The sequence below is a fragment of the Stenotrophomonas sp. GD03680 genome, assembly GCF_029844625.1.
Classification (GTDB): Bacteria; Pseudomonadota; Gammaproteobacteria; order Xanthomonadales; family Xanthomonadaceae; genus Stenotrophomonas; species Stenotrophomonas maltophilia_P.
On record NZ_JAOCKC010000001.1, the window covers coordinates 170,465 to 226,685 of the forward strand.

Genomic DNA, 56,221 nt, shown 5'->3' on the forward strand with positions numbered 1-56,221 from the left:
CCCCCATGCCTCTGCGTGCCATTGCCTATGCGAGCGAAGCCGTTGCCTCATTGAGCGCGGAACGGCTGCGCGGTCTCGTCAACGACGCGGTGGCATTCAATGAAGCAGCGGACATCACCGGCGTGCTTCTGTTCGATGGTCATCGCTTCCTTCAGTATCTGGAGGGGCCACAGCAGGGCGTGGACGCCGCGTGGCGGCGCATCCTCGACAGCAGCAGCCATCACAGTGTGGTCGAGCTCAACCGCGGTCGTATCGGTCGCCGCCAGTTCTCGCACTGGCGGATGGGTTGGCTGCAGGTGGAGCACACGGCACTCGGCAGGGTGGCCCTGTCCGACTGGACCGGGTTCGTGCGCAGCACGGCCAGCGGAATTCCGACCAGCGCGCTGGACAGGCTGCAGCTGTTGACGGCGCCTCTCCTGCGAGCCGATCAGGGCGGACCGATGATGCAGGCTGCGCCTGCTGATGGGAACGGGTCATGAGCGCTGGGCTGGAACCGCACCCTGCCGGAACGCGGATACGCATCGGTTGCGCAGGATGGTCCCTGTCGGCGGCGGATCGCTCCAGCTTCGGTGGAGGTGACAGTCTGCTGCAGCGCTACGCCACGCGCCTTTCCCTGGTCGAGATCAACTCCTCGTTCTATCGCCCGCACCTGCCCCAGACCTATCGGCGCTGGGCCGCTTCCGTTCCGGACGATTTCCGCTTCACGGTGAAGATGCCGCGTTCCATCTCGCACGAGCAGCGGCTGCGCGGTGCCGGCCCGCTGCTCGACCCGTTCCTGGCTGCGGTGGAAGAACTCGGCAGCCGGTTGGGTGCGCTGCTGTTGCAGTTGCCTCCCAGCCTGGCGTACGAGCCGCAGCACGTCGAACCGTTTCTGCACGATCTGCGTCGGCGCACGCGCAGGCCGGTGGCGTGCGAGCCTCGACATCCGTCCTGGTTCAGTGCCGAGGTGGATGCGCTGCTGGCGGTCAATGACATCGCGCGCGTGGCGGCGGACCCGGCGCGGGTCGCGCAGGCGGGCGAGCCGGGCGGGGCCCGCGGCTGGAGCTATTGGCGATGGCACGGCCAGCCGGATATCTATCGCAGCGCTTATGACGAGACCACACTGGCACGGCTGGCCGGGCTGCTCGGGGACCGCGCGCGTGCCGGCCATTGCGCCTGGATGATCCTGGACAACACGGCGCAGGGCCATGCGGTCAGCAATGCACTGCGATTGCAGGCACTGCTCGGAGAACACGGCCATGCCTGAAGGCCCTTCCATCGTGCTGCTGCGCGAGGCCGCCGAGATGTTCACCGGCCAGATACTGCGACATGTCGGGGGCAACAGCCGGATTGACCTGTCCATGCTTGCAGGGCAGCGCGTACGATCCGTGCGCAGTTGGGGGAAGCACTTCCTGCTGGAGTTCGGCACGCATACCTTGTGGATCCATCTGATGCTATTCGGCAGCTGGCGTATCGATGAGCGCAAGCCTTCGCCTCCGCGCGTATCGCTGAGGTTCGATGCCGGCGAACTGAACCTCTATGCCTGTTCGGTCAAACTCATCGACGGCCCGTTGGAAGAAGCCTACGACTGGCGCACCGATGTGATGAGCGATGCGTGGGACCCCCGGCTCGCGCGCCGCCGCCTGAAAGCGATGCCTGACGTCCTGGTGTGCGACGCACTGCTGGACCAGAACGTTTTTGCCGGCGTTGGCAACATCATCAAGAACGAAGTGCTGTTCCGGATCGGCGTACACCCGGCCACGCGTGTGGGTGACCTGCCGCCGCGCAGGCTGGGATCACTGATCCGCGAAGCCAGGACCTACAGCTACGAGTTTCTGGAATGGAAGCGTCGCCACGAGCTCAAGAGGCACTGGCAGGTGCATGCCAAACGCAGCTGTCCGCGATGTGGCGGCCCCGTCAGCAAGCAGTATCTGGGCAGAACCCGGCGACGCAGCTTTTTCTGTCCCCGCGATCAGGTCCTGTTCGGCGATCCCGGGCCGGCCGGTATCCGCCAGCGGTGATCAACAGGGGGGAGGGAGGGGGGCCTGCCTCTGGCGATGCCGCGCCAACACCTGCCCAAGCAGAGCCGTCGCCAACAGAAGCAGATTGGTCACCACGAAGACGCTGCTGCCCAGCATCAGGCTGTAGAGGGTGAACAGCGCCGAGGCCACCATCTGGCCTGCGAACAACCATCGTGAAAGTGTCTCGGGATGTGGCGAACGCCACTGCTTGACCATCTGCCTGAGCAAGGTGGCGACCAGCACAAGGGTCGCCATCCAGCCGATGATATCCGGATGCATCGGGATCTCCTGTTGCCGCCGCCGTCCCTGGCGGCGTATCGCAGTGGAACTCAGGCGGCCTGTGCTGCCTTGGCGTTGCCACCCCCCTTGGCCAGCAGGGTCAACTTCTCGTCGGTCGACTTTTCTTCGGCCAGTGTTTCCAGCAGCAGGGGGAGCGCGTCCTTGTAGCCCAGCTGCTTGGCCAGCGCGGCGATGGTGCCGTACGACGCAATCTCGTAGTGCTCGACTTTCTGGGCGCCACCGATCAGTGCGGCATCACGCACCGGTCCCTTGTCGATGCTGTCGATGACTTCCTTGCCTTCCTCCACCAGCCCTTCCATCGCTGCACACTTGATGCGCTTGAGACGGATGCCCAGCGTCTCGACCACCTGGTCGATCCGCTCGATCTGGCCCTGGGTTTCCTCCAGATGGGTTTCGAAGGCGGCGGCGAGATCCGGATTCTCGGCCGCACGGGCAAGGCGGGGCAGGGCTTTGGTCAGCTGCTTCTCGGCGCTGTAGATGTCCGAAAGTTCGTGGATGAACAGGTCTTCGGCAGTCTTGATGGCCATGTGCGGCTCCAGTCGGGAAGGAATGATGACCCTAGCGGGCCCGGCGTTGATGCCCGGCGTACATGCGGTGAGCGCGATATCGCTGTCCACCGGCATGGTCCATGCAGGGCCCTCACATGTGCACGCGCGATGCACATGGCGTGCACGTGCCGACGCTGGCGTATGCATCAGGCTGCCATCGTCCGCATCGACAGGAGAAGACACGATGAACACGCCAGGAAAACCGACGCCGAGCTGGCGACAAGGGAAGGTGCTGCTGGGAGTGCTGGCCGCCGTGCTGGTGATTACCGGGATCATCCTTTTCGTGCCCTGGTAGCGGCGGTCAGGCCGCGTTGAGCGACGTGATGCATGCATCAAACGACGCTCACCCCGGGGCCACATTCCTTTGTCCAAGGTAGTGATGCAGGCAACGCACGCCGTTGTCCGTTCCCAACGAATCTGAACTTCAGGAGCAGAACATGAGCACCCAGTCCACCATCGAACATCGTCTCAACGACCTGATCGAGATCGCACGCGACGGCAAGTCGTTCTACGAAGAGGCGGCCACGAAGGTGAAGGATGCCGAGCTGGCGGCACTGTTCACCCGCATTGCCGGCGTCAAGGGCCGCATCGTGTCGGCACTCAGTGGCGCGGTTGCGGCCACCGGTGGCAAGCCCGCAGAGCACGGCACCCTGGTCGGCTCGATGCAGCAGTTCTACGGCAAGGTGCGCGCAGCGTTCGGCGACACCAACTATGGCTACGTGGCCGAGCTGGAAGAATCGGAAGACCGCCTGCTGGCAGCTTTCAAGGACGCGCTGAAGGATGAGGGCCTGCCGCCGGCGGTACGCCAGGAAGTGACCCAACTGCTGCCGGAAGTGCAGGAATGCCACAACGTGATGCGTGCGCGGAAGCACGCGATGAAGGCAGCCTGATCGCGCGGGCTGCATTCTCCGGAGAAAAAAAGGGGCGGCCCCAGGCCGCCCCAATGCTCTTCAGCAGGTAAGTTGAACGTGGATCAGAAGCGCACGGACCAGCGCGCCGTGGCGCCATGGTCACGGCTCTCGCTGCCGAACTGGCCGCTGTAGCCCAGCTCCAGCGACTGCCGCGGGGTCAGCCACGCGGACAGCCCCAGCTCGGCCACGACAGCGCTGTCGGCGATCGGCGCTCCGCTGACGGCGAACGCGCCGCCACCGTTGGCGAAGGCGAGGTTGGCCACCTGGCTGCGGTCGCCGGAGGCCCGGCGATAACCCACCGCGCCACGCAGGTGCAGCCAGCTGTCCTGCTGGAAGGATGCCTTCAGACCCTTGTCGAAGCGCAGCCCGGCGGTCGCCACGGTAGTACGGGTGTCTTCCACTTCGCCCTGCAGTGCGGCGGCGCCGCCCCGCTCGTTGATGCGCTTCAGGTCCACTTCGACGCGGGCAACCTGCAGGTAGGGCTCCAGGCCGCCTTCATCAGAGCCGAAACGGTAGCCGGCTTCGAGGAAAGCCTGGCGGGTACGGGCGTCATAACGGCCGGTGAGCGTGTCGCTGAATCCTGCGAACGCCAGCTCGCGGGTGCTCTCTGCCTCGTGCTTGCTCCAGGCCACGCCACCGCGCAGACCGAAGCCGCCCCAGCTGTGGCTGGCGTAGGCACCGAAGTGGGTGTTGTCGATCTTCGACTTGGCACGGCGGTCGCGTTGCTTGACGTCGGTACGGCCGGTGCCGGCCAGTACGCCGGCCTGCCAGCCATCGAACTCGCGGTCGATACCGACCAGCAGGCCGTTGCTGTTGGCATCCGTGCGCGCGGTTTCGACATCGCCATCGAGCTTGCCGTTGCCGCCGATCGCCTGTACCCACGCACCGGTCGCGTCGCCGGTGCTGCCCGGCGACGCATTGCCCGCACGCCGCGACAAGGCTGCATCACGCACGTAGCGGCTGCTCTCGACCAGCACCAGCGGCGTGGCGGCATGCAGCTCGCCGCTCAGGCCGTCCAGCGCGGGGCCGACCTGGGCGGGGAACAGCTGGGTCAGCGGGCGGGGCAGCCCTTGGTTGATCGCCAGGCCATCGGCTACGCCAGCGACGGCGCGCTGGTTGCGCGTGGTGGCCGCGGTGGCCAGCAGCGCACCCCGGGCCACGTCGATGCGCGCACCATTGGCGCTGTAGGCCAGGCTGAACTGCAGGAACGGCGAGAATGCACTGAAGTCGGTACGGGCGAACTGACCGTTGATGCCACCGTCGGCGCGCAGGATGTTGAACTGCTCACCCAGGTAGTACACGCCCGGTTCGGGCAGCGCGACCAGCGTGCCGCCCAGCGTGGCGGTGCCGGTGACGTGCAGCTGGTCGCTGCGGCCTCCCGGCGCCAGTTCAGACGCGAACACACCGGTGGCGCCCTGCACGTAGTCACCGTTGACGGTCAGCGTGCCGATCGAATTGCCCGGCGCGATGATGCCGTCGACCCGGGTGGTGCCCAGGGTGCCGACACCCTTCAGCAGGCCATTGGCGCCTACGGTGGTATTACCGCCGGTCTGCGTACCGTTGAAGGAGATCACGCCGCCATCGACCACCAGGTTGCTGTGGTCCAGCACGCCGCCGGCGCTGATCGTGCTGACGCCGCCGGTGGTGTTCAGGGCGGTGGAGACCAGCGAGCCGTTGAGCAGGAACTGGCCGCCCTTCACCTCCACTGCCGAGGTGAGCGTGTTGGCGCCATTCAATTCCAGGACGCCATCGTTCACCACCGCACCGTTGAAGCTGTTGTCGCCGCTCAGGCGCAGCCAGCCGATGCCGGACTTGGTCAGCTTGCCGGGGCCACCGATGTCGTTGGTCCAGTCATCCCAGGCCTCGCCTTCCCAGACCTTCAGTCCACCGGCCTTCTGGTTCATCACCACATCGGTGTCCACGCGCAGCGAGCCGAAGCCTTCGATGGCCTTGCGCAGGTCGACCATGCCCCAGCCGTAGATCTCATCGATGCCCGGATCGCCCAGATCGCGGGCGGTGGTCAGCAGCACGTCGCGGACCTGTGCGCTGTCCAGGTAGGGGAAGCGCTCAAACAGCAGCCCGAGAGCGCCGGTGATGTGCGGGGCCGCCATCGAGGTGCCCGTCTTCAGGCCGTAGGTGTACTCGGTGTTCTCGCTGTCGATGATCAGCCGCAGGTACTCGCTGGTTTCCTCGATGCGTCCCTGGATCTCACCGGAGACGATGGTGCTGGCGATGTCGGTGCCCGGGGCGGAGATGCACCAGTTGGCGGCGGCACCGCAGATGCTGGAGCTGTCGTCGAGCACATAGTCGGTTTCGCCATCGTCGGCGACCGGCTGGCGCACGTTGGCCACGGCCAGCCAGTAGGGTTCGATCTCCGGCTTCCAGCGCGGCAGGGCCGCAGTGATGCCCGCGACGGCCCCGCTGCCGTTGCCGGCCGACCACACCTGGATCAGGGTCGACCCGGGGGCAGCGTCGCTGCCTGCGTAGATGCTGCCGTAGACGTCGTAATCCGCGCCAATCGCGGCGTACTGGCGGTCGAGCGCCGCGGCACTCATGTTGCGGGTCGAGATGCCCCAGCTGTGGTTGATGGCGCGCACGCCCTGCGCCTGGACCTGCGCATACATGTCCAGTACGGCGTCGTCGTCCGGGTCGGTGCGGTACACCGCGCGGGGGCGATAGAAACCATCCGGATCCAGGCGCCACTCATAGTAGGTGTCACCGAACACGCGCGCTGCCGTCAGGTCGGCACCGAAGGCCACGCCATGCATGCCGGTGCCGTCGCGGTTGGCGCCGATGGTGCCCAGCACGTGGGTGCCATGATCGGCGTAGCTGAAGCCGTAGGGCAGGCCGGCGGCGATCAGGCGACCGGCGAGCGCCGCCGGCACCCCGGCACCGAGGCCGTAATAGTTGTAGCCGGGTTGTTCGCCGCGGGTCTGCGAGCAGGCCCCTTCGCCGGCGACGATCCCCGCCGTCGCGCAGTCCGGGCCGATGGTGATGCTGGTGGTGTTGCGGCCGGCGAATTCCGGGTGGGCCAGCGCCGAGCCGGAATCGAACAGCGCCAGGCGTACGCCCTGGCCGGTCAGGCCGCGGGCATAGGCATGGTCGGCCCCCATCGCGGCAAGGCCCCAGTCGGCATTGAACTCGTCGCTGTGCCAACTGGCGGCATCGCCCGCGTTGCCCAGGACCGGGGTGGACGTGGCCTGCGCCGAAGGACCAACGGTTGCGTCCGTCTGTGCATGGCCCGGCTGGGCCCACGCCGCCTGCAGCTGGCGCTGCTGCTGCCAGGCATCGAGTGAATCGGAGGCCATCGCCGGCAGGGCGGCTGCCAGTAGCAGGGAGCTGGCCACCGCGAGTGCCAGCGGGCGTTGCAAGGGGGAACGGGAGCGGGACGAACGGCCATGCAGCGGGTGATTCATCAGGCAAACTTCCTTGATTGACGGTCTACCCAGCCGCTAACTGTCCTGAATGCGTTTCACCCCCAGCGATGTGACGGGAATTTTGTTAACGCGTTAATGTTTCGTGACGGAAGCCACACTTTTCGCACCTGTGCACGCGTCCCTGAAGATTGACGGTGTGCCGGCCGGTCGCGCAGTTTCGTTTTTGCCCCTCATTGAACAGGAACGTCATGGCTGTCAGACGCATCGTCGCCAACATCGCCACGCCCGATCCGGCGCGCGCCGCCGCGTTCTACGGTGGCATCCTCGGCATGCCGGTGGTGATGGATCATGGCTGGATCGTCACCTGCGCCGGGCAGGACACTGCACCTGCGCAGCTCAGTTTCGCCAGCGAGGGCGGATCGGGTACGCCGGTGCCGGACCTGTCGATCGAGGTGGACGATCTGGATGACGTTCTGCAACGGATCCGCAGCGCTGGCATCGACGTCGTGTATGGCCCCGTCGAGGAGCCATGGGGCGTGCGCCGGTTCTACGTGCGGGACCCGTTCGGGCGCCTGCTGAACCTCCTCAGCCACGGCTGAGGCGCGTCGCTCAGTCCTGCTGACCCGGTTCGTCGCGGCCCTGTGGACCTTGATCGGACTGCTGGCGCTGCTGTTGTGCGCGGGCGTGGCGTGCATGCCCGCCTTCGCGACCGATCGCGGCCATGTGCTGGCGATCGCGGCTGATGGCTTCGCCTCCTTTGCGGCCGGCAATGCGCGCCTCGGCGGGACTGAATTCATGGGCGTTGCCGGAGGCATGGGCGGCGCGCCCACCCTTGGCGGCGATCGCGCGCTGCATGCGCTGGTCCATCGACGCGAACCCGCGGTTGCTGCTGGCCATAGGGGATCTCTCTCGGCGTGGCGGAGCCTCATGCTTGCCGACGGCAGGCTAACGGTACGTCCGCAGATGGCGCGTGGTCTTCACGTTCTGCCTGCCTGTCGTTGACGCTGCACTTGCGCAGCGCCGCTATCGCCCTGGACACAGGCCACGCCTAGAATCGGTTCATCCCGGTAGCTCCCGGGCGCTGTTGAGTGAATGGACTCAATGAAGATTCTGTTGACCGGAAGTTCCGGGCGGATCGGGCGCGCGATCTTCGGCGCGTTGGCGGCCACCCATGAAGTCATCGGGCTGGATCGCAGCCCGTTCGCCACCACACGCATCATTGCCGATGTCACCAACACGAAGGCACTGGAGCGTGCCGTGCGCGGCGTGGATGCGGTGATCCACACCGCTGCGCTGCATGCACCGCATGTCGGGCTGGTGCCGGACACGGTGTTCCAGCAGATCAACGTGGAGGCGACCGCGCAGCTGCTGCGGCTGGCGCGTGACGCCGGCGTCGGACGCTTCGTGTTGACCAGCACCACCGCCCTGTATGGCCATGCCGTGGTGGCAGGCGGTTGTCGCTGGATCGACGAAGACACTGAACCCCTGCCCAGGACCATCTACCACCGCACCAAGCTGCAGGCCGAGGCGCTGGCCGAAGCCGCGGCATCGGAGGCGTTCGCCGTGCGCGTGCTGCGCATGGGCCGCTGCTTCCCCGAGCCTCCCGAGCGCATGGCGATGTTCCGCCTGCACCGGGGCCTGGATGCACGCGATGTGGCCAGCGCGCATGCCGCGCTGCTGCACAACGGGGGCGCACCGTTCCAGCGCTACATCGCCTGCGCGCCGACCCCCTTCCGGCGCGAGGACTGCCTGGAACTGGCCACCCAGCCACGCCGGGTGCTGGCGCGGCGCGCACCGCAGCTGCTGGCCGAGTTCGAGCGCCGCGGCTGGCCACTGCCGCTGAGCATCGACCGCGTGTACGACGGCAGCCGTGCGGTTGCGGTGCTGGGCTGGCAGCCGCGCTACGGTCCGGACGATGTACTGCAGCAGTACGCGGCAGGCAGCATCGAAGTGCTGCCACGCACGCAGTGGTTGAAGGACCGGGTGGTCGAGTAGGTTCGCCGCACGTATGAGCCATCCCAAACTGAGTGCATTCAGCTTGACGCAGGGCAACGGCTCAACCCCGCCGCGGAACGGCCGCTAACCCGGTGCGCCCTTGCGGTGCCGGGCATCGCCCGGCTCAGACAGGTCGCCGCGCGAGGGATCGCGCACCAGCGCGGCGCCAACGCGGTGCCGGATGTCCTGACCTGCCTTGCGGACCCTCCCATGCCGTCTTCCCGCTCCGCCGCTGCCCGTCGTCCGGGCAGCATCGCCCACAAGCTGATGCTGGGCACCGCTGCCATCGCGCTGTTGTGCTTCGGCCTGACCGCCTTTCTGATCTACCGCCAGGCCAGTGCCAGCCTGATCAACGCGTCGCGGCAGACCATGGCCAGCGAGGCGCATGCCGAAGCGCGCCAGGTTGCGGCCGATCTGGGCACCGCCTTCGCCAGCAACGATGCCATGGTCGAGGCCGTCCTGGCCCAGCGCGCGCGGGGCGACCAGCCTGATCGTGCCAGCCTGGCGGCCGTGCTCGGCGAACAGCTGCGCGCGCACCCGGAGTGGCTGGGCAAGAGCACCATGTGGGAGGCCGATGCCTTCGATGGCAGGGACGCGGAGTTCGTCAACAGCGAGGCCCATGACGCCACCGGTCGCTACATGAGCTACTGGGCCTGGCAGGATGGCAAACCGCAGCAGTCGGTGATGACCGACTACACCGAAACCGCCAGCGGGTCCGGTGACTGGTACATGGGGCCGAGCCGCGACAAGCTGCCCAAGGTGAGCGAGCCCTATGCCTATGAGATCGCCGGCCAGAAGGTGCTGATGAGCACCCTGAGCACGCCCATCGTGGAGAACGGCACGTTCCTCGGCGTGTTCACCGTCGATTTCTCGCTGGCGGCACTGCAGAAGCATCTGGCGACGCTTGCGCCGATGGGAGCAGGCCGCGTTGAACTGCTTTCGCCCAAGGGCGTAGTCCTGGCTTCGGCCGACGCCGCCGAGATCGGCAAGCCGCGCACCGATGCCTTCACCCGCGACATGCTGGCCGGAATCGCGGCCGACAGGACCGTCGAAGCGTTCGAGCCGGATGCCGCCGGCAATGTGCGCCTGTACGTGCCACTGCGGGTTGGCGATGCCCCGCAGCGCTTCGCGCTGGGTGTGGTGGTGCCGCATGCCATTATCGTGGCCGAGGCTCGCCAGCTGCTGTGGCTGACGCTGCTGGTCGGCGTGCTGGCCGCGCTGACATTGAGCGCCGGTGTCTACCTGCTGCTGCGTCACCTGGCGATCCGGCCGCTGGCGCAGGCGGTACGCATTGCAGGTGACGTGGGGGCGGGCAAGCTGGACACCGCGCTGCCGGCGCGCGGCAACGATGAGGTCGGGCGCCTGCTCGAGGCGATGCAGGGCATGCGGGGACAGCTGCAGGCTGTGATGGCGGCGCAGGCGGAGATGGCACGCCGCCATGATGCGGGCGAGCTCAGTTACCGGATGGACGCGGCGGCCTTCCCGGGGGAGTACGGTCGCATGGTGGCCGACAGCAATCAGCTGGTGGCGTCCAGCAATGCGGTCACCCAGCGGCTGGTGGACGTGATGCAGCGCTACGCGGTGGGCGATCTGAGCGTGGACATGGAGCCGCTGCCGGGCGAGAAGGCGGTGTTCACCGCCGCCATGGCCACCACCAAGAGCAACCTTGCGGCGATCAACGAGCAGATCCAGCAGCTGGCCGCCGCTGCTGCCGCCGGCGACTTTGCCGTGCGTGGTGACAGTGAGCGGTTCGAGCACGATTTCCGCCGCATGGTGACCACGCTGAACGCGATGATGCAGGCCAGCGACCACAACCTCGCGGCGCTTTCCACGCTGCTGCGCGCCATCGCCGCCGGCGACCTCAGTGCACGCATGCAGGGCGACTTCCATGGTGTGTTCGCGGTGATGCGCGACGATGCCAACAGCACCGCGCAACAGCTGACCCATATCGTCGGCCAGATCCAGCAGTCAGCGGCGAGCATCCGCCTGGCGGCCGGCGAGATCGCCGCGGGCAACAGCGATCTGTCGCGTCGCACAGAACTGCAGGCGGCCAACCTGGAAGAAACGGCAGCGTCGATGGAGGAGTTGACCTCCACCGTGCGCCAGAATGCCGATCATGCCCTGCAGGCGAACACGTTGGCCGCATCGGCGGCGGACGTGGCCAGCGAAGGCGGAAAGGTGGTCGGCCAGGTGGTACAGACCATGCAGCAGATCGAAACCTCATCGCAGCGCATCGCCGAGATCATCTCGGTGATCGACGGCATCGCCTTCCAGACCAACATCCTGGCCCTTAACGCCGCCGTTGAGGCCGCGCGTGCGGGCGAGCAGGGACGCGGCTTCGCCGTGGTGGCCAGCGAAGTGCGTGCGCTGGCCCAGCGCTCGGCCGCAGCGGCGAAGGAAATCAAGGGACTGATCGACGCATCGGTGGCCCAGGTCGGCAGCGGTGCGCAGCTGGTGCACCGCGCAGGCAACACCATGCAGGAGATCGTCGGCCAGGTCGGGCGGGTCAACGAGATCATGGCCGAGATCTCGGCCGCCTCGCGCGAGCAGTCGGCCGGCATCGAGCAGGTCAACCAGACCGTGGTGCAGATGGATGAAACCACCCAGCAGAATGCGGCGCTGGTGGAAGAGGCCAGTGCTGCCGCGCGCGCGATGGAAGAGCAGGCCGAGCAGCTTGCGGTGGCGGTGTCCCGCTTCCGGCTGCAGTCGGCCACGGGCACGACGGCCACGCTGCGCGCGGCCTGACGCCGGGAACGAAGACGCCCGGCGGGGGCCGGGCGTCGGTTGCATCCTTGCCGCGCGTCCGTGCGCAGGTCTGAGTGGCTCAGAACATTCCTTCAAACGGGTTCCAGCGGATCCGGCCTTCCACCTTCTCCAGGTAATAGCTGTAGTTGGTGCTGGAGGCGACCAGGACATTGAAGGCGATGAACACCGCGCGGCCGACGATGTCGGGCAGGAACATCGTGATGGCCGCCAGGGCGATGGCGATGCCGATCACCACCAGCGCCTTGCGCCACATGCCCAGGATCAGCAGGTAGATGGGGCCGAAGAACAGGGCAAAGATGTTCAGGTTGATCTTCAGGCGGTCGCCGAAGGACAGGGCGCGCCATGCCTGCTTGAAGCCGGGCTCCTTGGGCGCGCCGTGCTGGCGGTAGAAGTTGAAGCGGAATTGCCACTTGGGGCTGAAGTGGGTGAGGTCGACGGTATTCATGGGAGGAACTTCCCTGTGAGAAAACGTTTTCATGCTACCGGAAATGCCTATTCAGGATCCAGCGCTGCGTGCCTGGAACGTGACACATGCCCTTTGCAGGCGCAGGCCTCACCGGCTTGCACGTCACCCATCCGCCTTGTTTTTAGGATAGGGTGCGCAGTTCCGCTGCCGCCCGGTTGGACCCGCGCGGCAGCGGGGATGTCCACGGAGGTTGCATGACCACACCCGCTACACCGGAAAACGCACCGGGACCGGTGCTTCTGCCCACACCCGAAGTGGTGCAGGCCCAACAACTGCTCGCCCGCCAGCAACTGGCGGTGGCGATGGACCGTGCGCGCACCGCTGCCCTGCAGGACGCGGCCGGCGTCGTCCTGCAGGACGAGTAACGCGCGCTGCTGAAGTACGATCGATCGCGTTGGCCCCGCCGCCAGCGCGACCGCCGAGGGATGTGTCGCCGCCCGTTTTGCTCGATCCAATTGCGGTCGATCCGGCAGGCCGTCGGCAGCCTCGCCTGCTGTTTGCTGAATGGGGAGAAATCCCGGCGTAGGCCTTCGCACCCGGCTTACATGTAGCGGCCTAGACTGGGCCGCATTTTCGATTCCGCCCCGTTGGAGATCGTGTGGGTTCCGGTAGTGACAGACAGCGACTGCGCGGCCTCAGGCCGACGCAGCCAGGACAAGTGCGGGCGCCGGGAAGGCGCGCCGGGAACCTTCGTGCATGCAGCCTGGCCCGGACGGCCGGCCATGCCGACTGCGCGGAGTAGGCGCCGATGGGGGTGCAGACCATCCATGCGGAGGCGGAATCGGCCGGGCCTGACGCCGGCTGGGCGCTGCTGCCTGCCGAAGTGCCCTTGCCGATGCCCGAGCAGACCCTGCGCGAAGGGCAGCTCAGGGTGCGCCGGCACCGCACCTCGCCACGCCTGATCGGCCTGCGTCGGCTGTACATCCTGGGCGGCACGCTGGTGATGACGGCAGCGGCCACCCGGATGATGTGGCGGGTGTTGTCGGTCAACGGCATCAGCGTGCTCGAAGCCTGCCTGCTGGTGCTGTTCGTGGGCCTGTTCGCCTGGATCGCGCTGTCGTTCGCCAGCGCGGTGGCAGGCTTCCTCACCGCCGTGTTCGACCGTGGCTATCGCCTGGGCATTGATCCGGACAAGCCGCTGCCCACCGTGCACAGCCGCACGGCGCTGCTGATGCCGACCTACAACGAGGATCCGCGCCGGCTGCTGGCCGGCCTGCGTGCGATCTACGAATCGGTGGCGGCCACCGGCCAGCTGGAGCGTTTCGACTTCTTCGTGCTCAGTGACACCCGCCGTGACGATATCGCGCGGGCCGAAGAGCAGGTCTTCGCCGAGCTCCGCGAGCAGGTGCCCGACGGCCGCGTGCGGCTGTTCTACCGCCGTCGTGGCGACAACAGTGGCCGCAAGGCTGGCAACATCGCCGACTGGGTGCGCCGCTTCGGCGGGGCCTACCCGCAGATGCTGATCCTGGACGCCGACAGCCTGATGACCGGCGACAGCATCGTGCGCCTGGTGGCCGGCATGGAACACAACGCTGACGTCGGCCTGATCCAGACCCTGCCGTCGGTGATCGGCGGACGCACCCTGTTCGCCCGCATGCAGCAGTTCGGTGGCCGCGTCTACGGGCCGGTGATCGCCCGGGGCGTGGCCTGGTGGCACGGCGCTGAAAGCAACTACTGGGGCCACAACGCCATCATCCGCACCCGTGCCTTCGCCGACCATGCCGGCCTGCCATCGCTGCCTGGGCGCAAGCCGTTCGGCGGCCACGTGCTCAGCCACGACTTCGTCGAAGCCGCGCTGATGCGGCGTGGCGGCTGGGCCGCGCACATGGTGCCGTACCTGGGGGGCAGCTATGAGGAAGGCCCGCCGACCCTGACCGACCTGCTGGTGCGCGACCGCCGCTGGTGCCAGGGCAACCTGCAGCACGGCAAGGTGGTCGGCAGCCGCGGCCTGCACTGGATCAGCCGCATGCACATGCTGATCGGCATCGGCCACTACTTCACTGCGCCCATGTGGGCGATGCTGATGCTGATCGGCATCGCCATCCCGCTGTTCCAGGAAGGCATCGACTTCAATGCCGTGCTGCACCTGGCGCCCGGCGTGTACTGGCGCGCGCAGGACGAGCAGCAGGTGGTGCGCTTGTTCGCCGCCACCATGGCGGTACTGCTGATGCCCAAGGTGCTGGGCTACCTGGCGATGCTGCTGGACCCGGTGGATCGTCGTGGCTGCGGCGGTGCGTTCCGTGCCTTCGTGTCGATGCTGGTGGAGACCGTGCTGGCGGCACTGATGGCGCCGGTGGTCATGTATGTGCAGTCCCGCGGCGTGGCCGAAGTGCTGTCCGGACGCGACTCGGGGTGGGACGCCCAGCAGCGCGACGACGGTGGCATTTCCTGGATGGCGCTGGTGCGCGGTTACGGCGGCCTGGGCCTGTTCGGCGCCTTCATGGGCGTGCTGGCCTGGCTGGTCTCGCCGTCGCTGGCGGCATGGATGGCGCCGGTGGTGATAGGCATGGTGCTGGCCATCCCGGTGGTCGCACTGACCTCGTCGCGCGGTCCCGGTGCGTTCCTGCACCGGCTGGGCCTGCTCGACATCCCCGAGGAGAACATTCCGCCGGCGGTGCTGGTACGCGCCGCGCAGCTGCGCCGGGAAGCGGCCGAACAGCCACCGCTGTACTGATCGCCCCACACCGGCGGCATAATGCGGCTCGCATCTGAAGGAGCCGCAACATGCTGCAAACGGTGGAACAGGAAACCGGCGCCTCGCCGCAGTGGTCGGTGATCTGGCTGCACGGCCTCGGCGCCGATGGCCATGACTTCGCCCCGATCGTTCCGGAGCTGGTGCGTCCGCACTGGCCGGCGCTGCGCTTCGTGTTCCCGCACGCCCCGGTGCGGCCGATCACGATCAACAACGGCGTGCCGATGCGCGGCTGGTACGACATTGTCGGCATGGATTTCCGTTCCCGCGCCGACATGGCCGGCGTGCGCGAATCGGTGGCTCAGGTAGAGGCCCTGATCGCCCGCGAGATCGAGCGGGGCATCACGCCGGAGCAGATCTTCCTGGCCGGCTTCTCGCAGGGGGGCGCGATCATTCTTACCGCCGCGCTGTCGCGCACGGCGCCGCTGGCCGGGCTGATCGCGCTGTCCACCTACCTGCCCGACGCGGACAGCGCCGAGCGCGTGGCTACCGCAGTGGACGTGCCGGTGTTCATGGCCCACGGCAGCGGCGACCCGGTCATTCCGCAGGCGGTAGCCGCACACAGCGCGCAGGCGCTGCGCGCGTTGGGCCTGCAGGTGCAGTGGCACAGCTACCCGATGGCGCACCAGGTCTGTGCCGAGGAGATCGATGCCCTGGGTGACTGGCTGCAGGAACGCCTGGGCGTCGCCTGACCCATGTCACCGGCCAGCACGCCTCCCTGGATGCCGGAACTGTGCCGCCTGCGGCGGCTGGCGGCGATGCTCGGCCTGGCCGAGCTGGTGGTGGTGCTGCTGGCCCTGGCCCCCGATGGCAGCCGTCACTGGACGGTGGGCGAGCTGCTTTCGGCCAGCGGTTTCGCACTCTGGCTGGCGCTGGCGGTGACCGCCAGCCTGTGCATGCTGCGGCAGGCGCTGTCGAGGCTGCCACCGCTGCTGGGCGCCGCTGCGGCGATCGCACTGGCGGCGCTGATCGCCGTGGTCTGCGCGGGCATCATCCACGCGCTGTATGCCGTGCTGGGCGACAGCTTCGCCCGTGGCATCAGCTTCTGGCGCTTCACCCTTGGCAGTGCGGCCACCAGCGCACTGATCAGCGCGCTGGCCCTGCGCTACTTCTACGTGAGCGACCGCTGGGCCGCGCAGGTGCAGGCCAACGCACGTGCACAGGCCGATGCACTGCAGGCCCGGATCCGTCCGCATTTCCTGTTCAACAGCATGAATCTGATCGCCAGTCTGCTGCATCGTGATCCGGCGGTGGCCGAACGCGCCGTGCTGGACCTGTCCGATCTGTTCCGCGCGGCGCTGGGGGCGGGCGATGGAGATTCCACCCTGCAGGCCGAATGCGAGCTGGCCGAGCGTTACCTGTCGATCGAGTCGCTGCGCCTGGGAGAGCGCCTGCAGGTGCATTGGCAGCGTGACGAGCCGCTGCCGTGGGAGCAGCCGCTGCCGCGGCTGGTGTTGCAGCCACTGGTGGAAAACGCGGTGCTGCATGGCATTTCGCGGTTGCCGGAAGGTGGCACCGTCGAGCTGCACGTGGCGCGCGAAGGCAACGAGCTGCACATCCGCGTACGCAATCCCGCTCCCGATCCACAGATGCCGGGGCTGGCCCTGGCACGCGGCGCCGGGCATGCCCAGCACAGCATCGGCGATCGCCTGGCGTGGCGCTTCGGCAGTGCCGCACGGATGACGGCCGGCTGGAGCGAGGGCTACTATGCCTGCCAGGTGACGGTGCCGATCCAGTGAGGGAACGATCGTGAGGGTAGTCATCGCCGATGACGAACCGCTGGCGCGCGAGCGCCTGCGCAGCCTGCTGGCCGCGCAGGAGGGGGTGGACGTGGTGGCCGAGGCCGGTAACGGCGAGCAGGCCCTGCACGCCTGCGCGGAACTGCAGCCGGACCTGGTGCTGCTGGACATCGCGATGCCCGGACTGGATGGGCTGGAAGCGGCCCGTCACCTGGCCAGCTTCGAGCCACGCCCGGCGGTGGTGTTCTGTACGGCCTATGACGCGCATGCCTTGTCGGCATTCGAAGCGGCGGCCATCGACTACCTGATGAAGCCGGTGCGTGCCGAGCGGCTGGCAGCGGCCATCGCGCGCGCACGGACCTTTCTGGCCGGGCGCGGGGGGCAGCCACAGCACGACGCGGGGCAACAGGCACGCAGCATGCTGTGCGCCCGGCTGCGGGGCAGCTTGCGGCTGATTCCACTGGATGACATCCATTACCTGCAGGCCGAGGAAAAGTACGTGGTGGTGCACCACGCGCGTGGTGAGGACCTGATCGAGGAGTCGCTGAAGTCGCTGGAGGAGGAATTCGCCAGCCGCTTCGTGCGCATCCACCGCAACTGTCTGGTGGCGCGGCACGAACTGGTGGAACTGCGTCGTGGCGTGGGCGGGCAGGTGCAGGCGGTGCTCCGGCATGGCAAGCAGCCGCTGGAGGTCAGCCGCCGCTGTGTGGCGACGCTGAAGCAGGAACTGCGGCATCTGTGAGTGTCCGGCGCGGCCTGCGGCCGCGACTGCTTGCGGGCAACGTCTGAAGCAAGAGCAACAGCAACAGCAACAGCAACAGCAACTGCAGGTTGTGTTCGGCTCTGAGTTGTTGCGTGTTGGGTGAGTCGGGATGGGCGGGCGAGACACGCCGTAAACCCATCCATGGGGGCTCGATGGCGCCATCCATGGCGCCAACGGTGCCCCCCCCCCCCCAGGATCAGTCATGGCGTGGAGCAATCTTCAGCCGGCCTTGCCCTGTGCATCCAGATAGCGCTCGGCATCCAGTGCGGCCATGCAGCCGAAGCCGGCGGAGGTGATGGCCTGCCGATAGTGCTGGTCGGCCACGTCGCCCGCGGCGAACACGCCTTCCACCGAGGTCTGGGTGGCGTTGCCGCCCAGGCCCGAGCGGATTTCCAGGTAGCCGTTGTTCATCGCCAGCTGGCCATCGAACAGGGTGGTGTTCGGGTGATGACCGATGGCCACGAAGAAGCCGTGCGCGTCGATGTCGCGGGTGCTGCCGTCCAGGGTGGACTTCACGCGCACACCGGTCACGCCGGCATCGTTGCCCAGCACTTCCTCGACCTGGTGGTGCCAGACGGTTTCGATCTTGCCGGCCGCGACCTTGGCGAACAGCTTGTCCTGCATGATCTTTTCCGCCTTGAGGGTGTCGCGGCGGTGGACCAGGTAGACCTTGCGGGCGATGTTGGACAGGTACAGGGCCTCTTCCACCGCAGTGTTGCCACCGCCGACCACGACCACGTCCTGGTCACGGTAGAAGAACCCGTCGCAGGTGGCGCAGGCGGACACGCCGCGGCCCTTGAAGGCCTCTTCGGTCGGGATGCCCAGGTACTTGGCGGTGGCGCCGGTGGCGATGATCAGGGCGTCACAGGTGTATTCGTGACTGTCGCCGATCAGCCGGAACGGGCGCTGGGACAGGTCGGCGGTGTGGATGTGGTCGAAGATGACCTCGGTCTCGAAGCGCTCGGCGTGAGCCTGCATGCGCGCCATCAGGTCCGGGCCCATCAGGCCATGGGCGTCACCCGGCCAGTTGTCGACCTCGGTCGTGGTCATCAGCTGACCGCCCTGCTGCAGGCCGGTGATGACGACCGGCTTCAGGTTGGCGCGGGCGGCGTAGACCGCAGCGGTCCAGCCGGCCGGGCCGGAACCGAGGATGACAAGCCGTTGGTGGCGGGAGGGCAGGCTGGTGCTCATGTAAACTCGCGAAAAGGTAAGTGGGACAAGGCGCTGGCGATGTTTGCGCAGCATCCATGGCAGGTCATAGAGTGGCGGCTGGGGCAGGGCGATTCAAGCCGATGAACAGAACGCCGTCACCCATCGACGGTTTCCGGCCCCGGAGGGCGCCTCGCAGCGTCGCATAACTGAAAACTGACGCCGTCTCATTTATTATCAATCACTAACAGCGCATTCCAAAGGTATGGTCTAAGGTGGCGAAGCAGGTCCCCGAACGCTCCAAGTCCGACGACAGCAAGGCGTCACGTCGCACGGCCGCGGCGGCGGCGACGACCGACAACCCCCGCCGCCAGCGCCTCTGGCGCGACCTGGGCCTGATCGCGATCGCGCCGGCCCTGCTGTACCTGGCGGCAAGTCTGTTCACCTACTCGGCGTCGGACCCCGGCTGGTCGCATACCGGCAGCGTGGTCGCGCCGGTGCACAACATGGGCGGCCGCGCCGGTGCCTGGATCGCCGACGTGCTGCTGCAGTTGTTCGGCTACATCGCGTTCCTGCTGCCGGTGGTGCTCGGCGCGCTGGCCTGGATCGCCATGTTCGGCCTCAAGCGGGAAAGCAAGGGCGAGAACGACCTCGATCCGGCCCTGCGCCTGGTCGGTCTGGTCGGCTTCCTGATCGCCGGCACCGGCTTCCTGCATGTGCGCCTGTTCAATGGTGATGTGTCCAGTGCGGGCGGCATCCTTGGCAAGCTGGTGGGCAACTCGCTGACCGTCGGGTTCGGAGCGCTGGGCGCGAACCTGTTCGTGCTGGTGCTGCTGCTGGCCTCGATCACCCTGGCCACCGGCCTGTCGTGGTTCACGGTGATGGAGAAGATCGGCCGTGGGGTGATGTCGCTGGCGCCGCTGCTGGAGCGCAAGAAGGAACAGGCGACGGAGTGGAAGCAGACCCGTGCCCTGCGCGAGGAGCGCCAGGAAGTCCGCAAGGCGGACGCCGAGGTGCGCGCCAAGCGCGAGCCGGTGAAGATCGAACCGCGCCCGGAACCGGTGATCGAGAAGAGCGACCGGGCCAAGCGTGACAACCAGATACCGATGTTCCGCGGCGTCAACGGCGATGGTTCGGACCTGCCGCCGCTGGCCCTGCTGGATGATCCCAAGCCGCAGCCCAAGGGCTACGACGAGGAGACACTGGAGACCCTGTCGCGGCAGATCGAGTTCAAGCTGAAGGATTTCCGCATCGATGCGCAGGTGGTCGGCGCCTATCCGGGCCCGGTCATCACCCGCTTCGAGATCGAGCCGGCGCCGGGCATCAAGGTCAGCCAGATCAGCTCGCTGGACAAGGACATCGCCCGCGGCCTGTCGGTCAAGTCGGTGCGCGTGGTCGATGTGATTCCCGGCAAGTCGGTGATCGGCCTGGAGATTCCCAACGTCACCCGCGAGATGATCTTCCTGTCCGAGCTGCTGCGCTCGAAGGAGTACGACAAGGCCTCCAGCGTGCTGACCCTGGCGCTGGGCAAGGACATCGCCGGCCGCCCGACCGTGGCCGACCTGGCGCGCATGCCACACCTGCTGGTGGCCGGTACCACCGGCTCGGGCAAGTCCGTGGCCGTCAATGCGATGGTACTGAGCCTGCTGTACAAGGGCTCGCCGAAAGATCTGCGGATGCTGATGATCGACCCGAAGATGCTCGAACTGAGCGTCTACCAGGGCATCCCGCATCTGCTCGCGCCTGTGGTCACCGACATGAAGGAGGCCGCCAACGGCCTGCGCTGGTGCGTGGCGGAGATGGAGCGCCGCTACAAGCTGATGAGCGCGGTGGGCGTGCGCAACCTGGCCGGCTTCAACAAGAAGGTGAAGGACGCCGAGGACGCCGGCCAGCCGCTGATGGACCCGTTGTTCAAGCCGAACCCGGAGCTGGGCGAGGCGCCGCGCCCGCTGGAGACGCTGCCGTTCATCGTCATCTTCATCGACGAATTCGCCGACATGATGATGATCGTCGGCAAGAAGGTCGAAGAACTGATCGCACGTCTGGCACAGAAGGCACGTGCAGCCGGCATCCACCTGATCCTGGCCACCCAGCGTCCGTCGGTGGATGTGATCACCGGCCTGATCAAGGCCAACATTCCCACCCGCATCGCGTTCCAGGTGAGCTCGAAGATCGACTCGCGCACCATTCTCGACCAGTCCGGCGCGGAGACGCTGCTGGGTCACGGCGACATGCTGTACCTGCCTCCGGGCACCGCCATGCCCGAGCGTGTGCACGGCGCGTTCGTCTCCGACGATGAAGTGCATCGCGTGGTCGAGCATCTCAAGGCGATGGGTCCGGCCGATTACATCGAGGGCGTGCTGGACGAGGTTCAGACCCTGGGGGACGGCGTGGTGGTGGGTGCCACCGGCCTGCCGGAAACCAGTGCCGGCGGCGACGAGTCGGATCCGCTGTATGACGAGGCACTGAGGGTGGTCACGGAGACCCGCCGCGCGTCGATTTCCGGCGTGCAGCGCCGGCTGAAGATTGGCTACAACCGTGCGGCGCGACTGATCGAGGCCATGGAAGCGGCCGGCGTTGTCAGTGCGCCCGAGCACAATGGCGACCGGACGGTGCTGGCACCGCCGCCGCCGAAGTAAGGCCCGACGTACCCCCACGACGTCCAAGGATCCGACGAATGCTTCATCCCGTACCACGCGCGCTGGCGCTGGCGCTGGCTGGCCTGATGGCCGCCAGCCCGGCCCTGGCGGAGACCGCCACCCCCGCGCCCGCTACGGCGCCGCCTTCCACCAGCGGCGATACCGAAGCCAGCAACAACTTCAGCATCGTCCGCTATCGCGCCGACTACCAGGTGCGGCCCGACGCAGGCAATGTGCAGACCGAGACCTACGAGGTCCTGCTCAAGACCAAGGCCTCGGTCGAGCAGTTCAGCCAGGTGCGGCTGAGCTACAGCGAGAAGATGGAGACGCTGGAGGTGCTCGACGCCTACACCATCACCGCCGATGGCCAGCGCCGTGACGTTCCGGCAGATCGCATCTACACCCAGGAAAGCTATTCCAGCGCCTCGGCAGCGATGTACGCCGACCGCAAGGTGCGGGTGATCGTGTTCCCGAACCTGGCGCCGGGCACGCGCCTGTATTACCAGGTGCGCCGCACCCAGGCCACGCCGTACTTCCCGGGCTACTTCGGCCTGTGGGAGACCTTCAATGTGTTCACCGAATACGAGGATGCCGAGGTGACGCTGAGCGCACCGGCCAACCTGCCGATGTTCGTCGACAGCCGCGGCGTGCAGGGCAGCGATCGCCCGGTGGTGAGGAACGGCCAGGCGCAGTGGCGCTGGCGCTACCAGCGCCGCGAGGCGATGCAGGCGCAGAACTGGTCGGCCGCCGGCTGGGAGTTCGGCCCGAACATCATGGCCAGCACCTATCGTGACTGGGCGCAGATGGGCCGGGCGTACCAGCTCAAGGCCGGTCCCGCCGCGCAGGTCACGGCGGAGATCCAGGCGCTGGCCGACCAGGTCACCGCAGGCATCGGCGACCGTCGCTCGCAGGCCGATGCGCTGTACCGCTGGGTCGCTCAGAACATCCGCTACGTCGCGGTGTACCTGGGCAATGGCGGGCTGGAGCCCAACAGCGCGCAGAGCATCCTCGACAACCACTATGGGGACTGCAAGGACCATGTGACCCTGCTGGAAGCCCTGCTGGCCGCCAAGGGAATTGCCAGTTCGCCGGTGCTGATCGGTGCCGGTGGCGGGCCGACGCTGCCGAAGATTCCGGTGCTGGGGCGCTTCAACCACGCCATCACCTACATTCCCGAGTTCGATCTGTACCTGGATTCGACCACCGCCTGGGCGCGCTTCGGCCAGTTGCCCGAGGGCGATCTGGGCGCGCCGGTGATGCGCACGGCCGACGCGAGCCTGGCACGCACGCCGGCCAATGGTCCGCAGCGCAACGCAACCTCGATGGAGGTGCGCTTCACGTTCGATGCCAACGGCAACCTGCGTGGCGAGACGATTCCGCAGCTGGGCGAGAATGCGGAGATCGGCATGCGCGCACAGTTCGCCCAGCTCAATGCGCAGAATCGGGCGCGCGCCGAGGAGTCGATCATGGCGGCGTCCGGTTTTGATGGCCGCGGCCAGCTGCAGCTGCAGGGCGTCCCGGTCGATCTGACCCGGCCGTTCGGCTACCGCATGGCCTTCCAGGCGGAAGACTACGTGGACTTCAGCGTGGCCGGGGGCATGGCGGTGCCGGATCCGCCAGGCGGCGAGTCGGTGCGCGGGCTGTACGCTACCGCGTCTGCACCGGCCAACGAGACGCCGTTCTACTGCAACGCGAGCCTGCGTGAAGAAACCTATCGCCTGCAGTTCCCGGCCAACGCGCCGATCATCGCCGTTCCGGCCAGCCAGCGTTTTGCCAATGCCGCGGGCGAGTACCGGGTGGACTGGAGCCGGCAGGGCCAGGAGGTGATCGTCCACCATCGCCTGCAGCAGAATGCCGTGCGTGGACCGGAGGCACTGTGCCAGCCCCAGGACTACACCGCGTTCCGCGCGCTGTATCGCGAAGTGCGCCGCGGCTTCCGCGGACAGGTTCTGTATGGAAGGCTGCCTGCGCCTGCCAACTGAATCGCCGGTGGACGTGCGGGGCGGCATAATGTCGCCCTGATCGCCCATTCATCTTTGCCCGGGCACACTGGCATCCACCTTTCCTTGCGCCCGCGCCCACAGGATTCCCGCATGAACGTCCGCCTCCGCCGTATTCTTGCCGCCAGCACTCTCGCCATGGCCTGCGCCGCCGCGGGCAGCGCGTGGGCGGGTGCCCGCGATGACCTGAAGAACTTCACCAGCGGCCTGAAGGGCCTGGATGGCCAGTTCAGCCAGCAGGTGTTCGACAGCCGCGGGAAGGTCAAGGAGTCGACCAGCGGCCGCGTGGCCCTGTCGGCCCCGCGCCTGTTCCGCTGGGAGTACGTGCGGCCGCATGAACAGCTGATCGTGGCCGACGGCAAGAAGGTCTGGATGTACGAGCCGGACCTGGAGCAGGCCACCGTGCGCGAGCAAGGCAAGGAAGAGCAGAACAGCCCCTTGACCGCGCTGATCAACCCGGCGCTGCTGGAGCAGCAGTACGACCTCAGCGAGGAGGCGGCACAACGGGATGGCCTGCAGTGGCTGTCGCTGTCGCCGAAGCGCGATACCGAGGCCAGCTTCCAGTACGCCGCACTAGGCTTCAACGCCCAGGGGCTGGCGAGGATGGAGATCACCGACGCGGTCGGCCAGCGCACCGTGATCAATTTCAGCGGCTGGAAGCGCAACCCGACGTTCGCGGCCTCGACCTTCCGCTTCAGCCCGCCGGCCGGCACCGACGTCATCGGCAACTGATGCGTGACGCCGGGCATGGCCCGGCGCTACCAATGTGCGCATTTCGCCGATCCGCCGGGCATGGCCCGGCGCGACCGACGGGGGGGGCGCGGTACAATGAGCGGGTGCCAAGACAACGCTCCACTTCTTTCCCCGGCCCCGATCTGCTGAGTGTCGATCGGGAGCACCTGCGCCCGCTCGCCGAGCGCATGCGTCCGCAGACGCTCGATGAAATGGTCGGGCAGAAGCGCCTGCTCGCTCCGGACAGCGCACTGCGCCGGGCAGTCGAGTCCGGTCGCGTGCATTCGATGATCCTGTGGGGCCCGCCGGGCTGTGGCAAGACCACGTTGTCGCTGCTGCTGGCCGAGTATTCCGATGCCGAGTTCCGCGCCATCTCCGCCGTGCTGTCCGGCCTGCCGGAGGTGCGCCAGGTCCTGGCAGAAGCGGCGCAGCGTTTCGCCGAAGGCCGGCGTACCGTGCTGTTCGTCGATGAGGTGCATCGCTTCAACAAGGCGCAGCAGGACGCGTTCCTGCCGCATATCGAGCGCGGCACCATCCTGTTCGTGGGTGCCACGACCGAGAACCCGTCCTTCGAGTTGAACTCGGCGTTGCTGTCACGCTGCCGTGTGCACGTGCTGGAGGCGGTCTCGCCCACCGACATCGTCGAGGCACTGCAGCGGGCGCTGGGCGATCGCGAGCGCGGCCTGGGCCAGGAGTCCATCGAGGTTGCGCCCGAGCTGCTGCTGGAGATCGCCACCGCTGCCGATGGCGACGTGCGCCGCGCATTGACCCTGCTGGAAATCGCTGCCGAACTGGCGGGGGGCGAGGGCGGGCACATCACCCCGCAGACGCTCACCCAGGTGCTGGCCGACCGTACCCGCCGTTTCGACAAGGGTGGCGAGCAGTTCTACGACCAGATCTCGGCGTTGCACAAGTCGGTGCGCAGTTCCAATCCCGATGCGGCGCTGTACTGGCTGACCCGCATGCTCGACGGCGGCTGTGATCCGTCGTACCTGGCGCGCCGGCTGACCCGCATGGCGATCGAGGACATCGGCCTGGCCGATCCGCGAGCACAGAGCATGGCGCTGGAAGCGTGGGACATCTACGAACGGCTGGGCAGCCCCGAAGGCGAGCTCGCGTTCGCCCAGCTGGTGCTGTACCTGGCCAGCACCGCCAAGTCGAATGCAGGCTACGCGGCGTTCAACCAGGCCAAGGCCGACGTGCGCCAGAGCGGTACCGAAGAGGTGCCGCTGCACCTGCGCAACGCGCCGACCAAGCTGATGAAGGAACTGGGCTACGGTGCCGAGTACCAGTATGACCACGATGCGGAAGGCGGGATCGCGCTGGATCAGACCGGCTTCCCCGATGCGATGGGCGAGCGCGTGTACTACAACCCGGTGCCGCGCGGACTGGAGATCAAGCTGAAGGAAAAGCTCGACCGGTTGCGCGCCGAGCGCGAGGCGGCGCGGGCGGCGAAGCGGCGTTGATCGCCGTTATGCAACCAATCCGATTGTCGGGTCCACGCTGATTCGAGAGAATCCCCGGTTCACTTCTCAAGGATGACGTTCATGCAGGACATGACTCTGGCGTTGAAGCGCTACGCCCAGTTCGAGGGTCGGGCCAATCGCCGCGAATACTGGATGTTCCAGCTGTTCCTGTTTCTGGTGGCCACGGCGGTGTCGCTGCTGGCCGGCGTGCTGGCGATCATCATGCGCTCCAGTCCGGATGCACTGAGCGCCATCCTGATCGGCATGATGGCGCTGCTGGGCCTGATGTGGCTGGCGACGATCGTGCCGCTGATCGCCGTCACCGTGCGCCGTCTGCATGACTGCAACCAGTCCGGCTGGCTCTATCTTCTCGCATTGGTGCCGATGGGCGGCCTGGTGATCCTGGTGTTCGCTCTGCTGCCGGGCACGCCGCAGGAAAACTCGTACGGCCCGGTGCCTGCGGGCCCTTGACGCGGCACCCGCCGGGCAGCGCCCGGTCCTGGGAATCGGCCCTCCCGCCTTGGCGGGAACGAGATGATGCGTCCCATGACGCCGCGTTATCGCGCGCGTGATACACAGTGTGACGTTTGATCGTTGTGATAATCATTCGCGTTTAAGGTAGACTGCGGTCCCTTGTGAAACAGCGGCCCAGGCCGCTGACGTCGCCCGCCGATGAAGCATTTCGTCCTGCCTCCGCACCGTGGTCCGCTGGCCCGCGGCCTTGCCGTCCTGATGATGGGTCTGCTCCTGGCTAGCCCGTATGCGTACGCGCAGCAGCGCAATCCGCTGCAGAAGATCGGCCACACCGTGCTGGATGAGCCGGCCGCCAGCTATCGCTTCGAGCATTTCGTGATCGACAGTGCCGACACGCAGCGCCGCTGGCGGGTGAATCTGGCGATTCCGGTCCGCGCCTCCAGTGCACCTTCGCCGGTGTTGTACGCGCTGGATGGCAATGCGGTGGCGATGGTGCTCGACCAGCCGCTGCTGGCTGAACTTGCAGCACTCAAGGCGCCTCCGGTGCTGGTGCTGATCGGCTACGACAATGATCTGCGCATCGACTCGAAGGCGCGGACCCGTGACTACACGGCATGGATCGACCGCGCCGACGATGAGAGCGGCGCAACCCAGGCGGTCGGCGGGGGCGCTGCGGCGTTCCTTGATGTGATCGAACGCCGCATCAAGCCCGAGGTGGAGCGTCGCGCGCGCGTCGACACCGGGCAGCAGGCGCTGTGGGGGCACTCGCTCGGTGGCCTGTTCGTGCTCAACGCGCTGTACACCCGGCCGGCCGCGTTCCAGGCCTATCTCGCCGCCAGTCCGTCACTGTGGTGGGCGCAGGGCGCGGCGCTGGGCGATCCCGAACAGCAGTTCGTGCAGAACGTGCACGGGCAGCCGGCCAGGGTCTGGCTGATGCTGGGAGGCGCCGAGCGCGTCGGCGACCGCGGCAAGCGTGACCTGAACAACCCGCGGGTGGTCGCGCACCTGCGCCGCATCGGCGGCGCCACGCCTGACGCGGCGATGCAGTTGTCCGAGCGGCTGCGCCGGGTGCCGGGGCTGAGCGTGCAGTACCGCGAGTTTCCTGGCCTGGGCCATGGCCCGATGCTGCCGGCGTCCTTCCACGCGGTGCTGCATGAGCTGTACGGGGTGACCGATCGCAGTGCAGGCGATGGCGCCAGTGCAACGGATGGGCCGTCCAGCGAATGAATCCCTTCGCGCGGCGTGCCGTGCGACCCCACTACCCAGGCGAGGCTGCCCGCGTGCAGCGGCCCAGGCAACCGATGAATCCCGCGCCACGCGGCGCGGCCTACGTGTGCAAGGAGCCTGTCATGTCGTTCCGTTCCTCCCTTCGTCCTTCGCTTCGCTTCACCACTCTGGCCACCGGCCTGCTGCTGGCCGTCGCGGCCACCGCGCAGCCGGTATTCGATCAACCGGCCAACGCCACGTTCAAGGGCCAGGTGGTCTCGCGCGGCGACAATGTGGTGCCGGGCAGCACCGCCGATGTGGTCGGTCGCGGCTTCGTGCCGGGCCAGAAGGTCAGCCTGCTGCGCGGCGACAGCGTGTTGAACGCCCAGCCGGTGGTGGTTGATGCCGATGGCAACTTCAAGACCCAGCTGGCCATTCCCGCCGATGCCGTGCCGGGCACCCATCCGGTCGTGGTGCGGGCGAGCCAGCCGGCCGCCGCGACGGTGCTGAAGCTGCGCGTCTCGCCGCAGCTGCCGCTGTCGGGCCAGGCGCAGTTCACCACCCAGTCCAACAAGCTGGTGCCGGGCCTGTACCAGTCCGCCTACAGCGCCGCCAGCAATGCGCTGTTCGTGACCTCCGCGGTCGGCCGGCCGCCGGTGACCCAGTCGCAGCTGCTGAAGATCGACCCGGCGTCGCTGAAGGTCAGCAAGGCGATCACTCCGGCGCAGGTGCCGGGCAGTACCAACGGCGCGGTCTATGCGGTGTACGGCGTGGGCGTGGATGATGCCAACGGCAACGTGTGGGTGACCAATACCCGTCAGAACAGCGTGGCCGTCTATCGCCAGAAGGATCTGTCGCTGGTGCACCAGTTCCCGGTCGATGCGGTGCCGCATGCGCGCGACGTGGTGATCGATGGTACCCGCGGCAAGGTGTTTGCCTCGGCCACCGGTGAGGATCACCTGTCGGTATTCGATGCGAAGACGTTCAAGGAGCTGCCCGCGGTGACGCTTGAATCGGGCGTGGATGACGGCAAGTTCACGCCGATGAGCCTGGTGCTGGACGAGAAGGGCGGCAAGCTGTTCACCGTCAGCATCGGCACGCCGGAGGCGGCGGTGATCGACGTGGCCAGCGGTGAGGTCGAGAAGGTGATCGATCTGGGCAACTCGATCAGCGCGTCGGGCGTGGCGTTCGACGCGGCGCGCAACCGGTTGTACGTGGCGTCGCAGGGCACCGACAACCTGCTGATCGTCGACGTCGCAGCCGGCAAGGTGCTGCACGATGTGCCGGTGGGCGCGGGTGCGCTGAACGTCGCCTTCGATGATGCATCCGGCCTGGCCTATGTCAGCAACCGTGGCGCCGGCACCGTGACCGTGGTCGACCGCGAGGGCAAGGTGGTCGCCAACCTCGACGGCGGCACTTTGCCGAACCACGTCCGTGCCGATGGCAAGGGCAACGTGTTCGCGGTGAACAAGTCGCGCGGCGCTGAAGACCCGAAGGGTGACCGCATCACCCGCATCACCCCGAAGCAGTAAGTCAGACGGCAGGGCGGCGCGCGCGTCGCCCTGCCAGCAAGGAGAACGTCCATGAACATCGTGCCCCGTCTGCGCCTGTGCGCACTTCCGTTGGCTGTTTCGCTGGCACTGGCTGCCTGTGGCGGCTCGTCGGCTCCCTCCGATGCCAAGAAGCCTTCCGAACCGCCGCCGGCGGCGATGGCGGCCGCCGCGGACACCGCGTTGCCGGCAGGCTGGAAACGCGTGGCCGGTGCCGAGATGCCGGCCGTGCATGACCAGAAGGCCGTGCTGCCGGCCAAGGTGCATTCCGATGACGGCGCCGATATCGCGGTGACCGACACCAGCCGGATCATCGCCGGTGGCGACGACGTCATCGCGGTGATCGAGGCGCTGGGGCTGGGCAAGCAGGTATTTGCCGCCCCGACCAACACCACCACCGAGGCTGGCCGGGCTGCGCCGCACCAGTTCCTGTTCAACCGCACCACGGGTGTGGAGGGTGTGCTGAGCCTGCGGGGTTCGCTGTTCCTGGGCAACAGCCTGCGCCGCCACACCGAGCTGGCGAAGAAGCTGCGCGAGGTGGGGGAGCCGGCGGTGGTCATCGACGATCTGCAGCCGGCGCCGGACAAGGTGCGCAAGGTCGCCGCCGCACTCGGGCTGGCCGAAGCAGGGCAGACGCTTGCCACGCAGGTGCAGCGTCAGCTGGATGAGGCCGCAGCGATCGGCCGGGGCCTGGGCCATTCGCCGCGTGTGATCCATGTGTCGGCCACCGGTGCCGGTGGCGCACCGACGGTTGCGGGCGCCGACAGCGCATCGGCGCAACTGATCGCGCTGGCCGGCGGCGTCAACATCGGCACCGAAGCGGGAGTGAAGAACTACTCGCAGCTGAGCAATGAGGGCGTGGTCGCCGCGGCACCGGAGGTGATTCTGGTGACCGAGCACGATCTGCAGCTGTTCGGCGGTGCCGAGGGCCTGTGGAAGTCGTACCCGACGCTGAAGCAGACACCGGCCGGGCAGGCCAACCGGGTCTGGGTGATGCCGGATGTGCAGCTCAAGTACACCAGCGTAGGTTCCGGGGCTGGCGCACTGGCGCTGGCGCGGGCGCTGGCGGCGCTGCCGAAGGCATGAGTCCGGCGGACCGGCGCCGTCGTCGCGGGCGGACGATGTTGATGGTGGCGATGCTGGCACTGCTGGCCGCCATTCTGGCCTCGTTTGCGGTCGGGCCACTGCGCTTGCCACCGCTGGAGGTGCTGCAGGCGCTGGCGGTGAAGATGGAGCTGCTCGATCCGCAGGCGGTGAGCAGCCGCGACCTGGCGGTGGTCTGGCAGCTGCGCATCCCGCGCGCCCTGTTGGGCGCGGTGGTGGGGGCATCGCTGGCGATGGCCGGTGCCAGCCTGCAGGGCCTGTTCGGCAATCCGTTGGCGGACCCGGGCATTGTCGGCGTCAGCCAGGGCGCCGCGCTGGGCGCGGTCGCCGCCATCGTGCTCGGTGCTGCAGGTGCGGCCGGCTGGTTGGTGCCGGTGGCCGCGTTTGCCGGCGGTGCGCTGGCGATCGGCCTGACCTACGCCCTTGCCCGGCCGGGCAAGGGCAGTGGCAATGCCACGCTGTTGCTGGTCGGCATCGCCATGGCGGCGTTCTGCTCGGCGCTGATCGGTTTCCTGACCTACATCGCCAGCGAGAGCGAACTGCAGTCGCTGGTGTTCTGGCAGATGGGTTCGCTGGCCCGCGCCAGCTGGAGTGATGTCGCCGCCGTGGTGCCGTTGTTTGCCATCGGCGTGTTCGCGCTGCAGCGCCTGGCAACGCCACTGGACATGCTGGCGCTGGGGGAACGCCAGGCCCAGCATCTGGGCCTGGACGTGGCACGGACCCGCCGCCGGCTGGTGGCGTTCAGTGCCCTGCTGGTGGGTGCGGCCGTCGCGTTTGCCGGTTCGATCAGCTTTGTCGGCCTGGTGGTGCCACACGTGGCGCGCATGCTGGTGGGGCCGGGGCACCGCTGGTTGCTGCCCCTTTCCGGCCTGCTGGGGGCGCTGCTGATCGTGGTGGCCGATACGGCCGCGCGCACGCTCGACCCGCCGGCGGAGATTCCACTCGGTCTGTTCTCGGCTGCACTGGGTGCACCGTTCTTCCTCTGGCTGGTGCTGCAGCAGCGCCGCAAGGCAGCCCCATGACGGCCCTGCTTCATCTGCGCGACGTCGTGGTGCGACGCGGGCAGCGCGAGATCCTGCACGGCATCAACCTGGCGTTCGAGCCGGCGACAGTCACTGCACTGGTCGGGCCCAATGGCGCTGGCAAGTCGACGCTGCTGGCAGTGGCTGCGGGCGATCTGCATGCCGACGCGGGTGAGGTGAGCCTGCTTGGCAGGCCGCTGGCCGGCTACAAGGCCGGTCCACTGGCGCGCGAGCGCGCGGTGATGCCGCAGGAGCACGGCGTGCGCTTCGCCTTCAGCGTGGAGGAGGTGGTGGCGATGGGGCGCCTGCCACACCCGCCCGATCCCGTACGCGATGACACGCAGGTGGAGGCCGCGATCGACGCGACCGAACTGCAGGCGCTGCGCCTGCGCGAGGTGCAGCAGTTGTCCGGTGGCGAGTCGGCCCGGACCACGTTCGCGCGCGTGCTGGCGCAGGACACGTCGCTGCTGCTTCTCGACGAGCCGACCGCTGCGCTGGATCTGCGCCACCAGGAGCGTACGCTGCGCAGCGTGCGTGCCTGTGCCGAGGCCGGGGCCTGCGTGATCGTGGTGCTGCACGACCTGAATCTGGCTGCCGGCCATGCCGACCGCATCGTGCTGCTGGAACAGGGCAGGGTGGCCGCCGACGGCTCACCCGCGCAGGTGTTGACCGTGGACACGCTGCAGCGGGTCTATCAGCAGGACGTGGTCGTGCTGGAGCATCCGAAGCGGGGCGTGCCGCTGGTGGTGGTCACCTGATCCGGGCGGCGAAAGGAATCCTCATCGTTCCACTGGTGCGCGCAATCAGCACTTGCGCGCCAGATTGGCAGGTCTAGAATGCGCCCCATGAACCGGATGCCGCTCCTGAAGTTTTTCACCCTGACCCGCGCAAGCGCGGAACGGGCGTGTCTGCCTGGAGCTCGACGGGGCCGCTGAATCGGCCACCGTTGGACCATCCACAGAGCGCCCTCCGGGGCGCTCTTTTCGTTTCCGCAGTCCCTTTCATCCACCCGCTGCACCGCAAGGAGAACGTGCCATGCACCAGATCGCCGAGACCGAACGCTAGCCGCGCACCCTGTCGCCAACCGGGGTGCGCGGCCCCCGAAGTTGGCTTGCAGGAACCCATCACATGAACACCCAGATCCTTTCCCGTCGTCGCAACCTCGGCATCATTGCCCACATCGACGCCGGCAAGACCACGCTCACCGAACGACTGCTGTGGAAGAGCGGCGAGATCCACCGCGTCGGTGAGGTCCATGACGGCAACGCCACCACCGATTTCTCGGCGATCGAGCGCGAACGTGGCATCACCATCGGCGCAGCAGCCGTGCAGGCGCAGTGGGCGCCGCGCGATCTGCCGCCGCATCGGCTGACCCTGATCGACACACCGGGCCACATCGATTTCGCCATTGAAGTCGAGCGTTCGCTGCGGGTGCTCGACGGTGCCGTCGCGGTGTTCTCTGCCGTGGATGGCGTGCAGCCGCAGTCGGAAACGGTGTGGCGCCAGGCGCGCCGGCACCGGGTGCCGTTGATCGCCTTCGTCAACAAGATGGATCGTGTCGGCGCCTCGTTCGAGCGCGTGCTGGAGCAGCTGCGGGACAAGCTGCAGGCGCGGCCGTGGGCGCTGGGTGTGCCGCTGGGCAGCGAAAGCGACTTCAGCGGCTGGGTCGATCTGGTGGATGAGCGCGTGCTGCAGTGGCGCGACGGCGGCGTGGTGACCATCACGCCGTGGGATGACGCTGCACGCAGCCAGTGGCAACCGCGGCGCGACGCGCTGGTGGAGGCCGTGGCCGACCATGACGAGGGTCTGGCCGATGCGTGGCTGGAAGGCCGGGTGATCGATGCGGAACTGCTGCGCGCGGCACTCCGGCGGGCGACGCTGGCCGGTGCGGGCGTGCCGGTGCTTGCGGGTGCGGCGTTCAAGGACAAAGGCATTGAGGCGCTGCTGGATGCGGTGGTCGATTACCTGCCTTCGCCGTTGGATCGGCCTGCCGTCACTGCCGAAGGCGAGGCCGGCGACGTGCTGCTGCCGCCGGATCCGGAGGGTCCGCTGGCGGGCCTGCTGTTCAAGATCACCCATCAGCAGCACGGTGCGCTGAGCTTCGTGAGGCTGTATTCGGGAACGCTGAAGGCAGGCGACGCTGTGGCCAGCTCGCAGCATCCGCAGGGTCGGCGCGTGAGCCGCCTGGTGCGGGTGCAGGCAGACCAGACCCATGACATCGAGCAGGCCGTGGCCGGTGACATCGTCGCGGTGCTGGGCTGGAAGGATGCAGTCAGCGGTGAAACGCTGAGCGCACGCGATCAGCCGTTGCGCCTGGAGAGCATCCAGGCACAGGCGCCGGTGCTGGCGTGGCGCCTGGAACCTGCGCGTGCAGCGGACCTGATCCGCATGGCGCAGGGGCTGGCCAGCCTCGCCCAGGAGGATCCGTCATTCCGCGTGGAGACCGATCGCGAGAGCGGCGAAACGCTGGTATGGGGCATGGGCGAACTGCACCTGGAGGTGATGGTCGAGCGCCTGCGCAGCGAATGGAAGGTCGATGTCGGCATCGGTTCGCCGCGCGTTGCCTACCAGGAAACGCCGTTGTGCGCGGTCTCCGGCGTGGTCGGCAGGGTCGTCAAGCAGAGCGGTGGCCAGGGCCAGTTCGCCCATGTGGTGCTGGACGTGGCGCCGCGCGAGGATGACCAGGTGGTGTTCAACGATCGCATCGTGGGAGGCGTGATCCCCCGTGGTTTCATCGCAGCGGTGGAGAAGGGTGTGCGTGCGGCGCTGTCGGAAGGACCGCATGGGCATCCGGTCGTGGGCATCGAAGTGACCCTGGTGGACGGCCAGACCCATGCCAAGGATTCCTCGGACATGGCGTTCCACCGGGCCGGCAGTGAGGCCGTCAGGGCCGCGCTGGCCAGTGCCGGCACGCAGGTGCTGGAGCCGGTGATGGCGGTAACGGTGCATTCGCCCTCGGCGTCGGTGGGCGACGTGGTCGGTGACCTCAACCGTCGCCACGGTCGCGTCGCGCGCATCGAGGACCAGGAGGGCCGTGCCGAAGTGATCGGCTTTGCACCGTTGGCGCAACTGGTGGGCTACACCACTGCGTTGCGCTCGCTCAGCCAGGGGCGCGCCAGCAGTGAAGCGCACCTGCACGGTTACGAGCCGGTACGCGCTGCCTGAAGTGTGCAAGGGGCCCGTTCGCGGGCCCCTCTTGCTGCCGGCGAGCGGCGGCAGGGCGCATTGCAGTGCAACAAAAGTGTAGAAAAAGCTGGATTAAAGTGATGCCTCACGATAAATTGCGCACCCGTCGTTGCTTGCCGCTGTCAGCCCCCACTCATGCGTGATGACAAAGACCCCGGAACCCTGGAGCTGACCCTGCCGCGCAAGCGCGGTCGTCCGCCCAAATTCGGGTACGCGATGAGCGATGCGCAGCGCGCCGCGCGTTACCGCGCACGCAGGTCGGGCCAGGCCAACCACGCCGATGTGCGCTCCTGCAGTGACATGGTCCTGCTGGACAAGATCCGCGCCGCGGTCAGTGCGCGCGACACCGAACTGGCGGGCTTCCTTGTCCACGTCCTGTGGCAGCGCTATCCGCTGCAGCTGAAATAAGTCAGTGCCGGGGTGGTGGTCGTCACCCGGCTTGTTGATAATGCGGGATTCAGGTTGTTCCCGCTGGCGCGCCCGGGATGGCAGGCGCGCATGATGAAACGGTTCCTACGATGACCACCAGCGACACCACCACCGAAGCGGCGCAGGCCGGCACCCCCCTGTTCTACACCCGTCCGGTGCCGCTGCAGGCTGATGTGCACGCCGACCTGCGCATCCTGCCGGGCAAGCTTGATTTCGCCGCCGGCAACAACGCCATTCCGCTGGTGCTCGGCGAGTTCTCGCTGGCACTGCACCATTTCCCGATCCTGTTCGCCGGCCCCGGCGCCGTTCCGATGGCTGCCGTCGGCGTGACCAACGAGAACCTGTTCATCAAGGACGGGCTGTGGGAAGACGAGGCCTACGTTCCGGCCTATCTGCGTCGCCACCCCTTCATCTTCATCGACACCGGCGCGGACAACGATTTCCTGCTCGGCATCGATGAAGCGAGCCCGCGCGTGGTCAAGGGAGGCGAGGAAGGCCAGGCGCTGTTCGCCGACGGCAAGGCTACCGACATGGTGCAGCAGGCGCTGGAGTTCTGCGGCCAGTACACCCGCGAGCACGAACAGACCCAGGCCTTCTCCAAGGCGCTCATCGAAAAGGGACTGCTGGTCGAGCGCAACGCGACCGTACGCGCTCCGAACGGCCAGGAGTTCAACCTCAACGGCTTCCAGGTGGTCGACGTCGAGAAGTTCGTCGCGCTGCCCGAGGAAACCGTGATCGAATGGCACCGCAGCGGCTGGCTGGCCCTGATCCACCAGCACCTGATGTCGCTGGGCCGCTTCAACGACCTGACCCGTCGCCAGGTGGAACGCCTGGCAGCCTGAGCGGGCTGAAGGGCCGGGCTCCCGCGCAGCGGGGCCCGGTCCGTGCGGGACTAGCGCAGTGACTGCGGAACGCGCCGCAGCTCGCGGGTGTCATATCCCATCGCGGCGATGCGTTTCACCGCCTGCGCATAGTCCTCCGCAGAGACCTGCGGGGTGCGCGCCATGTACCACACGTAGTCGCGCTTGCTACGCGCCACGATGGTCTGCTGGTAGTCGCTATCGATCCAGGCAATGACGTACTCGGCCTGAATGGGCCATACGAACTGCATGCCCCAGATGGCGCCGTTGCCTTCCTTCTCGACCCTGCCGATCGGGTGCATCGATCGCTGTGGTGCGTCGAAACTGCCCTTGCGATAGGTGAAGGTGGTCTGGATGCGGCCGTCCGGCCGCGGCGCGTAGCTTTCAATGGCGTCAAACGCTTCGCGTTCTGGCCAGGAAGGGATATGGGCGATGACGTACCAGTCGCCCATGAAGCGGGGAACGTCGACCGCCTGCGGTCGCGGCAGGGGGCGCAGGTCACCTGAACTGCAGCCGGTGCCGAACAGGGCGATCGCCAGGAACGAGAGCAGCGGAAGGGGGCGCATGGTGACCTCAACGTGGCCGGAACAGGTAATGGGCAACCAGCCACTGCTGGCCGTTGTCGTAGCCGAACAACTCGGCGCAGGCCATCCAGAACATGCGCCAGCGGTTCCACCATTGCCTTGCCGCCGGCCTGCCATAGGTTGCCTCCAGGATCGGCATGATGCGTTCACGCGCGGCATCCTGGTTCGCCAGCCAGTGGTCAGCCGTACGCTGGTAATGCGTGCCATCCAGCAGCCAGCGCCGCTGCAGGCGCAGGTCCTGCTGGAAGTGCAGCAGAGTGTCGGCAGCGGGCATCAGCCCACCCGTGAAGAAGTGCCGCCCCATCCAGTTGTCGCCGCCTTCGGTTTCAAAGGGGTACATCAGGGTGCGGTGGGCGAAGATGTGCACGAACAGCGCGCCGTCGGGCTTCAGCCACTGCGCGATGCGTGACATCAGCTGCGCATGGTTGCGGACGTGCTCGAACATCTCCACCGAAACGCAGCGGTCGAAACGGCCGGCGGGCAGCTCCAGCCGGTTCACATCGCAGGTGATCAGCTCGACATTGCCCAGCCCGCGCAGCCTGCACTGTTCAAGGATGTGCTGGCGCTGGCTGTGCGAATTGGACACCGCCGTGATGCGCGCGCCCGGGAAGCGCTCGGCCATCCACAGGGTCAGCGAGCCCCAGCCACACCCCAGTTCAAGGATGTGCTGCCCGTCAGCCAGGCTGGCACGCTCGCCGTAGAGCTCGAGCATGGCGACTTCGGCTTCGTCCAGGGTCTCGCGACCGCTCGGGTAGTAGCAGCTGCTGTATTTCAGGCGCTTGCCCAGGCAGGCCTGGAAGAATGCGGCGGGGACTTCATAGTGTTGCCGGTTGGCGGCATCGACATGAAGCGCGACCGGGCTGCCGGCCAACTGCTCAAGGCACTGGTTGAAGCGCGCGGACTGCGCCTCGATGCCCCCGGCACTCTCTTCCTGGAGGCGTTGGGCGCACAGCCGGCGGATACCGGAGCGCAGGGCCACATCCGGAATGAGGCCGCGCTCGGCCCAGGCGATCAGCCCGGTTTCCGGATCGGCAGGCGTTGCGAGCGATGTGGCGACAGTCATGGCAGGTGCTCCTTGGACGAACGCGGGAACCACGGGAAGAACATCGGCGTGCTGCGCTGGTAGTCGCGGTAGTCCTCACCACGGCTGCGCAACGCCTGCTTTTCGGTGAAGGGAATGCCGCTGAGATAGCGCAGGAACAGGTACATCAGCACCGGTCCTGTCCAGGCAAGCCAGCCCAATGGCGAGCCGGCCGCGAGCAGGACGTAGGTGAACCAGTGCAGCCATTCGAAGAAGTAGTTGGGGTGCCGCGAGTACCGCCAGAGGCCGGTGCGGCAGGTGCGCCCCTTGTTGGCCGGGTCGGCGCGGAACCGTGCGAGCTGATGGTCGGCCAGCGCCTCGCCGCCGACGCTCAACAGCCAGACTACGGCAGCGGCGGCAACCCAGCCCGCCGCGGCGGGCGAGTCGTTGCTGGCGACGGCCACGAATGGCAGGGAGAACAGCACGATCAGCAGCGCCTGGGCGATGAAGAAGCCGAAGATCTTGCCCTGGTGGCTCTGCCAGTGATCTCGCAGGTATCGGTAACGCCCGTCCTCGGCCTCGCGCCGCACGCGGCTCCACAGGTGCAGCGCGAGTCGGCCGCCCCACAGGCCGCCCAGCACCGCAAGGGCCACACGCGGCAGCGCGGCGCCGTCACCGAGCAGGGCCAGTATCAGCGCTGACGCAGCGACGCCCATCGCCCACAGCACATCGACGATGCCGATGTTGCGGTGACGGCGTTGCCATGCCCATCCCCAGGCCATGATGAGCAGGGCATACAGGGCAACCCAGGGCAGGGCGTTCATGGTCGGGCTCCGGCAAACGGTGGGCGGATGGCCAGCCTCGACCAGCGACGCGCAGCGATACACAGCAGCGGCAGGGCGATGCTCCAGCCGATACCCAGCGTCAGCAGGCCTTTCCAGGCCGGGGGCGAAAGCTGCACGGCGTCGAAGCCGCGGCTGGCGGACAGGTACGCCAGCGGGGCAAGCAGCAGGCCAAAGCACACGGGGAGCGCCGTGTTCCGCTGCAGGAAGGCCATCGATGCATTGATCGTCATCGCGAAGGACGCCCAGAGTGCGAGGATCCAGGGCGGTGGCATCCAGCCCAGGGGCGCAGCGGCATAACGCACCACGCCCGCGGCGGCAGCGGCGCCATCGACCAGCCACGCACAGGCCAAGGCCAGGACCAGCAGGCGGAGCTCGACCCGGGGCAGGGGACTGGTGCTGAGCTGGCTGGCCACGAACAGTGTGGCGGCCAGCAGTGCTGGCCATTGCAGCCCGCGCCCGGCGCCAGCGACCGCGCACAGCCAGACCGCCTGGTTGCCGAGCAGATTGAGCCAGGTGCGGCGCATGTCAGTGTGCACCCGTGGCGTGCGCGCTGCCCCGATGGCCGGGGCGTGCCAGCAGCAGGTGTGAAACGCCGATCGAACGTTCCAGGAAGCCGCCCTCGCAGTAGGCCAGGTAGAACTCCCACAGACGGCAGAACCGCGCGTCAAACCCCTGCGCATGCACTGCGGGAAGCTGTGTGAGGAATCGCTGGCGCCACGCCCGCAGCGTGAGGGCATAGGAATGGCCGAAGTCCTGCTGCGCCAGCAGCTGCAGATCGCTGGCACGGGTCTTGGCGCCCATGATCGCGTTGATGGAAGGGATGAAGCTGCCGGGGAACACGTGGCGTTTGATGTAGTCCACGCTTCGGCGCGCCTGCTCATAGCGGTGGTCTTCAATGGTGATCGCCTGCAGCAGGGCCAGCCCGTCCGGCGTGAGCAGCCGTTGCAGGGTGGCCATGTAGGTGTCCAGATACTGGGCGCCGATCGCTTCGATCATCTCGATCGAGACCAGCTTGTCGTACTGCCCGTCGAGGTCGCGATAGTCCTTCGTCAGCAGGGTGATGCGATCCTCCAGACCCGCGGCGCGCACCCGTGCCGTGGCCAGCGCATGCTGCTCGGCGGAGATCGTGGTGGTAGTGACATGGCAGCCGTAATGCTGCGCGGCATGCAGTGCGAACCCGCCCCACCCCGTGCCGATCTCGACCACCCGGTCTCCGGGTGCCAGGCGCAGCTGCTGGCAGATGCGATCGAGCTTGCGCCGCGAGGCGTCCTCGAGCGTGTCCTGCTCGCTGGCGAACAGTGCCGATGAATACATCAGGTCCGTTGACAGGAACAGGGCGAAGAAGTCGTTGCCGAGATCGTAGTGAGCCGCGATGTTGCGCCGGCTGCCTTCGCGGCTGTTGCGGCGCAGCCGGTTCCAGCCGCGCAGCAGCCAGCCGCCGATGCGTGCCGGGCCACGTTCCATGCCGTCCAGCAGATCGCGGTTGCGCACCAGCAGGCGTACCAGCGCAACCAGGTCGTCGCATTGCCAGTCGCCATGGATGTAGCTCTCGCCTGCGCCTACGCTGCCTTGTGCGGCGACTTTGCGGTAGAACGCCGGGTCATCGATGGTCACAGTGACATGCAGTTCCCCCGCAGCGTCGCCCAACAGTGTTTCGCCGAGGGCATCCCGTACCCGCAGCTGGCCTTCGCGCAGCGGTGCAAGCTGGGACAGCAGGCGTTGGCGCAGGTATGCGTCGAGCGCGCCGGCCCGGGGCATGGCTGCCGATGGAGTCATCTCGTTCATCGCGGTTTTCCGGCAAGTGAGGGGTGGTCATGGACCGGGTTGCGCTTGAGCCACAACCGCAGCGCATGCCAGTGAATCGCCGCAACGACCTGCACGGTCATCAAGGGATACAGGGTGAGCACCTTCGCCAGGCCGCGCCCGTCCAGCGGTCGTCGCTGCATGTGCTGCGTGGCGTCGAACTGGCGCACGCCCTCCTGCAGAACCTGCATGTGGACCCTGAGGTCCTCGCCGGGCGTGCTGAACCGCCAGTCGTAGGTGCAGTCCATCGCCATGAAGGGCGACACATGGAAGCGCTTCTGGAACTGCCAGCGCAGTGAGCCCGGCTCGCTGGCCGCTTCTGCCACTGACAGGACGTAGGCGTGGCGCTCTTTCCATGGCGTATTGGTGATGTCGGCCACGATGCAGTCCAGTGTGCTGCCGTCAGGCTGGTAGCAGTAATAGAAGCTGACCGGGTTGAAGACGTGCCCGCCGAAGCGCAGATGGGTCAGCAGGCGGATGGGGCCCGCCGGGCGATGACCCCGCACGCCTGCGACATGGCGGCGGACCGCCTCGGCAAGCGGCATCGAGGGGTCGCCGAAGTAGTCGCTGCGCCGGAACTCCGCCAGATTGCGGCGGTTCAAGGACCACAGCCATCGTCCGGCAAAGATCGTGTCCAGCTCGTCGAGATCAAGCAGCAGCTGCGCGACCGGGTAGCGGAAGGCGTGCGCGTGCGGCTGGTGCCTGCGGTGTATCACGTGGCCGAAGTAGAGGGCGCTGGCGCTCATGCGGCGGCCTCGTCCTGTGTCATGGGACGTGGCTGTGGCGAACAGGTCCGCATTGCGTCGACGACACGACGGGCACTGCGGATGCCATCTTCGTGGAAACCCCACCCCCAGTAGGCTCCGGCAAACCAGGTGTGGCGGCGGCCCTGTACGTCGGCCCAGCGCTGCTGGGCTCGGACTGCAGCATGATCGTGCACCGGGTGTGCATAGCTCATGCGACGCAGTATGCGGCGTGGGTCGATCGCCTCGGTGCGGTTGAGCGTCACGACCAGCGGGATGTCGCCGGGCAGTCCCTGCAGCAGGTTCATGCAGTAGCTCACGGTGCAGGGGGCCGCGGGATCGCGCGGCACATGCGCGTTCCATGCAGCCCATGCCTTGCGGTTGCGGGGCAGCAGGGACGCATCGGTGTGCAGTACGACGTCGTTGGGCTGGTAGCGGATGGCACCGAGTACGTCACGCTCGATCGGATCGGCATCGGCCAGCAGTGCCAGCGCCTGGTTGCTGTGGCAGGCGAGGATCACTTCATCGAATCCTTCCACGCCCGCAGCGCTGTGCACGCGCGCCCCCCAGGGCATCCGCTCGACGGCGAGGACGGGACACTCCAGTCGCTCGTGCACCCGCCAGCGGCGGCGCAGGGCGTCCACGTAGCGCGCCGAGCCACCTTCCACCACGCGCCACGGCGCGCGGCCGGTCATCTGCAGCATCTGGTGGTTGGCCATGAACTGGGCCAGGTAGCGTGCGGGGAAGTCCAGGACGGTCGCCGTCGGCGACGACCACAACGCCGACGCCATCGGCAGCAGATGCTCGTCGACGAAGGCTTGGCCATAGCGCTGGCTGCGCAGGTAGTCGCCCAGCGTTGGGCCTTCCCGCTCGGCCAGCAGCAGCGGCGCATCGCGATAGAAACGCCGCAGGTCGGAGAGCATTCCCCAGAAGCGCGGCGAAACGAGGTTGCGTCGCTGGCAGAACAGGCCGTCCAGCGAGGTGGCGTTGTACTCCACGCCCGAACGCTCGCTGTGCATGGAGAAACTCATGGTGGTGGGCTGCGAGGTGACGCCCAGCTCGTCGAACAGCGCGCTCAGCAGCGGATAGTGCAGCGGATTGAACACGATGAACCCGGTGTCCACAGCCATCCGCGTCCCGCCCAGCTCGATGTCGTGGGTGTGGGTGTGTCCGCCGAGATAGTCGTTGGCCTCGAACAACGTGACGTCATGTTCGCCGTCCAGCCACCATGCACTGGCCAGACCAGAGATTCCCGAGCCGATGACTGCGATGCGCATGTCAGTATCTCGCCTTGTCCAGGACCCACGCAGGGATGGGTTTGAGCCCGCTGACCAGCCGCAGGGCGGCCATTGCGCGCAGCCCGTACCAGGTCATGTCCACCTCCCACCAGCGGAAGCCCTGCCTGACCGAGCCGGGAAAGAAGTGATGATTGTTGTGCCAACCCTCGCCGAAGGTCAGCAGTGCCAGCCACAGATTGTTGCGGCTGTCGTCACGGGTATCGAAGCGGCGCCGGCCGAAGCGATGCGCCAGCGAGTTGATGGTGACCGTGGCATGGAACAGGACGACGGTGGAAACGAAGAAGCCCCAGACCAGAAGCTGTGGCCCGGACGTGTGCAGGCCGGGCGCTGCCCGTTCTAGCAGTTCGCCCAGTACATAAAGGCCTGCCGCCAGCAGTACCGGCACCGCGATGTCGAAGCGGTCCAGCCAGCGCAGTTCCGGGAACCGGGCCAGATCAGGCACCCGGGCAAGGTCGGTGGTGAACGCCTCGCGGGTCAGGAACCAGCCCATGTGACTGCGCCAGAATCCGCGCTGGCGTGGGGAATGGGGGTCCTGCGGCTGGTCGGCGTGGCGGTGGTGATGCCGGTGGTGCGCGGCCCACCACAGCGGGCCGCGCTGCACGCTGGAGGCGCCGATCACCGCGAATACGAACTGCACCCAGCGCGGCGCCTGGAAGGTTCGATGCGAGAAGTAGCGGTGATAGAACGCGGTGATCGCAAACATCCTGATCGCGTAGAGCGCAGCTGCCACGGCCACGGCGATCCAGGACACCCCCACCCAGATCACGCCGAGGCAGGCCAGGTGCATCAGTGCGAATGGCACCGCGCGCAGCCAGTCGATCCGATCCGCACGCCCACTGTCGGTGTCCATTGCAGTGCCGGCGTCGAACCAGCGCCGGATGGTGCTCAGAAGGCGTTCGCGTCGGCTGCGGAGGGGCGCTGCGGAAGCCATGGGGCGGATCTCGAGAGAGGCGTGTGTTTCTCTACGCAGCAGGGCGGGAAATGGATGCGCCTCGTTGCAGATTCTTCGTCTTCCTGTTTGTCTTCACTTCGCCGTAACGGCGCACCCGGCGACCAGAGGCCGCGCCCACGCCTGCTGCCACTGGCTGTCCGGCTGGGGCGCAGGCGGGCTGTCGAAGCGCACCACCACGGCGGGGTAAGTGCCACGTGCATCGCGCAGGTTGCTGGTGCCGCGGAACTCCAGCAGGCGACGATCGGCCTCGGCGTAGACCAGTGACAGGCGTGGGGCCACGCCGCCATACCAGGTGTCCAGCTGGACCTCGAATGACTGTGCAGCCAGCCCGCGCCAGCGGTTCGCACCACGCCAGCTGACCTTGACCGGATAGAAGCGCTGGCGCCCGGGGACGAGAAAGGGCAGGGTCACCTCGGCTCCCTGCAGCAGCGGTGTCCAGTGCTGGCGCACGGCCGCATCGAAGCCGGCATCGACGACTGCACCGGCAGGCGCTGGCAGGCGTGCCTGCCGCGATGTGGACGAGGCACTCTCCTTCCACGTGATGCGGACTGCATCGCTGGACATCTCCACGTCAGCCTGCTGACCGGAGCGCTGGTCGAGCAGCCGGTAGCCGCGCGCCAGCGGTCGATCCGTGGCCGCCATGTGTTTTCTTGCAAAGGGCTGGCCGTCCGGGCACAGGTACTGGACCCAGCGCTCGGCGCCTTCCGTGGCGCCCCGCTGCCAGTGCATCTCGCGGTAGGCCACCCGGCCATCCGGCAGGGTGGCGATGCCCTCGTTGTGCAGCAGGGTGGCCGAGAGTGCGTGGCAGGGCAGGCACAGCAGCAGGAGAGTGATGCGCATCGAAGGCGCTCCGGCGGGGGGACGTCCTGGCATACGCGGCAGGGCCGTTGCTGGATGCAGGTCGGCGCTGCATCCAAACGGGCCCGTGGCCCGTACTCAGGACAGACCTTCACCAGCCCGCCGCGACCGCAGATGTACCCTGACGCCGCCAGCCCTCCCGTTCCCTTCGACACCGCCCGCCTCGTGTCCAGTTCCCAGCAGCCCAGCACTGACGCACTGAACTGGACCGGTGACATGGACGCGGTGGCGCGGTTGCGCGACCGCGACTGCTTCATGCGCATCTATGACCACTTCATGCCCAGGTTGTGCGTCTATCTGCGCGGACTCGGCGTGCCGGATGCCGTGGCTGAAGAGCTTGCGCAGGAATGCCTGTTGAAGGTGTGGCTGCGCGCTGGAGACTACGATCCGGCGCAGGCGGCACTGAGTACATGGCTCTACCGGATCGCCCGCAACCTGCATATCGACCGGGTCCGGCGCGAGCGGAGCTGGATGCAGGTCCAGGCGGCCGTCGAAGAGGCCGCTGCCGCGGACCTGGTCGAGCGCAGCAGCGCCGAGCAGTTTGCCGACCATGCACGGCTGCGCCAGCGCATCAACGAACTGCCGGCCGTGCAGGCGCGCATGGTCCGGATGTCGTACTTCGAGGCCAAGAGCCACGGTGAGATCGCCTCCATTCTGGGCATGCCGCTGGGGACCGTGAAGTCGCATCTCCGCCGCGCATTCCTGCGCCTGCAGTCGCGGATCGGAGGTGCGCAATGAGCCCGCACCACCATCTGCACGAATCGACGTTGATGAGTTATGCGGCCGGCGCACTGCCGGTGCCACTGAGCATCGTCGCCGGCACGCATCTGGAGCGCTGCCCGGTGTGCCGGCAGCGCCTGCGGGAGGCTGAGGCGATCGGTTCGGCGCTGCTGGAACACACCCAGCCTGCGCTTGCCGAAGACCGCCGGGACGCCCTGCGCGAGGCCATGCTGGCCCATCTGTCCTCGCAGGCGGTCTCAGCAGCGGCCGAGCCATCATCGCCACGGGAGGTGCCGCATGAACGGCCGGAGGCTGATCCGGACTACCTGCCGGCATCGCTGCACCCGTATTTCGGCAGGTCACTGGCAGCGCTGCGTTGGCGCTGGATCGCGCCTGGCGTGCACTGCATCCGGGCCGAACAGATGCCATCGTTGATCATGCTGAAGATCGCCCCCGGAAAGTGCCTGCCGATGCATAGCCACGGACAGAGCGAACTGACGCAGATCCTGCGCGGTTCCTACAACGATGCGTTGGGCCTGTTCGCGCCTGGCGATGTCGCGGATCTTGACGAGGACGTTGAGCACCAGCCGGTGACGGCGCCGGGCGTGCCATGCATCTGTGTATCCGCGCTGGATGCCCCGCTGGTGTTCAGTGGTTGGCTGGCGCGCCGCATCCAGCGTTTCGTGAAACTCTGAGCCCCGTGGACAGCCACGCCGCCCCTGGCCGCATGAAGCTGCTCGTTGCCGGTGCAACAGGGCTGGTGGGGCAGGGCGTTGTCCTGGCCTGCCTGGAATCGCCCCGGGTGCAGCGTGTCACGGCACTGGTCCGCAGGCCGGGCAGCCGGCCGGGGCAGCAGGTCGCCGAGCTGCTGCTCGCCGATTTCCGGCAGGCCGCCGGGAGTGTTGACCTGTTTTCGGGATTCGACGCCTGCCTTTACTGCGCCGGAGCGCCGCCGGTGGGAACCCGCGAAGCCGAGTACCGCGCGGTGACCTTCGATGCCACGCTTGCCGTGGCTTCGGCGTTCGCCCAGGCATGTCCGCAGGGGCGCTTTCTGTACGTGTCCGGGGCTCATGCTGATCCGCAGAGCCGCATCATGCCATTGCGGGTGAAGGGGCAGACCGAACAGGCGCTGGCCCGCTTGCCGATCCGTACGGTGATGTTGCGACCAGGCGGTGTCCAGCCTGTTGCAGGTACAGGCACGGTGCATTCGTGGATGAAGCCACTCTATGGTGTCGGCGCCCCGGTGCTGGGGCTGGTCGCACGCATGGCCCCTTCCATCGCGACCAGCAATCTGGCCCTGGGGCGGGCGATGGTTGCATTGGCCGACATGCCACAGCCGCCGGGCGTCGTTGAGTGCGCGCAGATCAACCGGCTCGGAACCAGGCAAGGCCCCTGAGCCGGCGCGCGCCCCGGTCCGTCAGCTGGAGGACGCCAGCACGCCGCGGATCGATTCGGCCAGATCGGCGCGCGTGAATGGCTTGCTCAGCAAAGCCGCAGAGCGGCCCGCGCCCCCGGGGGCGTCATGATCGCGCGGATAGCCGGATGTGAACAGAATCGCCACCTCAGGCCAGCGCTCCCGGACTTCGCGACCCAGTTCCCAGCCGGACATGCCGGGCATCACGATATCGGAGAACAGCAGATCGATGCGCGCGTCCGGGCGTTCCAGCAGGCGCAGCGCGGACGGCCCGTCATGTGCCTCCAGCACGCGGTAGCCCAGCTGGCGCAGGGCGTCGACGGTGTATGCGCGGACATCGTCATTGTCTTCAGCGACCAGGATGGTCTCGCCGCGCTGTTCATAGCCGGCCAGGCCCGCTGCCGGCGCGGGAGATTCACAGGGCAGTGGCAGCGGCGAGCGCGGGAACATCATGGTGATGCTGGTTCCTCCGCCCTCCACGGAGTCGATCAGGACGTGGCCGCCGGACTGCTTGACGAAACCATGCACCATGGAGAGCCCCAGGCCCGTGCCACGCCCCACCTGTTTCGTGGTGAAGAACGGCTCGAACACCCGCGCCAGCGTATCGGCCGGCATGCCGTGGCCGTTGTCGCGGACACGCAGCATCACGTACTCGCCCGGAGCCGCATCGGGGAACAGGGCGGCGTAGTCGCCGTCGAGATGGCTGTTGTCGATCTCGACCTTCAGCCGGCCGCCGCTGGGCATCGCATCGCGTGCATTCACCGCGAGGTTGAGCACGGATGCCTCCAGCTGCGCGACGTCCAGTTCCACGCACCAGATGCCGGCAGCCGTGCTGATCTCCAGTCGCACCAGCTCGCCCAGCGCCCGCTGCAGCATGTCCTGCATTCCGAGCATGCAGTCGTTGAGGTTGACGGCCTGGCTGCGCAGGGGCTGGCGGCGCGCGAAGGCCAGCAGCCGCTGGGTCAGGCTTGCCGCGCGCGAGACGCCCTTCAGGGCGTTGTCCAGTGCGCGTGTGGTCGCCTCGGCCGACGCTCCAGGATGGCCGCTCAACAGCATCGCGTGCTCGACGTTGCCGGAGATGACCGTCAGGATATTGTTGAAGTCATGGGCGATGCCGCCGGTCAGCTGCCCGACGGCCTCGATCTTCTGCGCCTGCCGGAGTGCATGCTCAGCCTGTAGTCGTGCGGTGGTCTCCACGGCTTCGGACACCACCGCGGTGACCTCGCCGGCGCCGTCCTGCAACGGACGGAATGAAACGTCGAAACTTCGCCGGCCGGTGGGCAGCTCCAGTTCGAGCGAGTGCAGGGAGCTGCGCCCACTTACGGCATCGGCAACCGCCTTGTCGATCACCTCGCTCATTCCGGGCGTGGTGGTGAACCAGGGCGTCTGCCAGTAGGGGGTATCCACAACCTGCGCCTTCTCGGCCAGCACCGCGGCCAGCGAGGCGACGTTGGCGTCGACGACACGCCCGGACAGGTCAAGCAGCACCTGATGCTGGAAGCTGGACTCGAAGATGGACTGCAGACGTCGCTTGCTGGCCCGGAGCTCGGCGGTGCGCGCCTGAACCTGCCGCTCCAGCGACTGGTTGTCCTCGCGCAGGGCCAGTTCGGCGCGCTTGAGCTGGGAAACGTCGCTGCCCACGCAGATGTAGCCGACCACGCGGCCATCGGCTGCGCGCTCCGGTACGCAGTCCATCTGTACGAAGCGCGTCTCACCGCTGCGATGGGCAAGACGTGCCTGGAAGTTGGCGCGCTCTCCCTGGAGGACCTGCTGCAGGCTGGGCAGCGCCTCCTCGAAGGCTGAAATCCCACTGATCTCGCGCGCAGTCCGTCCCTGCAGTTCGGCCAGGCTCACCCCGTGCCAGTCGAGAAACGCACGGTTGGCGAAGCGGAAGCGGTGTTCGTGATCGAACTGCGCGATCAGCGCCGGAACCACGTCGGTGATCTGCTGCAACTGCGCCTGGCTGTCATTCAGCGCCGCCTGGGCCTGGGCCAGCTTGCCACGCTCGTGCGCCTCCTGCCGTGCACGCCGTATCGCGTCCGGCAGTCGTTGCAGCCGCTGCTTCACCACGTAGTCGCGCGCGCCACGGGTCAGGGCCTGCACCGCCAGTTCTTCGGTAAGCGTGCCGGAAACAAAAATGAACGGCGTATGGGGGACGCGTTCGCGCGCCAGGGCCAGGGCCGCATCGCCATCGAAGCCGGGCAATACATGATCGGCGAGGATGACGTCATGCGTGCCGCTGTCGATGGCATCGAGGAAACCCCGACGCGTCCATACGCGCTCCGCCTCGAAATCCAGGCCGGCCCGCAGCAGCTGGGCGGAGATCAGCTCCGCATCGAGTGCGCTGTCCTCCAGCATGAGGACGCGCAGGCGCTCGCCGCGGTCGGTGATATCACCCATGGTGGTGTCCCGAGCCGTTCGGGCGATGCGGCGGTGGTTGATTGGTGATTCCCCAGAACATGCCAAGACCCTGGATCGCGTCGAAGAATTCCTTGAAATCCACGGGCTTGACCACGAACGCGTTGACCCCTAGTTCATAGCTGCGGATCAGATCCTGCTCCTCCCGCGACGAGGTCAGCATCACGATCGGGGTGCTGCTGAGAACGGGATCGCCACGAACCTGCTCGAGCACCTCCAGTCCATTGACCTTCGGCAGCTTGAGATCGAGCAGCACGACCACGGGGCCGCCATGGCGGGCACCGGAAAAGGCGCCCTCGCATCGCAGATAGTCCAGCGCCTCGGCGCCGTCACGCACATGGATGACATCATTGAGCAGCTGGCAACGCGACAGCGCGGCCAGGGTCAACTCAGCATCCTTGGGGCTGTCCTCGACAAGCAGGATCGGCCGCAGGTCCCTCATTGAACATCTCCAGAATGCAGGGGCAGGGTGAAATGGAGGGTGGCGCCTTTGCCCGGCTCGCCCTCGGCCCAGGTGCGGCCGCCATGGCGGCCGATGATGCGGCGCACGTTGGCCAGGCCGATGCCGGTGCCTTCGAACTCCTCGACATGGTGCAGCCGCTGGAATACGCCGAACAGCTTGTCCACATAGCGCATGTCGAAGCCGCAGCCGTTGTCGCGCACAGTGAAGACATCCTCGCTTTCCGAGCGCTCGTGCGCCACTGCGATCACCGCGTGCGTGCGCTCGCGGGTGAACTTCACTGCATTGGACAGCAGGTTCTGCCAGACCAGGCGCATCATGGTGGGGTCGGCCTCAACCGGGGGCAGGTCCCCGATCTGCCAGTGGACGTCGCGTCCGTGGTATTCGAACTCCAGCATCTTCCGCACATCCTCCACCATGGCTGCCATGTCGATGCGTGCGCGACCCAGCGTCGAGCGGCCCATCTGGGAGAAGCTCAGAAGATCATCCACCAGCGTGCCGGCCGATTTGGCCGAATCGACGATGGTGTCGAGGAAACGCCGCTCGGTCTCGTTCAAGCGCTCGGCTGCCGAGCTGCCCAGCAGTTCGGAATAGCCCACGATATGCCGGAACGGGGCGCGCAGATCATGGCTGATGGAATACGAGAACGCCTCCAGCTCCTTGTTGCTGCGCATCAGCTGCTCGTTCAGTTCGGCCATCTCTTCCGCCTTGCGCAGCACGATGTCGACGATGGCGTTGCGCATCTCGAGCGCCGCATCGCAGTCGGCCTCGTTCCACGGCAGGCTGCGGTGCTGCACGGTCTCTTTCCATGCCTCGAAGGAATGCCGTGGCGACAGGGCGTCGCTGCCGCCTGCGCTCTTGCGTGGATCGCCACCCCATCTGACCGTGCGTACCACCTCTGGGCGGAACCACATCAGGTAGCTGTCATGCAGCTGGGAGATGGATACGGCGATCACGCCGCTGGCAACATCGCTGAACTGCTCCGCAGGCGGCCAGGCCGCGGTCAGATGATCGGTGACGTACATTTCCTCGCCCACGTGCGCGGTCGCGAGCCACTGTGCCAGCGCAAGTACCTCCGGATTCCCGGGGCATTGGCCCAGGCGCATGCAGTCGTTCCTGTGCACGATGGCCGCGCCCTGCGCGCCGGTCAGTGAAAGCAGGCTGTCAGGGTCCCGGCGGAGCGCGGCCATGAAGTCCTCGTCGCCGGCCATGCGGCCCAGCAGCTTGACCAGCAAGGACCGGCGCCCGACCCGTTCCTCAACGGCGCGTGCGCGCTGCTTCAGTGCGATCTGCAGCGACAGGATCTGCCCCATGAACTCGCAGGCCGTGCGCACGTGATAGGGCAGCCGGCGCGGCTGTGCGCTGTGGCACGACACCAGCCCCCACAGCTGTCCCTCGTGGATCAGCGAGACCGACATCGATGCCGCCGTGCCCATGTTGCGCATGTACTGCAGGTGCACCGGCGAGACGCTGCGGAGCGTGGAAAGGCTCAGGTCGGTGGGCGGGGCCTGGCGATGATGCCCGGCCCGCACCAGGGGCACGGGCGTGTAATCGCAATCGGCGATCAGCCGCACCCGGTTATGCAGATACAGGGCGCGCGCCTGCGCCGGAATATCCGATTCCGGGAAGCGCAGATCAAGATACGAAGGCAGGATGCCGTTGCCATCTTCGGCCACGACGGTTCCATTCCAGCCGGCGTCGAACTGGTAGACGAGCGTACGGTCGAATCCGGCGATCCTGCGTATGTGCGCAGCCGCCAGCTGGCAGAGATCCTCGACCGTCGCGGCACCCTCGATGGCGAGCATCAGTTCGCGGATCGCGGGGTACAGCTCCTCCAGCGAGGCGGGTTGACCGGCAACGGGGGCTTCCAGTTCGATCAGAAGATCGTCATCTGAACGATGCGCGAGCAACTGGTGGCGCCCCAGCCCATCCAGGTGGACCGCGCCCAGGTGCAGCGTGCCGCCGGGTGCGATGTGCCGCAGGCGATGTACGAAGGGGCCGATCACACCGCCCAGTGCGTTCTCGACATGCTGCATCAACGGATCACCGTACTGGCGCAGCGCGATGGGCTGGCTAACGGCACATTCCCGCACCAGCAGCGTCAGCGGATCCAGCACCAGCAGCACGCCGTAGGGCTGGATGGCGCCCGGTGTGTGGATGGGTTCCCGCGCACAGTCCGACAGTGCATCGTTCCAGGTGCGATCAGCGGAAGGCATCAAGGGCGGTACTCATGATTCGTGACGGGCCGGGCGGAATGGAATGGTGACGGAAAATGCTGCGGCCGCATACCGTCCGGACGATGTGAATGCCTGTTCACGCATTGCTGAACACTTCAGCTGCGCAACGCCGCACGAATGCAAACGCCTGTTGAGCCGCGCTGCAGGCCTGCTGGCGTTGCTGCTGCGTGAGGGGTTCCGCATCCAGATGCGCGCGGGTGATCCGCCATTGCTCGGCCACGCCTGCAGGCGAAGGTGCAAGATGACGGGCGCCATGGCCGGCACCCAGCCCCAGCGCGGCGGCGTACTTGAGCAGGACAGCCGAACCCAGGGCAGAACCCTCGACGGTATACAGCCAACCCAATGCCGACGCACGGGATGCGTGCTGCAGCCTGGGACGCCAGGCATGCGCGCGTGGCAGCGGGGCGCCCATATCCAGCAGATCCTGTTCAACCAGCTGCAGTCGTGCCGTTGCCGGAAGCATCAGCCCGTCCATGTACAGCGGCGCGGCGGCGTGGTGGAAATGCCATTGGACCTGGAGAAAGCGCCCGTAGCGCAATGTGGATTCGAACAGGCGTTGCCCGATCAGGAACGCATCGAGGCTGCCGTGCATCGACCGCGTGGCGTCCCTCAGGTACACGCTCAACGGACTACCGGCAGACTGCTGGCAGCGGGCGGGTGGATCGGAGGACGGCAATGGACTGTGCATCTGCGGCACCCTAGCAGAATCGGTCCGCGGCCCGCACAAGATTTCGCGGTCACTGCATGTGCACTGCACACCCGCTGCACGCCGGTTTCCATAACGTACGCAGGACACTTCCACTGGCGCTCCGTCGTGAACCTGCACACACCCCCGAACACGTCCCACTCCATGCGCGCGATGCCGGACAGCTGCCAGTTCCAGCTGCTGGATGTGGATCTTCTGCAGGACCCCGGCACCCGCCGCATCGTTCACCTGTATTCCATGGTGGCACGCTGCCTGCGCTGCGAGACGGTGTTCAAGGCGGTGGAGGGGCAGGGCCTGGTCAGTATGTCGGCCATCCGCGTGCTGCGCTGCCCGACCGGCTGCGGGCAGCAGTCGCTGAAGGGCGCGACCCTGCGCAGCTGGCAGCCTGCGCCTGAAGCAACCGCCTGAAGCGCGCACCGCCTTACAGGGCCCCGGGGTTGGCCTGCCACACCGCGTAGTTGAGTACGGCGGCGAACCCTACCCACAGCAGATAGGGCAGTAGCAGGGTCGCCGCCAGCGTCCGGACGCGCGCGAAGGCAATCACGGTGGCGATGATGAGCGCCAGCAGGGCCAGGATATCCACGAAGGCGAGCGCACCCTGTTTCCATCCAAAGAACAGCCAGCTCCATGCGGTGTTGGCTGCCAGCTGCACGACGTAGAGCGCCAATGCCACCGTGTTGGGGCGCCGTTCCTTCTCGCGCCAGACCAGCCACGCGGCCACTGCCATCAGCGCGTACAACACCGTCCAGACCGGTCCGAACAGCCCGGCGGGAGGCGCCCACGCGGGCAGCGACAGGGTGGAGTAGAAGTCCGATGCCGAGATCGAGGCCCGTGCGCCAAGCGCCGCTGCCACGAAGGTCAGCGTAAGCCAGCCGGCCAGTCCAAGGGCCTGCGTTGTTCGTTTCATCGGGCATCCTCGCGTGGGTCTCGAACCAATACGAACGAGTGGCACGTTTGGATGCAGCGCCGGCCGTCAGTCCCCAGGCGCTTGTTGCGCAGGTGCCGCCGAGGCGGGCAGCAGGGAGGGGCGCTCATCAAACCACTCGCGGGCCTTTGCCAGGTGCCAGCGGCGCTGCTCGCCGTCGAGCTCGAGGCCGGCCCCGAGCACGCCCCAGCGCAGATAGAGATCGCCGCGCTTGTGCTGACCGGGAAGATCGAGGCGGGCGCGGACGGACCACCGGTCATTCTCCGCAGTCAGCTCGTCCAGGGTGAGATGCCCCGGCCGCCAGCGCAGTGCGGTCTGCGCATCGACCTGGCCAGCGTCGAGCAGCGACAGCACCCAGCGCGGATAGTCGCCGCGCTCGGCAAACACCGCCAGCAGGGGCGAGGCGTCGCTCATTGCCACGGCGCCACGTGCGTCCACCTGGAACGGCGACTGTGCATCGATGCGCCCGGACTGGATGTCGATACGTCCGCGCCACGGCGTCTTGCGTGCGACACCGGCCATCTGGATGTTGCGCAGCTCGACGGTGCTGCCGGAGACGTCGAAATGGCGGTCAGTGAAGTTGCCGCGGCGCAGGGCTGCATCCAGCTGCACGTCGCCGGCCAGTGACAGCCCGGCGACCTGCGCACGTGCCTGCCGGCCCAGCAGGCGGGCGCTGCCCTGGCCGATGCGACCATTGGTGTCCAGCCGCATCTCGCCGCTCACCTGGCCGGTGCCGCCGAGCAGCCGTACCTGGTCCGTGCCCAGATAGCGGTTGTAGGCCGCCAGGTCCGGAATGGTGGCGTCACTGAAACGCAGGTGCGCGCGCACACCGTTGCGCAGCTCGCGGATACGGCCGTCACCGCTCAGCGTCACCTGCAGATCGCGGCCATCGAACAGCCGTGTGCGCGGCGCGTCCGTCGGGTTGGCAGTGAAGCGGGGCAGGCGTACCGACAGCTCGGCGCGGGTGGGCGATCCGTCCTTGAGCTCACCATGCGCGCTGGCCGTGCCCGCCATCGTCACGCCGGCAATACCGGCAACCGCTTTGGCGGAGGGAATGTCGACCGTGCTGCCCGCCACCAGTTCACCGTTGCGGAGCTTCAGATCCGCCTGCAGGACGCCGCCGCCATCGAGCTGCAGCCAGGGTTTGCGAACGAACAGCGCGGGGATCCAGTTGAGCGAGGTGAAGGTCCACTCGCCGCGCACCGTTCCCGAGGTCCGTTCGATCAACTGGTCGATCTGGCGGAAAGGAATCTCACGGCCAGCAATCCGCAGATCGGCGTCCAGCGCTGCGCCCGTTCCTTCCTTGGGAGGCAGCCGGGCCTGCAGCCGAATGTCGTCGGCGGTGTTGAGCTGCAGGGCCAGAACGCCACGGCCGGGAGCGCCGTCACCGAGCAGCAGGGGCACGTGCCACAGCGCGTGGCTGCCGGGCTGCAGGCGTCCATGGTCCATGCGGATGTCCATCTGCAGTCGCCCCGGCACCGGGGCACTGGCGATCCGCGGCTGCGCCAGGCCGGTATCCAGGCGCAGCCCCTGGCTTCGTGCGTTGACCTTGAGCGCAGCCCGCAACAGGCCCAGTTTGGCCAGGCCGGGCGCCTGGTCGCGGAAATGGCGGGGATAGCTGAAGCGGGACGTGAGTTCTGTGTCCCCCAGCAGCTGGACGCCGTCATAACTGACGTCGGCGGCATCGAAGCGGACCTGGGAATCGAACAGTTCCGACGGACCGCCGCGCAGTTGCTTGAGGAAACCGACCGTTCCGGCTCCCTTGCCGATGATCAGCAGCTTGCCCAGCCGGGCACTGCGGATGCTGTCGCTATGGATGGCGTTGAAGCGCAGCGTCCACCCGCGGGTGCCGCGGGGGGGCGAGGGGACGACCTGATCGACGCGACTGACGTCGGCCGAAACACCGGTCGCCTGCAGCCGCGGCACCCGGACTTCGCGCCGGAACAGGGGGAGGAGGGCAAGGCGCGCACTGGCACGTTCCGCATGCAGCACATAGACCGTGTGGTTGACGTGGCCGCGCATGTGCACGTTCCAGGCGATCACGTGGCCCGGCACCAGTGTGATCGCCGGGCCCGTGGTCATCACGAACTTCTGCGGCTTGCGGTTGGTGACGTTGTCGAACAGCGGCGTGTTGAGGAAGACGTTGCCCGCCAACAGATAGGCTGCGTAGAGGCCGAGCAGGATGTAGAGCGCTGTGCGCCACCGGCGAGGCAACTGCTTGAGGTGCGCGCGGACTGCTGCCATGAACGCTCAACATGATGACGAACTCCGGCCACTATGGCCGAGTACCGTGGTTCACCATGTGAAGTGGCCGACGGCGCATCAGTCGCGGATGTCCCTCTGCGCAGCTTCGCCGACGTGGCGGTCGAGGAACTGGCGGACGACGGGGATGATCTGCGCGGCGTGCGTTTCCAGTGCGAAGTGCCCGGTGTCGTAGAAGTGGATTTCCGCCGTGGGGATGTCGCGTTTCCAGGCTTCGGCGCCAGCAGGCAGGAAGTAGGGGTCGTTGCGTCCCCACACTGCCAGCAGTGGCGGTTGATGATCGCGGAAGTAGGCCTGGAAGACGGGGTACATCGCCACGTTGGAGGCATAGTCCAGCAGCAGATCCAGCTGGATATCCGCGTTCCCCGGCGAGGTGACCTGCAGCCCCTCCAGTGTGTATCCGTCGGGCGCGACCGTGCTCGGGTCCTTCACGCCCTCCAGGTACTGCCATTTGATCGAGGCCGGCGTCGGGAAGTCGGCCAGCGCCAGGCGGTTGGCTGCGGTCGGCTGCCGCCAGTAGGTCCGGATCGGGTCCCAACCCTTGGCCAGGCCCTGTTCGTAGGCGTTTCCGTTCTGGGAGATCAGTGCCGTGATCTTCTCCGGGTGCGCCACGGCCAGGCGCCAGCCGACGGGAGCCCCGTAGTCGTGCACCATCAGCGCATAGCGATCCAGCTTCAGCTGCTGGGTGAAATGATCGATGGTGGTGGTCAGGTTGTCGAAGGTGTAGGCGTAAGCGCCACGCGCCGGCGCCCGGGTGTGACCGAACGAGGGCAGGTCCGGCGCGATCACGTGGTAGCGGTCGGCAAGCGCACTGATGACGTCGCGGTACATGTACGACGATGCGGCAAATCCATGCAGGAGCAGCACGGTGGGGGCGGTTCGTGGCCCGGCTTCGCGATAGAAGACCTGCACATCGCCGACCTGCTCGTAGCGGTAGTGGATCTGGGCGTCAGCCGCATCGACGTCGCCAGTCAGCGCGGCGGCCACTAGTCCCAGAGAGGCCAGTGCGTGTTTCGTACCCATGGCGTGTAACCTGTTTGGAGTGTTTTTGAAGGTTACGGATGGCCGTGGTAACCTGTCAACAATTATTTGAGCGGTTACACATGCGCGACGTACACCCGGCCCCTCCGCTGTTCGTGGGCAATGACCTCGCCCTGGACTTCATCAACACCTGCTACGGGCCGCCGGGCGCGCCCGAGGAGGTACTGGTCGATGACGCATCGGTGCTCCGCTGGCTGGCTTCAGCCGGCGTGCTTGCAGACGCGGTTCCGGTCGCGCCGGGCCTGCTGGCACTGGCCATCGCGCTTCGGCAGGAGGCGTGCGACGCATTGACGGCTGCGCGCACCGGCGTACCTTTCCAGACCCCCGTGGTGAACCGGATCCTGGAAGAAGGGCGCCCGGTGCTGCGGCTCGAGGCGGCATCTGGCCTTCCCCGGCTCCTGCAGCAGCGCCGTGACGGCAGTGCCGGGAGCCTGCTCGAACCCGTGGCCGCGGCCTTCGCGCGGCTGCTGTCGGAGGGGGATCTGGCGCATGTCCGCAAGTGCGAAGCACACGACTGCACGCTTCTTTTCCACGACACCACCAAATCCAGACGGCGGCGC

The 56,221-nt window shown here is 67.3% G+C and carries 52 protein-coding genes (1 of these 52 only partly in view); 30 read left to right on the top strand and 22 right to left on the bottom strand.

All coding sequences use genetic code 11. From position 1 onward, the window contains the following. The first annotated feature begins 5 nt into the window (after window positions 1-5). From N5J29_RS00780 to N5J29_RS00790, 3 genes are read left to right on the top strand one after another with little or no spacing between them, the layout of a single operon-like run. Entirely contained in the window at window positions 6-479 is a 474-nt protein-coding gene (locus tag N5J29_RS00780) for a BLUF domain-containing protein (protein ID WP_164151273.1), read from the top strand. Continuing rightward, the gene (locus tag N5J29_RS00785; RefSeq protein WP_164151271.1) at window positions 476-1,246 is read left to right on the top strand and encodes a DUF72 domain-containing protein; all 771 of its coding nucleotides are present in this window, start codon (window positions 476-478) and stop codon (window positions 1,244-1,246) included. Before N5J29_RS00780 ends, N5J29_RS00785 begins: the two co-directional genes overlap by 4 nt. Then, window positions 1,239-2,000: a DNA-formamidopyrimidine glycosylase family protein gene (locus N5J29_RS00790; RefSeq protein WP_164151269.1), complete on the top strand. Its 762-nt coding sequence runs from the start codon at window positions 1,239-1,241 to the stop codon at window positions 1,998-2,000. The genes N5J29_RS00785 and N5J29_RS00790 overlap by 8 nt, the downstream gene beginning before the upstream one ends. Here N5J29_RS00790 and N5J29_RS00795 read toward each other — a convergent pair whose 3' ends face one another. Next, window positions 2,001-2,279, bottom strand: a complete 279-nt coding sequence (locus N5J29_RS00795) for a hypothetical protein (RefSeq protein ID WP_053517173.1) — start codon at window positions 2,277-2,279, stop codon at window positions 2,001-2,003. It lies immediately after the preceding gene. Window positions 2,280-2,329: 50 nt separating this feature from the next. Further along, the gene (locus N5J29_RS00800) at window positions 2,330-2,827 is read right to left on the bottom strand and encodes a ferritin-like domain-containing protein (protein ID WP_065181611.1); all 498 of its coding nucleotides are present in this window, start codon (window positions 2,825-2,827) and stop codon (window positions 2,330-2,332) included. 458 nt (window positions 2,828-3,285) lie between these two features. Here N5J29_RS00800 and N5J29_RS00805 point away from each other — a divergent pair, with 458 nt between their 5' ends. Further along, the gene (locus N5J29_RS00805) at window positions 3,286-3,738 is read left to right on the top strand and encodes a PA2169 family four-helix-bundle protein (protein WP_053517176.1); all 453 of its coding nucleotides are present in this window, start codon (window positions 3,286-3,288) and stop codon (window positions 3,736-3,738) included. 83 nt (window positions 3,739-3,821) lie between these two features. On the opposite strand, the gene N5J29_RS00810 is transcribed toward N5J29_RS00805, so the two are convergent. After that, complete coding sequence (locus tag N5J29_RS00810; RefSeq protein WP_164151267.1) at window positions 3,822-7,175, bottom strand: autotransporter serine protease; 3,354 nt, start codon at window positions 7,173-7,175, stop codon at window positions 3,822-3,824. A 209-nt stretch (window positions 7,176-7,384) separates the two neighbouring features. Between N5J29_RS00810 and N5J29_RS00815 the strand changes: the two genes are divergently transcribed. Further along, window positions 7,385-7,735 (top strand): VOC family protein, encoded by a 351-nt coding sequence (locus N5J29_RS00815; protein ID WP_053517180.1) that lies wholly within the window; start codon window positions 7,385-7,387, stop codon window positions 7,733-7,735. Window positions 7,736-7,745: 10 nt separating this feature from the next. Here N5J29_RS00815 and N5J29_RS00820 read toward each other — a convergent pair whose 3' ends face one another. After that, window positions 7,746-8,033, bottom strand: coding sequence for a hypothetical protein (locus tag N5J29_RS00820; protein WP_053517182.1), 288 nt, complete (start codon window positions 8,031-8,033; stop codon window positions 7,746-7,748). Between the two features lie 204 nt (window positions 8,034-8,237). On the opposite strand from N5J29_RS00820, the gene N5J29_RS00825 reads away from it, so the two are divergent. Then, entirely contained in the window at window positions 8,238-9,131 is an 894-nt protein-coding gene (locus tag N5J29_RS00825; protein WP_053517184.1) for an NAD(P)-dependent oxidoreductase, read from the top strand. A 210-nt stretch (window positions 9,132-9,341) separates the two neighbouring features. Continuing rightward, on the top strand, window positions 9,342-11,876 hold the full coding sequence (locus N5J29_RS00830; protein WP_164151265.1) for a methyl-accepting chemotaxis protein: 2,535 nt from the start codon (window positions 9,342-9,344) through the stop codon (window positions 11,874-11,876). A gap of 79 nt (window positions 11,877-11,955) precedes the next feature. On the opposite strand, the gene N5J29_RS00835 is transcribed toward N5J29_RS00830, so the two are convergent. Next, window positions 11,956-12,342 (bottom strand): DUF2628 domain-containing protein, encoded by a 387-nt coding sequence (locus N5J29_RS00835; protein ID WP_065174483.1) that lies wholly within the window; start codon window positions 12,340-12,342, stop codon window positions 11,956-11,958. Between the two features lie 215 nt (window positions 12,343-12,557). Between N5J29_RS00835 and N5J29_RS00840 the strand changes: the two genes are divergently transcribed. From N5J29_RS00840 to N5J29_RS00860, 5 genes are all read left to right on the top strand, one after another. Next, entirely contained in the window at window positions 12,558-12,728 is a 171-nt protein-coding gene (locus N5J29_RS00840) for a hypothetical protein (RefSeq protein ID WP_164972337.1), read from the top strand. 383 nt (window positions 12,729-13,111) lie between these two features. Continuing rightward, window positions 13,112-15,037: a glucans biosynthesis glucosyltransferase MdoH gene (gene mdoH, locus N5J29_RS00845; protein WP_164151264.1), complete on the top strand. Its 1,926-nt coding sequence runs from the start codon at window positions 13,112-13,114 to the stop codon at window positions 15,035-15,037. Window positions 15,038-15,087: 50 nt separating this feature from the next. After that, entirely contained in the window at window positions 15,088-15,747 is a 660-nt protein-coding gene (locus N5J29_RS00850) for an alpha/beta hydrolase (protein WP_065174484.1), read from the top strand. A gap of 3 nt (window positions 15,748-15,750) precedes the next feature. Then, window positions 15,751-16,794, top strand: a complete 1,044-nt coding sequence (locus N5J29_RS00855; RefSeq protein WP_279924076.1) for a sensor histidine kinase — start codon at window positions 15,751-15,753, stop codon at window positions 16,792-16,794. A gap of 10 nt (window positions 16,795-16,804) precedes the next feature. Continuing rightward, window positions 16,805-17,536 carry a LytTR family DNA-binding domain-containing protein gene (locus tag N5J29_RS00860; protein ID WP_053517196.1) on the top strand — a complete coding sequence of 244 codons (732 nt, stop codon included), beginning with the start codon at window positions 16,805-16,807 and terminating at the stop codon, window positions 17,534-17,536. Between the two features lie 240 nt (window positions 17,537-17,776). Here the strand turns inward: N5J29_RS00860 and trxB are convergent, their stop codons facing one another. Further along, a complete protein-coding gene (gene trxB, locus N5J29_RS00865; protein ID WP_053517948.1) occupies window positions 17,777-18,748 on the bottom strand; it encodes a thioredoxin-disulfide reductase in 972 nt (323 codons plus the stop codon). 233 nt (window positions 18,749-18,981) lie between these two features. Here trxB and N5J29_RS00870 point away from each other — a divergent pair, with 233 nt between their 5' ends. From N5J29_RS00870 to N5J29_RS00930, 13 genes are all read left to right on the top strand, one after another. Beyond that, on the top strand, window positions 18,982-21,345 hold the full coding sequence (locus tag N5J29_RS00870; protein ID WP_053517949.1) for a DNA translocase FtsK: 2,364 nt from the start codon (window positions 18,982-18,984) through the stop codon (window positions 21,343-21,345). Window positions 21,346-21,383: 38 nt separating this feature from the next. Next, window positions 21,384-23,327 carry a DUF3857 domain-containing protein gene (locus N5J29_RS00875; RefSeq protein WP_065182197.1) on the top strand — a complete coding sequence of 648 codons (1,944 nt, stop codon included), beginning with the start codon at window positions 21,384-21,386 and terminating at the stop codon, window positions 23,325-23,327. Window positions 23,328-23,438: 111 nt separating this feature from the next. Continuing rightward, window positions 23,439-24,077, top strand: coding sequence for an outer membrane lipoprotein chaperone LolA (lolA, locus tag N5J29_RS00880; RefSeq protein WP_065182198.1), 639 nt, complete (start codon window positions 23,439-23,441; stop codon window positions 24,075-24,077). A 188-nt stretch (window positions 24,078-24,265) separates the two neighbouring features. After that, window positions 24,266-25,543: a replication-associated recombination protein A gene (locus tag N5J29_RS00885; protein WP_227255445.1), complete on the top strand. Its 1,278-nt coding sequence runs from the start codon at window positions 24,266-24,268 to the stop codon at window positions 25,541-25,543. A gap of 81 nt (window positions 25,544-25,624) precedes the next feature. Then, window positions 25,625-26,014 carry a DUF805 domain-containing protein gene (locus N5J29_RS00890; RefSeq protein WP_164152910.1) on the top strand — a complete coding sequence of 130 codons (390 nt, stop codon included), beginning with the start codon at window positions 25,625-25,627 and terminating at the stop codon, window positions 26,012-26,014. 201 nt (window positions 26,015-26,215) lie between these two features. Continuing rightward, a complete protein-coding gene (locus tag N5J29_RS00895) occupies window positions 26,216-27,244 on the top strand; it encodes an alpha/beta hydrolase-fold protein (RefSeq protein WP_164152909.1) in 1,029 nt (342 codons plus the stop codon). Window positions 27,245-27,366: 122 nt separating this feature from the next. Then, a complete protein-coding gene (locus tag N5J29_RS00900; protein WP_128988579.1) occupies window positions 27,367-28,755 on the top strand; it encodes an ATP-binding protein in 1,389 nt (462 codons plus the stop codon). Between the two features lie 51 nt (window positions 28,756-28,806). Next, entirely contained in the window at window positions 28,807-29,859 is a 1,053-nt protein-coding gene (locus N5J29_RS00905) for an ABC transporter substrate-binding protein (protein ID WP_164152908.1), read from the top strand. Next, window positions 29,856-30,899: an iron ABC transporter permease gene (locus tag N5J29_RS00910; protein WP_164152907.1), complete on the top strand. Its 1,044-nt coding sequence runs from the start codon at window positions 29,856-29,858 to the stop codon at window positions 30,897-30,899. The genes N5J29_RS00905 and N5J29_RS00910 overlap by 4 nt, the downstream gene beginning before the upstream one ends. Further along, complete coding sequence (locus N5J29_RS00915; RefSeq protein ID WP_164152906.1) at window positions 30,896-31,657, top strand: heme ABC transporter ATP-binding protein; 762 nt, start codon at window positions 30,896-30,898, stop codon at window positions 31,655-31,657. Before N5J29_RS00910 ends, N5J29_RS00915 begins: the two co-directional genes overlap by 4 nt. A gap of 370 nt (window positions 31,658-32,027) precedes the next feature. After that, complete coding sequence (gene fusA / locus N5J29_RS00920; protein ID WP_128988587.1) at window positions 32,028-34,064, top strand: elongation factor G; 2,037 nt, start codon at window positions 32,028-32,030, stop codon at window positions 34,062-34,064. Between the two features lie 156 nt (window positions 34,065-34,220). Continuing rightward, the gene (locus N5J29_RS00925) at window positions 34,221-34,493 is read left to right on the top strand and encodes a hypothetical protein (RefSeq protein ID WP_019659661.1); all 273 of its coding nucleotides are present in this window, start codon (window positions 34,221-34,223) and stop codon (window positions 34,491-34,493) included. A gap of 110 nt (window positions 34,494-34,603) precedes the next feature. Further along, the gene (locus N5J29_RS00930; protein WP_053518557.1) at window positions 34,604-35,356 is read left to right on the top strand and encodes a SapC family protein; all 753 of its coding nucleotides are present in this window, start codon (window positions 34,604-34,606) and stop codon (window positions 35,354-35,356) included. A gap of 50 nt (window positions 35,357-35,406) precedes the next feature. On the opposite strand, the gene N5J29_RS00935 is transcribed toward N5J29_RS00930, so the two are convergent. The 9 genes from N5J29_RS00935 to N5J29_RS00975 all read right to left on the bottom strand — a co-directional run bounded on the left by N5J29_RS00935 (window position 35,407) and on the right by N5J29_RS00975 (window position 43,460). Further along, the gene (locus N5J29_RS00935; RefSeq protein ID WP_053518555.1) at window positions 35,407-35,940 is read right to left on the bottom strand and encodes a lipocalin family protein; all 534 of its coding nucleotides are present in this window, start codon (window positions 35,938-35,940) and stop codon (window positions 35,407-35,409) included. 7 nt (window positions 35,941-35,947) lie between these two features. Continuing rightward, the gene (locus tag N5J29_RS00940) at window positions 35,948-37,021 is read right to left on the bottom strand and encodes a cyclopropane-fatty-acyl-phospholipid synthase family protein (RefSeq protein WP_164152905.1); all 1,074 of its coding nucleotides are present in this window, start codon (window positions 37,019-37,021) and stop codon (window positions 35,948-35,950) included. Next, window positions 37,018-37,803 carry a DUF1295 domain-containing protein gene (locus N5J29_RS00945; RefSeq protein ID WP_164152904.1) on the bottom strand — a complete coding sequence of 262 codons (786 nt, stop codon included), beginning with the start codon at window positions 37,801-37,803 and terminating at the stop codon, window positions 37,018-37,020. The genes N5J29_RS00940 and N5J29_RS00945 overlap by 4 nt, the downstream gene beginning before the upstream one ends. Continuing rightward, on the bottom strand, window positions 37,800-38,348 hold the full coding sequence (locus N5J29_RS00950; protein ID WP_053518549.1) for a DUF2878 domain-containing protein: 549 nt from the start codon (window positions 38,346-38,348) through the stop codon (window positions 37,800-37,802). Before N5J29_RS00950 ends, N5J29_RS00945 begins: the two co-directional genes overlap by 4 nt. A gap of 1 nt (window position 38,349) precedes the next feature. Further along, complete coding sequence (locus N5J29_RS00955) at window positions 38,350-39,609, bottom strand: cyclopropane-fatty-acyl-phospholipid synthase family protein (RefSeq protein WP_164152114.1); 1,260 nt, start codon at window positions 39,607-39,609, stop codon at window positions 38,350-38,352. Then, window positions 39,606-40,373 (bottom strand): DUF1365 domain-containing protein, encoded by a 768-nt coding sequence (locus tag N5J29_RS00960; RefSeq protein ID WP_128988603.1) that lies wholly within the window; start codon window positions 40,371-40,373, stop codon window positions 39,606-39,608. The genes N5J29_RS00955 and N5J29_RS00960 overlap by 4 nt, the downstream gene beginning before the upstream one ends. Continuing rightward, entirely contained in the window at window positions 40,370-41,647 is a 1,278-nt protein-coding gene (locus tag N5J29_RS00965; protein WP_164152112.1) for an FAD-dependent oxidoreductase, read from the bottom strand. Before N5J29_RS00965 ends, N5J29_RS00960 begins: the two co-directional genes overlap by 4 nt. A gap of 1 nt (window position 41,648) precedes the next feature. After that, entirely contained in the window at window positions 41,649-42,599 is a 951-nt protein-coding gene (locus tag N5J29_RS00970; protein WP_164152110.1) for an acyl-CoA desaturase, read from the bottom strand. Between the two features lie 93 nt (window positions 42,600-42,692). Further along, window positions 42,693-43,460, bottom strand: coding sequence for a hypothetical protein (locus tag N5J29_RS00975; protein WP_164152108.1), 768 nt, complete (start codon window positions 43,458-43,460; stop codon window positions 42,693-42,695). A gap of 132 nt (window positions 43,461-43,592) precedes the next feature. On the opposite strand from N5J29_RS00975, the gene N5J29_RS00980 reads away from it, so the two are divergent. From N5J29_RS00980 to N5J29_RS00990, 3 genes are read left to right on the top strand one after another with little or no spacing between them, the layout of a single operon-like run. Then, window positions 43,593-44,216 (top strand): sigma-70 family RNA polymerase sigma factor, encoded by a 624-nt coding sequence (locus tag N5J29_RS00980; protein ID WP_065182216.1) that lies wholly within the window; start codon window positions 43,593-43,595, stop codon window positions 44,214-44,216. Beyond that, complete coding sequence (locus N5J29_RS00985) at window positions 44,213-44,893, top strand: ChrR family anti-sigma-E factor (RefSeq protein ID WP_277381768.1); 681 nt, start codon at window positions 44,213-44,215, stop codon at window positions 44,891-44,893. The genes N5J29_RS00980 and N5J29_RS00985 overlap by 4 nt, the downstream gene beginning before the upstream one ends. A gap of 32 nt (window positions 44,894-44,925) precedes the next feature. After that, the gene (locus N5J29_RS00990) at window positions 44,926-45,594 is read left to right on the top strand and encodes an NAD(P)H-binding protein (RefSeq protein ID WP_053518533.1); all 669 of its coding nucleotides are present in this window, start codon (window positions 44,926-44,928) and stop codon (window positions 45,592-45,594) included. Between the two features lie 21 nt (window positions 45,595-45,615). Here the strand turns inward: N5J29_RS00990 and N5J29_RS00995 are convergent, their stop codons facing one another. The 4 genes from N5J29_RS00995 to N5J29_RS01010 all read right to left on the bottom strand — a co-directional run bounded on the left by N5J29_RS00995 (window position 45,616) and on the right by N5J29_RS01010 (window position 51,346). Further along, window positions 45,616-48,012, bottom strand: coding sequence for a response regulator (locus N5J29_RS00995; protein ID WP_164152104.1), 2,397 nt, complete (start codon window positions 48,010-48,012; stop codon window positions 45,616-45,618). Then, complete coding sequence (locus tag N5J29_RS01000; protein ID WP_053518529.1) at window positions 48,005-48,472, bottom strand: response regulator; 468 nt, start codon at window positions 48,470-48,472, stop codon at window positions 48,005-48,007. Before N5J29_RS01000 ends, N5J29_RS00995 begins: the two co-directional genes overlap by 8 nt. Then, window positions 48,469-50,706, bottom strand: a complete 2,238-nt coding sequence (locus tag N5J29_RS01005; protein WP_279924079.1) for an ATP-binding protein — start codon at window positions 50,704-50,706, stop codon at window positions 48,469-48,471. Before N5J29_RS01005 ends, N5J29_RS01000 begins: the two co-directional genes overlap by 4 nt. A 97-nt stretch (window positions 50,707-50,803) precedes the next feature. Beyond that, window positions 50,804-51,346, bottom strand: a complete 543-nt coding sequence (locus N5J29_RS01010; RefSeq protein ID WP_239519791.1) for a biliverdin-producing heme oxygenase — start codon at window positions 51,344-51,346, stop codon at window positions 50,804-50,806. Window positions 51,347-51,586: 240 nt separating this feature from the next. Here N5J29_RS01010 and N5J29_RS01015 point away from each other — a divergent pair, with 240 nt between their 5' ends. Then, on the top strand, window positions 51,587-51,841 hold the full coding sequence (locus tag N5J29_RS01015; protein ID WP_181452142.1) for a hypothetical protein: 255 nt from the start codon (window positions 51,587-51,589) through the stop codon (window positions 51,839-51,841). Window positions 51,842-51,854: 13 nt separating this feature from the next. On the opposite strand, the gene N5J29_RS01020 is transcribed toward N5J29_RS01015, so the two are convergent. From N5J29_RS01020 to N5J29_RS01030, 3 genes are all read right to left on the bottom strand, one after another. Beyond that, complete coding sequence (locus tag N5J29_RS01020; protein ID WP_164152098.1) at window positions 51,855-52,340, bottom strand: TspO/MBR family protein; 486 nt, start codon at window positions 52,338-52,340, stop codon at window positions 51,855-51,857. A gap of 66 nt (window positions 52,341-52,406) precedes the next feature. Continuing rightward, on the bottom strand, window positions 52,407-54,602 hold the full coding sequence (locus N5J29_RS01025; protein WP_164152096.1) for a hypothetical protein: 2,196 nt from the start codon (window positions 54,600-54,602) through the stop codon (window positions 52,407-52,409). A 78-nt stretch (window positions 54,603-54,680) separates the two neighbouring features. Next, entirely contained in the window at window positions 54,681-55,643 is a 963-nt protein-coding gene (locus tag N5J29_RS01030; protein WP_164152094.1) for an alpha/beta hydrolase, read from the bottom strand. A gap of 80 nt (window positions 55,644-55,723) precedes the next feature. Here N5J29_RS01030 and N5J29_RS01035 point away from each other — a divergent pair, with 80 nt between their 5' ends. Then, window positions 55,724-56,221 carry the 5' portion of a CGNR zinc finger domain-containing protein gene (locus N5J29_RS01035; protein ID WP_164152092.1) on the top strand. 72 nt of this gene lie beyond the right edge of the window, so the window shows 498 of its 570 coding nt (coding positions 1-498); the start codon lies at window positions 55,724-55,726; its stop codon lies beyond the right edge, outside the window.

Coding starts and splice junctions, on each gene's coding strand:
- N5J29_RS00780 (WP_164151273.1), top strand. CDS start 6: ATGCCTCTGCGTGCCATTGCCTATGCGAGCGAAGCCGTTGCCTCATTG.
- N5J29_RS00785 (WP_164151271.1), top strand. CDS start 476: ATGAGCGCTGGGCTGGAACCGCACCCTGCCGGAACGCGGATACGCATC.
- N5J29_RS00790 (WP_164151269.1), top strand. CDS start 1,239: ATGCCTGAAGGCCCTTCCATCGTGCTGCTGCGCGAGGCCGCCGAGATG.
- N5J29_RS00795 (WP_053517173.1), bottom strand. CDS start 2,279: ATGCATCCGGATATCATCGGCTGGATGGCGACCCTTGTGCTGGTCGCC.
- N5J29_RS00800 (WP_065181611.1), bottom strand. CDS start 2,827: ATGGCCATCAAGACTGCCGAAGACCTGTTCATCCACGAACTTTCGGAC.
- N5J29_RS00805 (WP_053517176.1), top strand. CDS start 3,286: ATGAGCACCCAGTCCACCATCGAACATCGTCTCAACGACCTGATCGAG.
- N5J29_RS00810 (WP_164151267.1), bottom strand. CDS start 7,175: ATGAATCACCCGCTGCATGGCCGTTCGTCCCGCTCCCGTTCCCCCTTG.
- N5J29_RS00815 (WP_053517180.1), top strand. CDS start 7,385: ATGGCTGTCAGACGCATCGTCGCCAACATCGCCACGCCCGATCCGGCG.
- N5J29_RS00820 (WP_053517182.1), bottom strand. CDS start 8,033: ATGGCCAGCAGCAACCGCGGGTTCGCGTCGATGGACCAGCGCATGCAG.
- N5J29_RS00825 (WP_053517184.1), top strand. CDS start 8,238: ATGAAGATTCTGTTGACCGGAAGTTCCGGGCGGATCGGGCGCGCGATC.
- N5J29_RS00830 (WP_164151265.1), top strand. CDS start 9,342: ATGCCGTCTTCCCGCTCCGCCGCTGCCCGTCGTCCGGGCAGCATCGCC.
- N5J29_RS00835 (WP_065174483.1), bottom strand. CDS start 12,342: ATGAATACCGTCGACCTCACCCACTTCAGCCCCAAGTGGCAATTCCGC.
- N5J29_RS00840 (WP_164972337.1), top strand. CDS start 12,558: ATGACCACACCCGCTACACCGGAAAACGCACCGGGACCGGTGCTTCTG.
- mdoH (WP_164151264.1), top strand. CDS start 13,112: ATGGGGGTGCAGACCATCCATGCGGAGGCGGAATCGGCCGGGCCTGAC.
- N5J29_RS00850 (WP_065174484.1), top strand. CDS start 15,088: ATGCTGCAAACGGTGGAACAGGAAACCGGCGCCTCGCCGCAGTGGTCG.
- N5J29_RS00855 (WP_279924076.1), top strand. CDS start 15,751: ATGTCACCGGCCAGCACGCCTCCCTGGATGCCGGAACTGTGCCGCCTG.
- trxB (WP_053517948.1), bottom strand. CDS start 18,748: ATGAGCACCAGCCTGCCCTCCCGCCACCAACGGCTTGTCATCCTCGGT.
- N5J29_RS00875 (WP_065182197.1), top strand. CDS start 21,384: ATGCTTCATCCCGTACCACGCGCGCTGGCGCTGGCGCTGGCTGGCCTG.
- lolA (WP_065182198.1), top strand. CDS start 23,439: ATGAACGTCCGCCTCCGCCGTATTCTTGCCGCCAGCACTCTCGCCATG.
- N5J29_RS00885 (WP_227255445.1), top strand. CDS start 24,266: ATGCGTCCGCAGACGCTCGATGAAATGGTCGGGCAGAAGCGCCTGCTC.
- N5J29_RS00890 (WP_164152910.1), top strand. CDS start 25,625: ATGCAGGACATGACTCTGGCGTTGAAGCGCTACGCCCAGTTCGAGGGT.
- N5J29_RS00895 (WP_164152909.1), top strand. CDS start 26,216: ATGAAGCATTTCGTCCTGCCTCCGCACCGTGGTCCGCTGGCCCGCGGC.
- N5J29_RS00900 (WP_128988579.1), top strand. CDS start 27,367: ATGTCGTTCCGTTCCTCCCTTCGTCCTTCGCTTCGCTTCACCACTCTG.
- N5J29_RS00905 (WP_164152908.1), top strand. CDS start 28,807: ATGAACATCGTGCCCCGTCTGCGCCTGTGCGCACTTCCGTTGGCTGTT.
- N5J29_RS00910 (WP_164152907.1), top strand. CDS start 29,856: ATGAGTCCGGCGGACCGGCGCCGTCGTCGCGGGCGGACGATGTTGATG.
- N5J29_RS00915 (WP_164152906.1), top strand. CDS start 30,896: ATGACGGCCCTGCTTCATCTGCGCGACGTCGTGGTGCGACGCGGGCAG.
- fusA (WP_128988587.1), top strand. CDS start 32,028: ATGAACACCCAGATCCTTTCCCGTCGTCGCAACCTCGGCATCATTGCC.
- N5J29_RS00925 (WP_019659661.1), top strand. CDS start 34,221: ATGCGTGATGACAAAGACCCCGGAACCCTGGAGCTGACCCTGCCGCGC.
- N5J29_RS00930 (WP_053518557.1), top strand. CDS start 34,604: ATGACCACCAGCGACACCACCACCGAAGCGGCGCAGGCCGGCACCCCC.
- N5J29_RS00935 (WP_053518555.1), bottom strand. CDS start 35,940: ATGCGCCCCCTTCCGCTGCTCTCGTTCCTGGCGATCGCCCTGTTCGGC.
- N5J29_RS00940 (WP_164152905.1), bottom strand. CDS start 37,021: ATGACTGTCGCCACATCGCTCGCAACGCCTGCCGATCCGGAAACCGGG.
- N5J29_RS00945 (WP_164152904.1), bottom strand. CDS start 37,803: ATGAACGCCCTGCCCTGGGTTGCCCTGTATGCCCTGCTCATCATGGCC.
- N5J29_RS00950 (WP_053518549.1), bottom strand. CDS start 38,348: ATGCGCCGCACCTGGCTCAATCTGCTCGGCAACCAGGCGGTCTGGCTG.
- N5J29_RS00955 (WP_164152114.1), bottom strand. CDS start 39,609: ATGAACGAGATGACTCCATCGGCAGCCATGCCCCGGGCCGGCGCGCTC.
- N5J29_RS00960 (WP_128988603.1), bottom strand. CDS start 40,373: ATGAGCGCCAGCGCCCTCTACTTCGGCCACGTGATACACCGCAGGCAC.
- N5J29_RS00965 (WP_164152112.1), bottom strand. CDS start 41,647: ATGCGCATCGCAGTCATCGGCTCGGGAATCTCTGGTCTGGCCAGTGCA.
- N5J29_RS00970 (WP_164152110.1), bottom strand. CDS start 42,599: ATGGCTTCCGCAGCGCCCCTCCGCAGCCGACGCGAACGCCTTCTGAGC.
- N5J29_RS00975 (WP_164152108.1), bottom strand. CDS start 43,460: ATGCGCATCACTCTCCTGCTGCTGTGCCTGCCCTGCCACGCACTCTCG.
- N5J29_RS00980 (WP_065182216.1), top strand. CDS start 43,593: ATGTACCCTGACGCCGCCAGCCCTCCCGTTCCCTTCGACACCGCCCGC.
- N5J29_RS00985 (WP_277381768.1), top strand. CDS start 44,213: ATGAGCCCGCACCACCATCTGCACGAATCGACGTTGATGAGTTATGCG.
- N5J29_RS00990 (WP_053518533.1), top strand. CDS start 44,926: ATGAAGCTGCTCGTTGCCGGTGCAACAGGGCTGGTGGGGCAGGGCGTT.
- N5J29_RS00995 (WP_164152104.1), bottom strand. CDS start 48,012: ATGGGTGATATCACCGACCGCGGCGAGCGCCTGCGCGTCCTCATGCTG.
- N5J29_RS01000 (WP_053518529.1), bottom strand. CDS start 48,472: ATGAGGGACCTGCGGCCGATCCTGCTTGTCGAGGACAGCCCCAAGGAT.
- N5J29_RS01005 (WP_279924079.1), bottom strand. CDS start 50,706: ATGCCTTCCGCTGATCGCACCTGGAACGATGCACTGTCGGACTGTGCG.
- N5J29_RS01015 (WP_181452142.1), top strand. CDS start 51,587: ATGCCGGACAGCTGCCAGTTCCAGCTGCTGGATGTGGATCTTCTGCAG.
- N5J29_RS01020 (WP_164152098.1), bottom strand. CDS start 52,340: ATGAAACGAACAACGCAGGCCCTTGGACTGGCCGGCTGGCTTACGCTG.
- N5J29_RS01025 (WP_164152096.1), bottom strand. CDS start 54,602: ATGGCAGCAGTCCGCGCGCACCTCAAGCAGTTGCCTCGCCGGTGGCGC.
- N5J29_RS01030 (WP_164152094.1), bottom strand. CDS start 55,643: ATGGGTACGAAACACGCACTGGCCTCTCTGGGACTAGTGGCCGCCGCG.